This window comes from Chryseobacterium sp. MHB01 (assembly GCF_034651565.1).
GTDB lineage: Bacteria > Bacteroidota > Bacteroidia > Flavobacteriales > Weeksellaceae > Chryseobacterium > Chryseobacterium nepalense.
In genome coordinates this window covers 1-57,671 of sequence record NZ_JAYEDA010000017.1, presented here as the reverse complement: position 1 = coordinate 57,671, position 57,671 = coordinate 1, and the positions used below count along the sequence as shown (strand labels likewise).

The window sequence follows — 57,671 nt, the reverse complement described above, 5'->3', positions numbered from 1 at the left end:
AAATCTTAAATCCGTCATTTGTTTCTACCATGGTTTTAATACGTGTTCTGCTGTCACTGGATAATTTGTCTGAAGTCATCAGGATACAGTAGCTCTGTTCTGCACCACGTCCCACACGTCCACGCAACTGATGAAGCTGGGAAAGACCGAATCGCTCCGCACTTTCAATCACCATTACTGAGGCGTTCGGTACATTTACGCCCACTTCAATTACCGTAGTTGCCACCATAATTTCAGCTTTTCCGGAAGCAAAATAGCTCATTGCAGCATCTTTTTCTTCTGGTCGCATTTGTCCGTGAAGCATGGTTACGTTATATTTCGGGAAATTATCCATTACATTTTCCAGTCCGGTCATCAGGTTTTTGTAATCCAGTGTCTCCGATTCTTCAATCAGAGGATATACAAAATACACCTGTCGTCCTTTCTGAATTTCTTCGCGGCAGAAATTGTAGACATATGCCCGGTCTTTTTCACGTCTGTGAGCGGTTATGATTGGTTTTCTTCCTACAGGCATTTCATCAATTACAGAAACATCCAGATCAGAATAAAAACTCATGGCCAGTGTTCTCGGGATGGGAGTAGCGGTCATTACAAGAATATGAGGCGGAATTTTATTTTTTGCCCATAATTTTGCTCTCTGAGCAACCCCGAATCTATGCTGTTCATCAATAATAGCTAGTCCAAGATTTTTAAACTTTACTTTATCTTCCAGTACAGCGTGCGTTCCTACAAGAATGGAAAGTTCACCGTTTTCAAGTTCTTCATGGATAATTTTACGGTCAGATTTTTTTGTAGATCCCGTTAAAAGTTTAACATTCACTTCCGTGTTTTCAAGAAGTTCTTTAATACCGTTATAATGCTGCTGGGCAAGAATCTCGGTAGGAGCCATCATACAGCTTTGGAAACCATTATCTTTCGCAATCAACATCGTTAACAAAGCAACCATTGTTTTTCCTGAGCCTACATCACCCTGAAGGAGTCTGTTCATCTGGATCGGACGTTTCATATCCTGCCGGATTTCTTTCAATACTCTTTTTTGAGCACCTGTTAAATCAAACGGAAGATGATGCTGGTAAAAATTATTAAAATAATCACCTACGATCGGGAAAGGATTTCCTGCAGTATGACTTTTATGATGAATTTTTTTTAAGCCGTAACCCAGCTGAAAAAAGAAAGATTCTTCAAATCTCAGGCGGTAATCTGCCTTCTTAAAATGTTCAGCATCTTTAGGGAAATGGATGTTAAGGTACATATGCTGTCTGGACATGAATTTGAAAGCTTTCATCAGGTAATCCGGGAAATTTTCCTGGATAAGATTCGGAATTTCCATACAGATATTCCTTAATACATTTTGAAAAAATTTTTGATTCAGTCCTCTTTTGGTTAATTTTTCAGAGCTTGGATAAATAGGCTTCAGGCGATTGTCGCCTTCTTTTTTTTCATCAGGCTCTATTTCCGGATGTGGCATTGAAAACTGGTTGTTGAATACATTGATTTTCCCGAAAATATAGATTTCCTTATTAATGGGAAGCTGTTCCTTCATCCACTTGGAGTACTGGAACCACACCAGATCCATTGTCCCCGTATCATCATTGAATTTTGCGGAAAGCCTTTTGGTTTTTCCGGTTTGTATTTCCTGAACACTTGTAATTTTTCCTTTCAGCTGAACATCTGTTGATACCTCATGAAGCTGTGCAATTTTATGGATTTTGCTTTTATCCAGATAACGCAGCGGAAAAAAGTTCAGGAAATCTTCCACGATGGAAATTCCCAGCACATTCCTGATGAGCTTGGCTTTTTCCGGACCGACGCCTTTTATGTATTCTATAGAAGTTTCTAATGTCATTAAGAATGCACGAATTTCGGGAAAAATTAGAAATTAAAAAAGACTTTCAAATCTGAAAGTCCTTTATTTATTATTCTTTTATTTTGGATTTAAATTTTGTCTGGTAATCTTCCCACTGTTGCCTGGAACGTATTTTTTTAAATAAATCCTTGGAAATAAATTCCAGATAAGGTTCCAGTTCCTTTGCAGATAATTCTCCCTGAAGAATGGTAATAGGACCTCCTTTCTCATCCAGGAATACTGTACTGGGAACAGCTCCTACGTTCATGTACTGGGTGAATTCGTGGAGGGAGTTTTTTCCTTTTTTATGTTCCGTATTTGGGTTTGAAAACTTTCTTCCGAAAATCTGGATCGTGCTTTTTTCCTCGGCATTAAATTTTACAGCGTAATAGTTTTCATTTATAATGTCAGCAATAATGGGATTTCCATACGTTTTTTTATCCATGATTTTACAGGGGCCGCACCAGTCTGCATAAAAGTCAATCAGGATTTTTTTCGGATTTTCTTTTTGCGCTTTCAGTGCTTCTTCAATGGTCATCCATTTTACCTGAGCGAAATTTAAAGTAATAACGAAAAAACAAATGATGCTTATTATTCTCTTCATGATTTGATATTTATGTAAAAATAAGCATAATATTATGCCTTATCGTACCTCCTGCATTAATTTCTTAACGAAAGGTGAAATCAAAATTAATATAACTCCGGCAATTACAGCATATAATCCCAATTGTTTATATCCATCGGTGTAAGTGATCAAAGCATCATAATTGGTAGAACCTTCTTTTGCCGTTGCCAGTCCGGCACCAATAATTCCTGCGACATACTGTCCGTATGCTGAAGCCAGAAACCACATTCCCATCATCATTCCCTGAAGATTTTTAGTTGAAAGCTTCGTCATAATCGATAATCCGATAGGAGAGAGGCATAATTCACCCAAAGTAATAACCAGCAATGCTATGGTAAAGAAATTCAGTGAAGTGATTCCCTGAAGATTGGCGAAAAAACGTGTTGCAAATAAAACGTAATAACCTAAGCCTAAGAAAATAAAGCCTAACCCGAACTTAATAATGGTGTTCGGCTCAATTTTTCTTTTGCTCATCCAGATCCAAAGCAGTCCGATTAGTGGGGCAAGGAAAATGATGAAAAAGGCGCCTCCGGAATTATTGACGCCATTTGGATCAAGTCCCAATAAGTCGTTATTCAAATTTTTAGCGGCAAAAATACTTAGAGAACCTCCGCTTTGCTCATAAATCCCCCAGAATAAAATGGAAAATAAAATAAAGACTAAGGCGGCTAAGAGTTTATTTCGCTCGGCAGGTGTTACTTTGGTCATTTCGTAAAACAGGTAGATCAAAGTCAGCGGTCCGACAGTCCACATGAAATAATCCGTATACTCGGTTTTAGCGACCATGATCATGATAATCGGAACAAAAATCAGTGATAAAACATAGACACCGTATTCCTGCCATTTCGGGATGGGTGCGGATTTTACTTCATTCAACGGATGTCCCGGCTGAAGGCCTATTGTTCCTAAGCTTCTTTGTGTAAAAACAAAATTAATTAAACTGACGACCATTACGATGGCCGCCAACCCGAATGCAACATTCCATCTCATTTCTTCCGGAATTACTTTCGCCAGAATTTCCCCTTTTCCGATAGTAATACAAAAATAACCTCCCAGCAAAGCTCCGAGATTAATTCCTGCATAAAAAAGTGAAAATCCGGCATCGGCTCTTGAATCATTCGGTTTGTAAAGCTGCCCGACCATTGATGAGATATTCGGTTTGAAAAAACCTGTTCCTACAACGGTAAAGGCAATACCTAAAAAGAAAAATTTATGGGGATCCGTTGCCAGGATGATACTTCCTATGATCATTAAAATTCCGCCCCAGAAGAGTGATTTTCGGAAGCCTAAAATTTTATCTGCAAATAATCCTCCGATAAAGGTAAAAGCATATACAAATGCCTGCGTTGCAGCATACTGAAGATTGGCTTCTTTTTCATGGAGATTAAGTTGGGAAATCATAAAGAAAACAAGCATTCCGCGCATTCCGTAGAAGCAGAATCGTTCCCACATTTCGGAGAAGAAGAGGCTCCAGATTTGTCTGGGATATTTTCCTTTGAAATTTTGTATTTCGTCTAAAGTTAAACTCATAATGATATGATTAAGTTTTAAATAAGGATTTTGTTTCAACTTAATTGTTGATGCATTGCGTCAACAATTGCAAGAACACACGAAAATAAAAAAAACCTCCGACTTAGCAGAGGTTTCATTTATTTTATTTGATGCAGATTAGTTTACACCATGCATCATTTTCTTTAAGATTGGTGAAATTAAAGCTAAGATTACTGCTGCAATACCACACAATACCACGAATACCATAAAGAATTCGAATAAATTGTGAATTTCAAATCCTGCAAAAGTAGGATTCTGTAAAGGCAACTGAGCTTTTTCAAACGCGGCAGCCTGCTCAGCTGTTAAGGTTACTTTTTTATCCAAAACATCCTGAAGATTTACTCCAATTTCCTGAGCTTTAGTGAATTTGTCTCCTGTAGCAGGAATTAGTGCTCCTAACGAACCCGCCAAAGCATACCCCGCAGCATTGGAAATAAAGAAAACACCGTATAGCAACGAAGCAAATCTTTTTGGGGCCAGTTTACCTACCAAAGATAACCCGATTGGAGAAAGACAAAGCTCACCACAAGTCTGGATGAAATATAAAAGCATCAGCCATTTTATCGCTAACAATCCTGAATTTCCAAGATCTTTTACGTTATGGGCAATGATGAAATAACTTAAAGCAATTAATGCAAGACCCATGGCCTGCTTCATTGGAGAAACCGGTTCTTTACCTCTTGCTCTTAATTTATCCCAGCATAAACTGAAAGGAACTGCAAGCAATACCACGAAAATCCCGTTGAAAATCTGTACCATTGAAGGCGGCATATTCCATCCGAAGATATTTCTGTCGGTCTGGTTATCTGCAATAAATGTTAATGAAGAACCTGCCTGCTCAAAAGCTGCCCAGAAGAAGATAATAAAGAAGGATACAATATAGATTACCCATATTCTCTGTCTTTCCACTTTGTTTTCTGCAGAACTCATAATTAAAAATGCCAAAGAAATCCCCGCTGCATAAATGAAAGGATAAATAATTCCTTTGATTAATTGTCCCATTTCAACTGCTTTAAAGCCGAATTCGCCGACAAGAAGATATCGGAAAACAAAGAATAAAACAATAAATAATGCTCCTGTAATTCCTAAAGCTGCACCCGAGAATTTTGCAGTCTGCGTTTCGCCTTCTTCAAAATCTGCACTGGTATTATGTTTTGGTAATCCTCCGATTGGTCTTCCTTCCGGTGTTACCACATATTTGTTTTTAAGAATAAAGAAGGTTACCGTACCAATTACCATCGCGATGGAAGCGGCCAGGAAACCCCATTTGAATGCAAAAATATCTCTTACTCCTGTAGTAGCATCTTTTACATCCCCTAAATAAGGACAGATGAACTGACCCAAAAATGCCCCGATATTGATTCCCATATAGAAAATCGTGAAAGCAGAATCTAGTTTTGATTTTTCCTGTTTCGGGTAAAGGCTTCCCACCATGGAGGAAATGTTCGGCTTAAAGAATCCGTTTCCGAAAATGATAATGAAAAGGGCAAGCCACATAAACATTTTTGCGCTGTCAACATTTCCTGAGAAAGTAGACGCACTGATGAACAGTAAAAACTGCCCGATGGCCATTAATGATCCACCGATTAAGATGGCATTTCTGTTACCGATATATTTATCTGCAATGAAACCACCCAAAAGAGGAGTAAGGTAACATAAAGCTAAAAATCCACCATAGATGATTGCTGCATCAGCTTCTTTTATTAATAAGGAATTTACCATGAAGAGCGTCAAAAGTGCTCTCATTCCATAAAAGTTGAAACGCTCCCACATTTCTGTTCCGAATAAAACCCACAATCCCTTCGGATGCCTGGATCCTTTATTCTCTACAAATTCATCCTGTTTCGGACTTAATGCTTCAGTATTATCCATTTTTTATTGTTAATTTTTGTTAAGACTGACAAATATAGTTTTTTTTGTGTTTTCAGCAAGGTTTTAATTTTATATTTAAATAAAAAAGCTGCAGAGGAACTCCACAGCTTTGTTTTCATTATTGTTGAATGCAATTAATGTCCTTTTTCCTTCATGATTTTGTTTAATCTTTTTAACATGGATAGTCCTAAAAGCGTGGCAAATATTAATAAAGCGAAATTGACCAGGAAATAATTCATTTTATTATCATAGCTGTACCAGGTACTTGCTAAAATCCCGGAAAGCTTGTTTCCTACAGAGTTTGCCAGGAAAAACCCACCCATCATTAAAGCCGTAATCCTTGCAGGAGATAATTTGGAAACGAAAGACAATCCCATTGGCGAAAGGCAGAGCTCACCAATAGTGATGACACCATATCCTGCTACGAGCCACCATGGAGAAACTTTCACGGCACCGTTATCGCCCGCCCAGACTGCCACAACCATTACAAGGCATGATAATGCTGAAATAAATAATCCCAAAACAATTTTGGTTGGAGTTAGAGGTTCTTTCCCCCGTCTTCTTAAAAAAGCCCAAAAGGCAACAATAACCGGTGTTAAGGCAATTACCCAAAATGGGTTGATGGATTGAAATAATTCCGTATTGTATAAATAAGTTTTTGTTTCAGGATTTTTTTCTAATTGTGCACGCTGATCAGGGGAAATATTTTTAAAATACACATCTTTTCCCTGTACTTTAATAGCTTTTCCGTCTTTATCTTTCTGTGACTGGAACTGATCATCATAAACAGGAACTTCCTTGTCTTCATAGCTTTTTCCCTCAACCATATAAATTTCTTCTAATGGCTTTTCCATAGCGGCAGGAACACTTCGGTCGGTGTAATAATTGGCCCATCTTGTTAGAGCTGTTCCGTTTTGCTTGAAAACTGCCCAGAAAAACATACTGATTAAGAAAACTGACAGTAAGGCTCCAATCGAAGATTTTTCTTCTGGTTTAGCTTTAAAATAGAGCGAAGCATAAAAATAAATAACCGGAACACATGCAAAGATAAAGGCGTCTGTACTGTCACTTCCGAAAATATTTCCGGGAATGGTCCAACCGATTACTCCGGCAACAATTGCAGGTAAGAACACTTTAACCAAAATTTCAGAAAGTTTGGTGTCACCTTCCTGAACAGGTTTCATCTGGGCTGCATGAATATAATGTTTCCTGCCAATGGTAAAAATTACCATACCAATCAACATTCCGACTCCGGCTGTGATAAACGCTTCACCCCAACCGAATTTATTCCGCATAAATGCTGCAATGATATTACAGATAAACGCTCCGATGTTGATTCCCATGTAAAAAATATTGTAACCGGAATCCTTGTTGGCTTTGTAAGGTTCTTCAGAATATAAATTTCCAAGCAATGTTGAAATTGTTGGCTTAAAGAAACCATTTCCGATGATGATTAACGCTAATGAAGAATAAAAAAGAGTAAGATCTTTAAAAACACCCATCCCAATGTATCCGGCTGCCATTAAAATTCCTCCGAGATAAATCGATTTGATGTAGCCTAATACCCGGTCCGCAAGAAATCCGCCGATGAAAGGCGTTAAATAGGTAAGGGCAATATAAGTCCCGAAAATATCGTCTGCGGTTTTGTCGGGAAGTCCGAGGCCGCCTTTTGCGCCGGTTGGTTCAATCACATACAATACAAAAATTCCGAGGATAAGATAATACCCGAAACGCTCCCACATTTCCGTAAAGAAGAGGAAAGGCAATCCCTTAGGATGTTTAGTCTTCATAGTTGATAAATTTCAAGTTTCACAAATATAGAATTTTAAAAATAATAATGAGATTTTATTAATTTTGGATAAAATAAGATGGAAAATGGAAATTACATTGAAAGATTTAGAAAATAATATCAGAACACTCCCTGAAAATTTTTACGAGGGAGTAAATGATTTTATTGATTTTTTAAAAACAAAATACAACAAAACTAATTCTCAGGATTGGGCAGAAAATTTATCAGAAATCCATAGAGATTCTATAAATAAAGGATTGGACGATATACAAAGTGGAAGAACGATAGGCCAAGAATCTGCCCAAAAGAATATAAAAGATTATATTAATTCAAAGAAATGATAATGGAAATTATTTGGTCTGATGAAGCTTTAAAGAATTATTTAAAGGTAATTGATTATTTGTTTGAAAACTGGACAATTAAAGAGATTGAAAGATTTGAATATAAATTTTAACAGGTTAATTGCTAATTTGAAAGACCATGTTGGGATTTGTCCAAATCTAAAATTCTGAACTTAAGAAAATGTGTTATTGATGAAAACAATTCATTAATTTATCAGGAAATCAATAATATAATTTTTCTTGTGACTATTATTGATAACAGAAGCTTTCATTCTTATTGAAAAAAAACTCCGAATCTTACATTAAAGATTCGGAGTTTTTTTATCATTAAATTTCAGATAAATTTTTACAAATTCTCCAAAATAAAATCAGTCATTTTCTGGTAAAGCTGAGGTCTTGTCTGCCCGCCATAAATTCCGTGGTTTTTGTCAGGATAAGCCATAAAATCGAATTGTTTTTTATTCTGAATCAGAGCTTCTGAGAATTGCATAGAGTTTTGGAAATGTACGTTATCGTCAGCCGTTCCGTGAATTAATAAGAATTTTCCTTTCAGTAAATTCGCGTATTCGGTAGGCGAGTTTTTATCATAACCGTCAGGATTTTCCTGCGGTGTTCTCAGGAACCTTTCCGTGTAAACAGAATCATAGAATCTCCAGTTGGTAACCGGTGCTACGGCAATTCCCATTTTGAAAACATCTGCACCTTTGGTCATGGCCAAGCTGGTCATATAACCTCCAAAGCTCCATCCGAACATTCCGATTCTTGATTTGTCGATATACGACTGATTACCGAACCATTTAGCCGCCGCAATCTGATCTTCAATTTCATATTTGCCCAAATTCATGTAAGTTACTTTTTTGAATTTCGCTCCTTTATAACCTGTACCACGGCCGTCTACACAAGCTACAACATAACCTTTTTGCGCCAGCATTTCAAACCACAAAGCATTTCCATTATCCCAGGAATTGGCAACCTGCTGAGATCCCGGACCGGAATACTGGAACATAAACAACGGATATTTTTTATTTTTATCAAAATTTTTAGGCTTAATAATCCAGGCATTCATCTGATCTCCGGCTTCGTTGGGAATCGTCATGAATTCTTTTTCAACAAAGTTATCTGCTTTAAGCTTCTGAAGCTGGGCTTCATTATTCTGAAGCTCTTTTACTACTTTCCCGGTTCCGTCCTTTAAGACAAAAGTGTAAGGTCTTGAAGCCGTAGAAGATGTTTCAATAAAATAATTGTAATTTTTACTGAAGCTTGCAGAATTATTACCTTCCGCATTGGAGATGAGCTGTGATTTCCCGTTTTCGATATTTACTTTGGAAACCACTTTATTAATGCTTCCCTTTTCTGTAGTCTGAACGTAAATTTCTTTTGATTTAGGATTATAGCCATAATAATCCGTTACTTCCCAGTTTCCTTTGGTCACCTGTTTTTTGAGCTTTCCGTCTTTGTCATACCAGTACAGATGGCGGTTGCCGTCTCTTTCGGAGCCCCAAAGGAAAGAATCATCCTCTAAAAATTCCAATGTCGGACTGTCGGTGTCAATCCATTTTTCATCTGTTTCAGTGAATAATTTCTGTACAGTTCCGGTTTTGGTATTTACTTTCAGAACATCAGATGCATTTTGAATTCTTTCAGAAGTAATCAAAACAATTTCATCCGGTTTTGCGGTCTGAATAACATTTGGAATATAATAATTTTTAAATGAACTTAAATTTAAATGACTTGTTTTTCCATTGTCCAGACGATACAGCTGCGCTGAAACTTTAGAATTGTTTTCTCCGGCTTTAGGATATTTATAACGCATTTCAGATGGGTAAAGCGTTTTACCGTAAATCGGGATAAAAATTTCAGGAACTTCACTTTCATCTGATTTTACAAAAACGATAGCATCTGAATTTTTCGTCCATTCATATTGTCTAGCATGCCCGAATTCCTCTTCATACACCCAGTCTGCAAGTCCGTTGATGATTGAATTTTTCTTACCGTCTGTTGTAATCTGTGTGATTTTTCCCGAATTTAAATCCTGATAGAATAGATTGTTATCAGCGATAAATGCAACTTTGGTAGCGTCCGGTGAAAATCTAGGCTCCTGAACAAATTTTCCATCATATAAAGCAACCGTTTTTCCTGATTTTAAATCTTTAACCTCAAATTTCCCGAGGAAAGAGTGTCTGTAAATGGGCTCGCTTTCTTTCAGCAAAAGAATTTTAGATTCATCTTCAGAAAATTCATAGCTTTCAAACTGGCCGTCAACAATATTTCCTTCTTTCTGAGAAGTTTTATAAGAATATTTTGCTATTCCTCCCTGTTCGATAACTAAGTAGTTTTCACCATTTTTCATGGATGTGATTCCGGCAATGCCTTTTCCACGGTAATATCCTGAATATATCTTATCTAAAGTGATTTCCTGTGCGGTTACGCTTTGAAATGCAGCAGCGATGGTAAGTGTTAATATGAATCTTTTCATTTTTTATTTTAAAGCTTTCAAATATAACAATTTTATGAATGTCAGAAAAAGCATTTGAAAATAGGCCTTTGGCAAAAAAATTGAATAGTTAAAGTATAATCAATATCATATAATAATTATGGAAACGAATGCTTTTGACCAGAAACTAAACCGGTACGAATTAGGAGACACTATTGTATATACAGGATTTTCAAGCTATAAAGACGCCGAAGAGTGCGCCCAGAAAAAAAATGGTGAACTGGTGGAAGTAGGTTTTAAAGACGGTAACGACAACCCTGAAATAGGCAATGAGGCCAACCTGCTGGATAAAAAACTGCATTATTTCGTAGATGCCGGCGACGAATATAAATTCATTCACTCATCAGATCCGGGATTTAAAAAATATGCCGACGAACTGCAGAAAATAAAAGCAAAACTCCTGCAGTCTCCCCCTGATGAAAGATATCTGGCCAATTTCGAGATTGAAAACACAGAAGACCCGATCGTTGTGCTCAAAAATGATCATTTTGAATCGGTGACTTCACGAGAGCGTTCAAAATATCTGAAACATGCTAAAGTATATGAAATAGGTGTTTCTGTACCAAAATCTTAAAAATCATCATATTATGAGCAAGAACAAATATTCAGAAAAAGCTCAGGACAAAGTAGAGAAAGTAATGCACGAATTCAAGGAAGGAAAACTGAAGTCTTCTTCCGGAGATAAAGTGAAAAGCAGAAAGCAGGCGGTTGCCATAGGAATTTCTGAAGCAAGAGAAGAAGGCTTAAAAGTGCCTAAAGAAAAAAAGAAAAAAAATTAATTATAAAATAAACCCGGGTTGAAATTTTCAATCCGGGTTTATTTTGTAAGATGTATAATCGTTCGTCAGTTCGAGTGTTTTTCATAATGAAATGAAGAAAAATGTATCGAGAACTGAGTACAATGAAAGCAGGCTGACAGTCGAAACTATCCTTTATAATTATAAAGAATCTGGTAGTACTCATCCGCCATTCGGTCGCTGTTAAACTGGTCTTTAACATCGTTCATCGAATTGTACTGAATCTTTCTCCATTGATTCGGATTGTCATAATATGCAGGAAGAATTTCGTTTTCCAGAAGTTCATACAGCTTGTTCATATCATAATTATCCTGTTCATAAATGCTCATATTCTCATAATCTCCTTTTGGTACAACGAAAGAATTTTCTCCATGCTTAGCAAATTCGGGAATCCAGCCGTCGTCGGTAGAAAGATTTACGGAACCGTTCATGGCAGCAGTCATTCCTGATGTTCCTGAAGCTTCTCTCGGAACTCTCGGGTTGTTTAGCCAAAGATCGGAACCCTGTTTCAGCAATTTGCTTAATGCAAGTTCATATCCCGTAAGAACGGCCATATTTTTATTGTTTTTGCTCTCTTCTACCAGTAAATTGAAAATAGAAATTGCAGAATAATCCATAGGATAAGGTTTTCCTGCAAAAATGATCTGTACCGGATGTTTCGGATTATTCAGAAGTTTATAAAATCTTTCTTTATCCTGCAAAAGAAGATCAGCTCTTTTGTAGCCGGCAAATCTTCTTGCCCATACAATGGTGAAGATATTCGGGTTAAAAAGATCGCCTGTCTGGTCTGCAACAACTTTAAAAAGTCTCTTTTTAAGATGTTTTTTACGGTAGTCAAAAACTGTTTCATCATTTTCATCCTTAGCATTATATAAAGGTTTGTCTGACCAGTACTTGAATTCCTGTGCATTGGTAATAGACTTAATTTCACAGATCCCTTCATATTTGCTCCACATGGCTCTTGAAACAACACCATGCAGCTGAGACACGCCATTGGCAATATGTGCCATTTTCAGGGCACACAAAGAATGGTTGAACCGGTCGTCGCCTGAACCTTCTATTCTCTTCACATCGTCCATGCTGAACCCGGAAAAATAAGACATTTCATAACAAAGTCTCAGACTATGTTTTTCATTACCGGCTTCTTCAGGAGTGTGGGTTGTGAACACCAGCTTTTCTTTTACCCTGTTCAGGTCTCCATTATATTTTTTTAGCAAGTGAAATGCAGCAGGAAGTCCGTGCGCTTCATTCAGGTGATAAATATCTCTTTCAAGATTCATCTCGTCAAGCAGTTTCGCACCACCTTTCCCTAGAAGAATATATTGGGCCAGTTTGGTAGACTCGTTCGCATCATAAAGCTTATGGCAAATGGTTTTTGAAATATGATCATTTTCCGTAACATCGGTAGAAAGAAAAAACATCGGTGCCGTCTGGAAAATATCCGGATCAAGATACCATACCTTTACCCAAACCGGTGCGCTGTGGATTTCAATCTGGAATTTTAAGCCTGTATCTTCGAGAAAACTGTACATTTTTTTTGTCCAGACCGGTTGTAGGGTCTGATCATGATTTCTCGCCTGGTCATAATATCCGAATTTCCACAAAATTCCGATTCCAATAAGATCCTGTTTCAGGTTATAAGCACTTCTCATATGAGACCCTGCTAAAAATCCGAGACCTCCGGAATATATTTTAAGAACCTGCTCTATGGCAAATTCCATTGAAAAATAAGCTACCTTTTTAGAGTATTTGGGATTGGTGCCAAAAGGCATTTTAAAGTTTCTAAAATCCATCACAGTTTTATATTTGAAAGCCAAAGGTATTAATTATGAAAGTAAACTAAATGTTAAATATCGAATAAATTATTTTAAAAGAAAATATAGCATTGAATTTTTACTTATCTTTAAATTGTAAATTTTTGATAATCAAAACTTCATGACATGAAACCGAAAGTTTTATGTGTTCCATAACAATAAACATAAGCACATGAAAAAGACTTTTTCTGATGAAGATTTAATTAAAAATCTAAGCCTTTATTATCTGAACCGGCATTTGAAAAAAAAGCCGATCGAAAAATATCACCGTACCATAGATCAGTCTCCTTTACATGACCGGGAAAAGTATAAGAAAAAAACAGAGATCTTACTGCTTAATTCTTTTATGCATCATTTCCCTGAAATAAAATTTGAAGATTTAACCTGCGAAAGCCCGGATTTTATCGCAAAATTCGACAATAAGAAGATTGGGATAGAACTCACCGAGGTGATCAATCATCTTGAAATGAAAAAGATTGAAAGCAGCTTAAACAAAATTTTCCGTCAGGCAGAAATATTATTGGAACAGGAAGACACTACGAGATTTCGTGGTGTTTATTTTTTAGAATTCCATTCAGATGTCCGGCCTGATACCCTGGAAAATCAACAGGAAATTATCCTCAATATCTACAAAAGCATAAAACGCGGAAAAGCATACGGTTGCGTAAAAAGCCTGAGAAAATCCTTTCACCGGAGAAATGTCTTCATCACCCATGAATACAACATGAACCTCTTTGATGAATTATGCTCTGAAAAAATTGTAGAACTTATTGAAAAAAAGAATGAAAAATTTCCATATTATGATACTTCCGTAGATGAATGCTGGCTTGTGATTGTTTCGGATATGAATTCTATCGCTTCCCGTTATACTTTTATTCAGGATAAGGAACATCTGCATCAGGTAAAAAGTCCTTTTCATAAAATTTTTCACATCGAAAATCTTTACGGAAATATTACGAGTATAAAATGATTTATTGAGTATTCTACATTTTTTTTCAATTTATAATGAATTATGTTAAATTAAAATAGCGTAATCGATATGAAATGTTTATATTTGATATAAACAAAGAATCACTGAAATATAACCAAATTGAAAAAGCATGAAGAAATATTTACTCTTTTTTTTACTTCTATTATCCCGAACTCTTTTTTCCCAGGCCGACTGTTCCACAGCACTCACCGTCTGTGGAAATTCGAACATTACTTATTCTCCGTCGGGAATTGGCGCCGTCAATGAAAATCTTGGAGGATGTCTTACTACCGGTGAACATAATTCCATCTGGTACAAAATCACCATAGCAACGGGCGGAACGCTTACTTTCGATCTGGTGCCGAGTGATCCGGATGCCGATTACGACTGGGCAGTATACGGCCCGAATGTCAATTGCGGAAATCTGGGGGCGCCAATACGCTGTAACGCAGCAACCGTAATAGGCGTAGGAGCCTCTACCGGATTGAATATGACCAGTACGATTACTTCCGCGGCCGGCGGCTCTTTAACACCATACTGCAAATATCTGGATGTACTTCCGGGACAAACCTACTATCTTTACATTGACAATTGGGTAGATGTGTTTAATCCTACCATGGCTCCTTTCTCCCTTACATGGGGTGGAACGGCAACTCTTGCTTCACCATTTACCAATCCTAATATTCAGACGCAGCCTTTTACGCCGCCGGGAGCTCCGGCTGCAAACCCCGCAGATCCGAGGGAGATTATCATCTGCCAAAATCCGGCTGTTTTTGATTTCAGTACATTAACGGCAGGTATCCTGAACGGAAATTCAAATTTTCAGATCACGTATCATACTTCCCAAAATAATGCACTTTCGGGAGCAAATCCTATTCTTACGCCACAAACAGTGAACATGGCGTTAACATATTATTACAGTATTCATTATCAGGATCCGGCAGATCCCAATAATCCGATCAATTCCTGCAGACAGACCGGAGCGTTTAAATTTAAACAGGGAAATATTACCGGAAATAATGTTACTCTTTACAGCTGTAATAACAATAATGCGGGGACTGCTACTTTTAACCTGACTTCTGCAGCGGTTTTCGGAGATCCTACCGCTACAAAAAAATATTACAATACCCTCAATGATCTTAATGCGGGAATTAATGAAATTGCAAACCCTGCCGCGTTTGTTTCCGCTGAAGGGGTGGTCTATGTAAAAATTACTTCTCAGTACGGTTGTGTGGCTGTAGCAGAGATTACTTTGAAATTTTACCCTGTCGTAATCGTAACAGAAGCAACACTGAGGTCATGTTTTATAGAATCAAATCCCTCTACGGCTTCATTTAATTTAACAACGGCTCCGGTAACCACTCAAACGGGAACCAAAACTTATTTTCCTTCGCTTGGAGACGCGCAAAATAATACCAATGCCATCGCAAATCCTGCCAATTATATTGCATCAAACGGAGTTGTCTTTATCAGGGTAACCAACGGAAATGGCTGTTATGCAATTGCCAAAGTTAATCTGGTAGTTCTTCCACCTGTATATTCTACTGTCCTTCAGGATAAAATTATCTGTGTGGAAGATAAAACAACGCTTGATGCAGGATCCGGCTTTACAGCATATGAATGGAGTACAGGAGCGACAACACAGACAATATCCAATGTGGGAGTAGGAACATATTGGGTAAAACTGAAAACAGGAGATTGTACAACATTGCAGACTGTAAAAATCTATGCCTCAGAACAGCCGGTAATCTCTTCTGTGGATATTTCGAATACAACAGTGACGGTAAATGTTACAGGAGGAACAGGTCCGTACAGCTATTCCACAGATGGCATCAACTGGCAGGATTCTAATGTTTTAACAAATATTCCAAGAGGAGATCATCATATTTTTGTTAAAGATGCCTATGATTGTGATCCTATTGATATTACGATTGTTGTACCGAATTTAGTGAATGTCATTACTCCAAATGGAGACGGCGTTAATGATATGATTGATTATTCTGCACTGGGAAATAAACAGAATCTTGTATTTAATATTTTCGACCGGTACGGAAATAAAATCTTCCAGGCAGATAAAATGAACGGTTACCGGTGGAACGGAACTACGGGTGGTAAAAAAGTCCCAACCGGCACTTATTGGTATTCCGTAACCTGGAATGAAAATGATAAAAAGAATACATTAATCAAATATTCAGGTTGGGTGATGGTAAAAAACAGAGATTGATCTATACAAATTAAAACTGCCTCGAGAGAGGTGGTTTTTGTTTTTCAATATTCAACATTTATGAAAAATTTTAAAATACAGAAAGATAAAGGAATCGTTTCTAGACAATTTTTAACGAAAAATGTTCATGACTTTGATTCCGCCTGTCATTATATCTCCATGTTGCCATACAAAAGAAATACTGATAAACGTGATATTCTTTGTGTTTTTAATGATTTGGGCGGGACCTGCAGCACAAAACATGCGGTACTGAGAAAGCTTGCTCTTGAAAATGATTATGCTGAAATAAAACTCATGTTGGGAATTTTTAAAATGGATGAAGAATATACGGGTAAAATTAAAAATACATTAGAAAAGTTTAATCTGAAATATATTCCTGAAGCACATAATTACCTGAAAATTGAGGGAATATATTATGATTTTACAAGGGCAAATTCCAATTATAATGATTTTAAAAATAAACTGTTACTTGAAAAGGAAATGGAATATGATCAAATTGTTGAAGAAAAAATCGTTTTTCATCAGGCCTTCCTTAAAAATTGGATCGATACCGAATGTCTTGGCTATGATTTACATGAAATCTGGAAAATAAGAGAACAATGCATTAAAGATCTGCAGAAAAAAGATGATGCAGAACTTCATAATTTCTCTCCCGTATGTTATCAAAACAGTTCGGAAATAAGAGATGAATTTAAGCAATAGACTGAATCGATTTACAATTTGTATTAAATTGATTATCTTTGCAGCCACAAAATTCAGGATTAATAAATGTCTCAATTTCACAGAACTGCCGCATTTCATACCTTAGGCTGCAAATTAAATTTTGCGGAAACATCTACCATTGCCCGCCAGCTCACGGATGCGGGGTATGAAAAGGTGAGTTTCGATGATAAAGCGGATATTTATGTGATCAATACGTGTTCTGTTACGGAAAATGCTGATCGTGAGTGTAAACTCCACGTAAAAAGAGCAATGAAGGCCAATCCTGAAGGACTGGTTGTCATTGTGGGATGTTATGCACAGCTGAAACCTGAAGAAATTTCACAGATTGAAGGAGTGGATCTTGTATTGGGCGCCAAAGAAAAGTTCAATATCCTGAGCTATCTCGATGATCTTGAAAAATCTGAAAATGAGGGAATTGTGCACTCCTGTGAAATTGAAGAAACTGATTTTTTTATCGGAAGCTATTCTATCGGAGACAGAACCAGAGCTTTCCTGAAAGTTCAGGACGGCTGCGACTATAAATGTACGTACTGTACAATTCCTCTGGCAAGAGGAATTTCCCGTTCCGACACCATTGAAAATGTACTGAAAAATGCCAGAGAAATTTCTCAAAGAGATATCAAAGAAATCGTTCTTACCGGAGTCAATATAGGAGATTATGGAAAAGGAGAATTCGGAAACAAAAAGCATGAGCATACATTTCTGGATTTGATTTCCGGGCTCGATAAAGTAGAAGGAATCGAAAGAATCCGTATTTCTTCCATTGAACCTAATCTTTTGAAAGATGAAAGTATAGAGCTGGTTTCAAGAAGCAGAAGTTTTGTTCCGCATTTTCACATTCCGCTGCAGTCCGGAAGTGATGATCTTCTGAAAAAAATGAAGCGTCGTTATCTTACGAAATTATATAAAGACAGGGTTGCTAAAATCCGTGAAGTAATGCCTCACGCCGCGATTGGCGTTGATGTGATCGTTGGTTTTCCGGGAGAAACGGAAGAGTTGTTCATGGAAACCTATAACTTCCTGAATGAGCTGCCGATTACTTATCTCCACGTTTTCACCTATTCTGAAAGAGAAAATACCGAGGCTGCCGCAATGGATGGAATTGTACCGATTTCTGAAAGAAAGAAACGAAATAAAATGCTGAGAATTCTTTCCGAAAAGAAAAAGATGGCATTCTATCAGACCCAGCTTGGGAAAACACTTCCCGTACTTTGGGAACACGAAAATAAAGACGGAAAAATGTTCGGCTTCACGGAAAATTATGTGAGGGTACAGAAAGATTATGATGCAGCGTCCGTCAACCAGATTGAATTCCTGAAACTGGACAGAATAGAAGCTGATGGTACCGTTTCCGTACAATATTCCTTTGAGAAGTTCTTGGAGAAATTGTAAAACTTTTAGCTTTAGTATTTTTTTCGATCAATAAAATCATGTAACGGCAATAATAAAAGTGTGTTAAAAACGTATCTGACACTCTTATACTAAAGAAAAAAGGGGCAAATGCCCCTGTTATTATTCTTGCCTTAGGCAATTATTTTGGTTTTACAGTTTTCTAGCCGGGCTTCCGATATAAACTCCTTCTTCACGGATATCTTTAACAACAATTGCACCCATCCCGATTGTTACATTATCACAAACTTTTATTCCCTGTCTTATGGATGAGCTTGTTCCGAAATAAACATTATCTCCAATTTCACAATTTCCACTGATATTCGTTGAAGGTGCTGTGGTAAAATAATCTCCGATTTTACAGTCGTGCCCGATGGTTGTAAGCAGATTTAAATGGGCATGCTTGCCGATCTTAATATCCGTGGTAACAATTGTTCCGGCTGTAATTATAGTTCCTTCGCCAATTTCAACATATTTAGAAATAGTAGCTGAAGGATGAATTAGCGTTGTATATTTTGTTTCCTTTGGAAGCCTTTCAACGACTGTCTTTCGAATTTTGGGATCTCCTATGGCAATCAGGACGTGGTAGTCAGCTGGATTAAATTGATCCTCGGTAATTACACGAATCCCATGAACATTTTTTACATCCTTACAAAATTCATCCGTTTCCATGAAGCAGGCTATGTCTTCTAATTTTAAATCTGTACCGGCAATACAATCACTTAAACACATAAGTACTTCCTTACCAAACCCACTCGCGCCAACAATTAGAACTTTGTTGTCAAATTTTATCATATCTCTATTTTGATTTTTCTTCTGATGGTAACAAACGCTCAAATTTACGCAATTGTTTTTATGGATTAAAATTATTTTGTTTTAATTAATACAAAAAGTATTTTATTAATACATAATTATAATATTTAAAAAATTATATATTTATTAACGTATTGAATATTAAGCTTGTGTATTTGTTTGTTAGACAGGCTCAAGAAGGCTGAGGAATATCAGATTTTACTCTATTCCAGCCATTAAAATCTTTTTAAATCTTTATCTTTATAGAAAAATAATAGAAATGAGAGATAAGTTTTTATCTTGGGGACTGGTATTGGTGATGGTTACCTGGGTTGTAGCATTACTCATCAGGGCGCATTACTGGATACCTATTCTTTTGACTGCCATTTATGCATTAGGGGTTTATAATACCTATCAGACGAAACATGCAATTTTAAGAAACTTTCCTGTATTAGGCTATTTCAGGTATTTTTTCGAAAGTATTTCACCGGAGATGCAACAGTATTTTATTGAAAGGGAAACAGACGGAAAACCATTTCCGAGAAATCAGCGTTCTGCAGTGTATAGAAGAGCCAAAAACTTAGGGGATACTGTTGCTTTCGGGACGCAGCTGGAAATCAACCACCGGAAATACGAAGGAATCAAGCATTCTATTTATGCAAAGTCGCCTTCGGAAGAACTTCCGAGAGTATGGGTGGGAGGGGCACAGTGCACGCAGCCTTATCATGCTTCCTTATTGAATATTTCAGCGATGAGCTTCGGATCATTGAGTGACCGTGCTCAGCTATCATTGAACAGAGGTGCCAAAAAAGGTAATTTTTATCATAATACAGGGGAAGGAGGTATTTCACCTTATCATCTTGAAGGAGGGGATCTTTGCTGGCAAATCGGAACGGGGTATTTCGGATGCCGCGATGATGAAGGAAAGTTTAATGCTGAACTGTTTGCAAAATATTCCAATCTTCCTAATGTAAAAATGATTGAAATTAAGCTTTCGCAGGGAGCTAAACCAGGGCACGGCGGTGTTTTACCAGGGGTGAAAAATACTCCGGAAATTGCCAAAATCCGTCACGTAACTCCGGGGATGACAATTATTTCTCCGCCATCACATTCCGCATTTTCTGATGCAGCAGGATTGCTGAGATTCGTACAGGAGCTGCGGGAACTTTCCGGAGGGAAACCTGTTGGTTTTAAACTCTGTATAGGTGATACGAAGGAATTTGAAGACGTCTGTGTTCAGATGAATGTATTAAAAATTTATCCGGATTTCATTACCGTAGACGGTGCGGAAGGAGGAACTGGCGCAGCACCACCTGAATTTTCAGACGGTGTGGGAATGCCATTGGAACCTGCGTTGATTTTTGTAAACAGAACCCTTAAAAATTACAATCTGCGAAATAAACTTCGCGTCATTGCCAGCGGAAAGGTTTTAACAAGTCTGGATATCCTGAGAGCTGTTGCTATGGGAGCAGATATGTGTAACAATGCAAGAGGCTTTATGTTCTCGCTGGGCTGTATTCAGGCGTTAAGATGTAATTCTAATAATTGCCCTACAGGTGTTGCCACTCAGGATAAAATGCTGATCAAAGGACTGGATGTTACTGATAAAGCCGAAAGAGTATATCACTTTCATAAAAATACACTGCATACTTGTAATGAACTTATTGCTGCGGCAGGAAGAAGTTCTTATGAAGAAGTGGATGCAACAATGTTCATGAGAGGTGATGAATTTGATCATCTTTCCGATCATTATTTCCCTGATATTCTGGGAAATGTAAAACATAAATCAGGATTCTGATCATAAAAAAAACGCTTCATATTCTGAAGCGTTTTTAGTTTATTTTTCATTCGCCGGTCTTAAGTTGGCTTTGTAAATTTCGAAGTTAAACACAAAGCAATTGTTTTTAAGCGAAAATCCTGTATAGTTATAATGCAGATCTCTTGCAAATGCTGCTCTTGAAGGAACGATGATTACGCCCTGTAAGTTGTAAGGATCACCGTCATTTTTATTTTCGTACCCTTTAAAGTATTTCAATCCTTCCTGAAGTCCTTCGATTTCGTAATAGCTTCTCTTTTTCGCATCATCGCTGGTCGCACTCTCAAGAACATTGTTTTTTACATAATAGTAGGGCGGGTCTGTCGCTGGTGAACCTGAACCGTTAATAGTATTTAAAAGAACTCCTGCGCTTCCGAAAGATATGTTTCCATCACTTTCTGCTGCAAGATAATAATTGGCCCTCATCATTACTCTGATTTGTGTGGCGTTGTCTGCTGTAGAATTGGTTTCAAGGGTTACGCCGGGAGATGGCTGTGCCCCGTTTCTTATAATATAAACTACTCCTGAAGGAAGTTTTACCGGATTAAGCTCGGAAAGCTTTTTTTCATTGTCATCAGAAGCGTCTGTTGAACTGAAAGCTTTTATATTTCCCTGCGCATCAAGATAATTATTATCCATGAACTTTTGAATAGCCTGGTCGTCATATGAATTTCTTACCGATACATCTTCAGGTTCTATAAAAGTTTCAACCTCATCATCCTTTTTACATGCAGAAAAGCAGAGAGATCCCGCAAGGATATATAAAAATATTTTTTTCATTTCAAAAACTTTAATTACTTTACAAATAATATAACGGCAAAAGTATAAAAAATTATGAGAATAGATAAATTTTTATGGAGCATTCGTTTTTATAAGACCAGAACCATCGCTACAGAGGAAATCAAAAAGAACAGGGTTTCTATCGGCGAGTCGGTGGTAAAGTCTTCTAAAGAGGTAAAAGAAGGAGATGTGATTAAGATCCGTAAAAATCAGATTGACTATAAAATAAAGGTGATCCAGATTCCTAAAAGCAGGATAGGCGCAAAGCTGGTCCCGCTTCATATCAAAGATGTAACGGATAAAGAGCAGTATGAGCTTCTGAAAATGCGTAAAATGTCCCAGGATTATTACAGAATCAAGGGAGAGGGCAGGCCTACGAAAAAAGACAGAAGGGATATGGATGATTATGTGGAAAACGATATTGCTTCAGATTTTACCGACTGGGATGATTTTTTCGGTGAAAAGGATGGCGACAATTCAGAAGATGATTAATAAATAAAGCTCTAGAGATAGAGCTTTTCTATTATTTCAGCTACAATTTCTTCAGGTTGTCTGTTGTCTGTAACCACATGAAACTGTGCCTTACTGTAAAAAGCGTTTCTCTCAAACAAATGCTTGGCAATAAATTCGGGAAGATCTTCATCGGGTATATTGGCAATAAGCGGACGTTTTTCCTTTTGTTTGGATAGCCTTTCTGCTAAAGTTCCTACGGAAGCTCTCATAAAAACACTCTGGGAATTACTGTTGATAATTTCCATATTATTGTAATAAGCGGGCGTGCCTCCGCCCAGGCTTAGCACCAGATTTTCTTCAGTAGCCAGAATTTCTTCCAGTGCCTCCCGTTCCAGCTTCCTAAAATAGATTTCCCCTTTTTTTGCGAATATTTCCGGAATGGTTAATTTATTTCGCTTAGAAATCTCTTTATCGAGGTCAATAAGTCTAAAATTTAGTTTTTCGCTTAATATTTTGGAAATGTGAGATTTGCCACTTCCCATGTATCCGACCAGTGAAATTATCATGAATTTTTTTTAAACAAATTTGCAAAAAAGTTTTGAGAAATAAAAAAAAGCTATATCTTTGCACCACTTAAAACAAGGGACATTATTCAAATGAAAACTTGATAATAAAGTGGCCGACTCGGTAGCTCAGCTGGTAGAGCAATACACTTTTAATGTATGGGTCCTGGGTTCGAATCCCAGCCGGGTCACTAGCAAAAAATTACTAGATTTTTGTAATTTTATTTGCCTGCGTGGTGAAATTGGTAGACACGCCATCTTGAGGGGGTGGTTTCCTAAGGATGTGCTGGTTCGAGTCCAGTCGCAGGCACAATGCAGAAAATTGAAATAATTAATACTGAAAATAAAAATTTTATTTATATTTATCATTATTAATTGTGACCGACTCGGTAGCTCAGCTGGTAGAGCAATACACTTTTAATGTATGGGTCCTGGGTTCGAATCCCAGCCGGGTCACAAGTTTACTGAAAAGTAAATTTTTTTCATATTAATATTTTGTGATTTGGTGTTTCAAAGGCTTCCTCAAGAAGCCTTTGATTTTTTTATATATATATTCTATTTCTTTTATTTTTAATCCTGATAGGAAAAGTTTTCCAACAGCCAGCTGTTCTGAAGTAATTGAAAATTTTAAGTGATCTTAATAGTATTTAAATCAAACAAAAGGCGCCGCTTAAAGCAACGCCCGGATCTTTATTTTAAATGTGTAAACCTTAGTTTAAACTCAGCCTGATTTTTAATCTAAATGCATATTGTCGATCAGCCGCACTCCGTCTACAACAACTACGATAAAAGCCCTGAAGTTTCTGTCTTTATAGAAAAAATCTGTTTCTTTCAGAGTTTCTTCGTCGGCAATCAGGAAATATTCAAGCTGCATTCCTCTTTGATTGTCAAAAATATCCTGTACCCGCTGTTTAATTTCAGGAACTGTTAACACACGGAACCATTCATTGACTTTTTTCAACGTTTCATAAATTATTTTTGAAGCTTCTCTGCGGTCTTTATCAAGTCTCTGGTTTCGGGAACTTAAAGCCAGTCCGTTTTCTGCCCTGAAAATAGGAACTCCAATTATTTTAATCGGAAGCTTTTTCTTTTCAGTCATCTTTCTGATAATGGCAAGCTGCTGAAAATCCTTTTCACCAAAATAAGCACTGTCTGGTTTCACCTGTAAAAAAAGTTCCTCTACTACCGTTCCCACACCATCGAAATGGCCCGGTCTGGATTTTCCTTCCATCTCATCTTCAAGTCCATCAAAATCATAATGCCTGCTTTCGGTCTTTTCAGGATAGATATCGGTGACTTCAGGAATGTAAACGGCATCTACCAGTCCGGATTTTTCAAGGATCAAAATGTCGCGGTTAATGTCTCTCGGATATTTTTCAAGATCTTCCGGGTTATTGAATTGGGTTGGATTAACAAAAATTGATGAAACCACCAGGTCATTTTCTTCTCTGGCCATTTTATAGAGCGAAAGATGGCCGTCATGCAGGGCTCCCATAGTGGGTGCAAAACCTATCTTTTTTCCCATTTCTTTCTGTCTTTCAATGAAATCCTGAAGGATCTTCTTGCTTTTTAAAACTTCCATAGTTTATTTTAATAGTAATTCAAAAATACTAAAAATATCATATAGTTATGATACAGTTACGCGCGGTTTTAATAATTTCAGACCGTAAATTATCGTAAAAAAATGTTAATTAAATTAATGTTGAATGTTTTTTCGTAATTTTGCGCATTAAAGCATTTTTACAAAAATTAGATAGAAGTTTATGCCGAATCAAAAAATACTGTACATTACTACAGAGATGTATCCATATCAGGAAGATACAAATATGGCTGCATTGGTAAACAAAATGGCACTTAAGATGCACAATGAAGGCAATGATGTAAGAGTTTTTATGCCAAGATTTGGACAAATAAGTGAAAGGAAATTCCAGCTTCATGAAGTGATCCGCCTGTCGGGAATGAATATCATCATCAATGATCTGGATCAGCCTCTTATTATTAAAGTAGCGTCTCTTCCGGGGGAAAGACTTCAGGTATACTTTATCGATAACGAAGAATATTTCAAAAGAAAGCAATATTATTTTGATGATGAAGGAAATCCTTTTGATGATAATGATGAAAGAGCAATTTTCTTCGCCAGAGGTGTAATTGAAACTATTAAAAAGCTCAATTGGGTGCCTGATGTGATTCATCTTAATGGATGGATGTCATCTTTTGTTCCTATTTATCTTAAAACATACTACGAATCCGATACTTATTTTAAGGATGCAAAAATTGTTCTTTCGTTATACAATGAAAAAGATGCACCTTTAGCTTCCAATATTGACGAAAAGCTGAAGTTTGATAATATTTCAGATCTTAAAGCGTTAAATAACCCAAGCGTTAAAACTTTCGTTGCCGAAAGTATGGGCTATGTGGATATGATCGTAAAGGGCGATGAGTTTCTTGATGAAGACCTTGATAAGGCATTCAATGAAACATCAACCCCGAAATCGGAATATCTGGACATAGATTCTATTAATCAACTTTATTAAGAAAACACATTTTTAATGATTCATACTGTTAAGAAGACAATCACCGCAATTTCTATGGTGGTTTTAGGAAGTATATTACTTTACAATTGTGAGCCGGATGCGGATACTTTGGGAGAACAGCTGTTTTTAGACGGCGCTGCACAAGGTAAAGAACAGGCTTTTCCTGTTGTTGCATATAATATTAATAATAACGATACCATTCGTACGGATGCATCAAAACTTACTTACGGAGTGCTGGGTGCTTTTAATGAAAGCCAGTTCGGAATGCAGAAAGCGTCTTATCTTACTCAGGTTAAACTATCCACTTATGATCCTGACTTTGGAACCAATGCTACTGTAGATTCTGTAGTTCTCGTGATAAAACCAAGATATGCCTCAGATTCTGTTACGACAAATACCGTAGACGACAATTATACTTATACTACAGCAGCGGATGGAGCGGTAAATGCTAAAAAGGTAGTTAATACATATCCTGTTTTAAAATTCGGGAGAGCAAAAAAGAGTTTAACCATAAAGGTAAATGAAGTACAGACTTTCCTTAAAGCAGCTTCAGATACGGTAAAGTCTAATGACGTTTTTGCGTTTGATTCTAATGAATTAGGTTCAAAAGTATTTAATGGAAACGCGAGTTCTATTGCCATTACAAAAGATGATGGAGGTACGGCATTATTTACTGCTTCAACACCGGGAATCAGAATTCCGCTGGATAAAAATTTCTTCCAGACTAAAATCATTGCCAAAAAAGATCAGCCTGAACTTCAGGATGCATCCAACTTTATCCGTTATTTTAAAGGATTAAGAGTTTCTGTTGCAGAGTCGGACGGATATTTGTTCCAGTTTGCGCCTAATGATATGGAAATGATCATGTATTATAAATATGATAAAACGGAAAACGGAACCACAACAAGACCGCAGACTTCTTATTCATTCGTACTAGGATCAGGAAATGCTCACATTGGTCAGTACCAGTATGCCAGAACTGGTTCTGCAGTTTCAGGTGCGGGATATAACAGCGTTACTGGTGATTCAAAACTTTATGCCCAGGCAATGGGAGGGAATTCTATCGGAATTAAAATCCCTGAGTCTACCATTAATGATCTTAAAAATCTGTATCAAAATAATAAAGCAGCTATAATAAGTGCTAAGATCAGAATTTATGTAGATCCTGCATGGAACAGTACAAAATTTAAAAAGCCTACAGAATTTACTTTATTGCGCAGGTATGTTGATCCTGCAAATTCCTCTAATCCTACCAAGGTGAGAACGAGTTTTACCAATGATCTCTTAAAGCTGGCAGGAGTTACCGGATATACCATTTTTAAAGCGTACAATATGGATACAGATAAAACATATTACGACTTTATTGTTACACAGTCCATAAAAGAAATGATTGAACCGGATAGCAAGGCGTCAACAGACAAAACCGAAACAAAATATTTTAAAATAAATTTAGGAAGTTTCGAAACAAGTTCCGACGGAACTACTCTTGCCGGTTACAAATCTACAACTACTTCTTATAATACAAGCAGAGCAGTATTTATCGGAACAGATGCAACAAATGCTAACCGTGTACAACTTATGGTTACTTACGGGACAAAATAATATTAAAAAAACACACTTAAAACACTTAAACACTTGATATAATTATGTGCGGAATCGTTGGATACACAGGCTTTCAAGACGCTTACGATATAGTAATTAACGGTCTTAGAAGATTAGAATACAGAGGCTACGACAGTGCCGGAATCGTTTTAGAAGATGGGAATAACAAATTAGAGGTTGAAAAAACGAAAGGCAAAGTTGAGGATCTGGTGAATATTTCCGGCCAATTGAAAGGTAAAGCTAAAATCGGGATGGGACACACCCGCTGGGCAACTCACGGAGTACCAAGCGACAGAAACTCTCACCCTCATTTATCTAATAACGGGAAGCTAGCTATTATTCATAATGGAATCATTGAAAATTATGATACCATCAAAACAATGCTTACGGAAAAAGGATTCTCCTTCAAATCTGAAACAGATACCGAAGTTCTGGTTAATCTTATTCAGTATTTTATGGACCTTAACAATGAAACGGATTTTCCTACTGCTGTAAGATATGCATTAAATGAAGTTTACGGAGCGTATGCTATTACCGTAATGCATGAAGATTATCCGGGAGTACTTGTTGTTGGAAGACTAGGGTCTCCGTTGGCAATAGGAATTGGCGATAAAGAATATTTTATAGCGTCTGACGCTTCTCCTTTTGTGGAATTTACAAAAGAAGCTATTTATCTTGAGGAAGGACACATGGCCACCATCTCGTTGGAAAATGGTGTGGATATCAGAACTATTACTGAAAATTCTAAAATCATACCTGAAATCCAAAAACTTAAGTTAAGTCTCGAGCAGATTGAAAAAAGCGGATATGAGCATTTCATGTTAAAAGAAATCTTCGAACAGCCAAAATCCGTTCATGATACCATGAGAGGACGATTACTGGTGGATGAAGGTGTTATCAAAATGGCCGGAATCTGGGATCATATCGAGAAATTCAAAAATGCTAACAGAATTATTATCATTGCCTGCGGAACATCATGGCATGCAGGACTCATCGGAGAATATCTTATCGAAGAATATGCAAGAATTCCTGTTGAAGTAGAATACGCTTCTGAATTCAGATACAGAAACCCGATTATTACGGACAAAGACGTTGTTATCGCGATTTCCCAATCCGGAGAAACTGCAGACACCATGGCTGCCCTTAAACTCGCAAAAGAGAAAGGTGCATTTATTTATGGGATCTGTAATGTTGTAGATTCATCTATTGCAAGAATTACAGACGCAGGATCCTATACACACGCAGGCCCTGAAATCGGTGTAGCTTCTACAAAGGCATTTACGGCACAGCTTACAATTCTTAGCTTAATTGCATTAAAATTAGGTAAACACAACGGAAACTTAGGAAATGCTGATTTCATGAGCTTAACCGCTGAATTGGATGCTATCCCTAAAAAGATCGAAGATGTATTAAGTTCTACTCATGAGCTTGTGCAGAATATTGCTAAAGATTTTGTAAATGCAACAAACTTCCTTTATCTGGGAAGAGGATACAATTATCCGGCAGCCCTTGAGGGAGCATTGAAGCTAAAAGAGATTTCCTATATCCATGCAGAAGGATACCCTGCAGCAGAAATGAAACACGGTCCTATTGCATTGATCGACGAAAATATGCCTATTGTAATTATCGCTCCTAAAAAAGGACATTATGACAAGATTGTAAGTAATGTTCAGGAAATTAAAGCAAGAAAAGGAAAGGTAATCGCTGTGGTAAATAATGGAGATACACAGGTAAGCGAAATGTCGGACTATGTTATTGAGATCCCTGAAACGTCAGAATGTTTCTCGCCAATCGTGGCATCAGTGCCTTTACAGCTGTTAGCGTACTATATTGCAGTGTATAGAGGAGCGAATGTAGACCAGCCGAGAAACCTTGCAAAATCTGTAACTGTGGAATAAAAAATACTTGTAAATAAAATAAATTTAGATTTCTTTCGTTATTTCAAAAAAAATCTTAAAAGTTTCTTAAAAAAATTATATATTTACGGCTTAATTATAAAAATTAACATGAAAAGGATATTTCTTTTATTATTGTCTGCGTCAGTAGCGTCGGTATCTTGTTCAGGTGGTGGTACTTCTTCTGTGGGGAAACCAGGAACAAAAGGAGAGTTGATACCAAGAGAAAAAACAAAATCATTTGTTGCGGAAAGACCATACGGCATGGTTGCAATTCCTGCAGGATCGTTTGTTGCGGGGCTAACTGATCAGGATTTTACAGACAGTCCTGAAAAAGCTCAGGCAAAAACAGTTACTGTTTCTTCTTTCTTCATGGATGAAGCAGAAACTACCAATGCTGAGTATAGAGTATTTATCAACTATGTAAGAGATTCTATCGCAAGAACACTACTTGCTGAAGCTGCCGGAGAAGGTGGTGAAGGTAAAGGAAGAGGAACAAGCATAGGAGATTATGCATACCTTGCTCAAAAAGAAGAAAATTTAACACCATATCAGGAATATTTAGAAGCACAGGGAGGCGGAGACGAAAGTACTTTTGATCCTACCAAAAAAATCGACTGGAAAGTTCCATTGCATTGGAATACGTCCAAATATCCGGACGTAGAATATGCAGAGGTTCTTGAATCAATGTATTTGCCTGCTTCTTCAAGAGTTGGTAATGAAAGAATCCTTGATGTTAGTAAACTTAAATATACTTACAGATGGGGGGACATGGATGTTGCTATGGCTGAAAAAGAAAGAGGTGTAAACTACCTTAGAAGTGAAAGCATCGCCATCTATCCTGATACAACCGTTTGGGTAAAAGATTTCCATTTTGCTTATAACGAACCATTGTTCGAACAGTATTTCTGGCACAAAGCTTACAAAGATTATCCTGTAGTTGGAGTTACCTGGGATCAGGCAAGAGCATACTGTAACTTCAGATCCAAATTGAAATCCGATTATAACGAAAGTTTAAAAAGAAGAAAACAAAGACCATTGCAGTTCAGACTTCCAACGGAAATCGAATGGGAATATGCTGCAAGAGGCGGAATGCAAAATGCTACTTATCCTTGGGGTGGTCCTTACTTAATGGATGACAGAGGTTGCTACCTGGCAAACTTCAAACCTAAGAGAGGAGATTACATGGAAGATAACAAAAAAGGTACTTATACATATACTGCTCCTGTAAAGAAATTTAAGAAAAACGGTTATGGATTATATGATATGGCTGGAAACGTTTCTGAATGGACATTATCTGCTTACAACAACTCTTCATACGGGTTCTCATCTACTTTAAACCCTTCTACAAAAGATTTAACTGATACGAAAAAATCAGTAAGAGGTGGTTCTTGGAAAGATGTTGGATATATGTTGATGAACGGTACAAGAGACTGGGAGAGAAAAGATTCAGCAAGAAGCTATATCGGATTCAGAACCGTACAGGATATTCCTGAAGCTGCTGTTAAGCCAAGAAAAATTAACAGATAATTTTTCAAACCATTTTTATTTTCAATAACAATTTTTTATTTAACATTAAAAAAAACTAACTTATATGTTTAAGACTAAAGATGCTTGGATGAATTTCTTCTATTCATTCGGTGCTGCAATTGTAATTCTTGGAGCTTGGCTTAAAATTACTCACATCAACATTGGACCTATCACAGGTAACGTTGCTCTTACAGTGGGACTTATTACAGAAGCGATCATCTTCATTATCTTCGCTTTCGACCCGCCAAAAACTGAAGAATCTTATGCTTGGGAAAACGTATATCCGGAATTATTAGATAAACATGCAAATCCAAATCCTTTGCACTCTAATGTATCAGCTAAAAATACAATCGATCATTTTGCTGAACTTGAAAATTCTCTTTCAGGAAAATTAGATAAAATGCTTCAGGATGCTAAATTGGATGTTCAGCTATTCGAAAGATTAAGAACAGGAATCGATAAATTTTCAAGTTCTGTAGATCAGATCAATCAAACGGTAGATGTTTCTGCTTCTACACATAAATATAACGAACAATTAAATAAAGCTGCTCAGCACATGGAGAGCATGAATGCACTTTATGCAATGCAGTTGGAAAACGGACAAAGACAGTCTGATTTTGCTAAAAAATATGTAGAAGATATGCAGAAGTCTGCTGAACACTCAGAGAAATTCAACCAAGAATTGCAAGGTTTAACAGCTAACTTAAATAACTTAAACAGAGTTTATGGTGGTATGCTAACTGCTATGAAGTCATAATCCTTAACCATTTCTAAATTTAACTACTTAACTAAAACAAAAAGAAAAGAATGGCACAAGGAAAACAGACACCTCGTCAGAAGATGATCAACCTGATGTATTTGGTGTTCATCGCGATGATGGCTCTAAATATTGATGCGGAAATCATTAGATCATATTATGACTCTACGGTTGCTTTAAAAGATACGCGTTTATTAACAGAAAGAAAAAACGAAGATATCTTTGAAAAGACGTTAGAAGCTAAAGCTCAGCAGGTACCGGATACCTATGCTCAGCCTTGGCAGCAATATCAGCAGCTGAAGCAGAAAATAAATGCGTTGGTACAGCATGCAGATCAGATCAAGGATAAACTTAAAAAAGAATCCGAATTTGTAGAAAAAGATCCTAAAACAGGAAAGTTGATTGATGTAAGTGAAAATTTTTCAGCACTGAACAACAACGAAGCAACTACAACCTATTTCTTTAAAGATGGAGATGAAAACTCTGCATCAAAAGGAGCTATGGAACTGAAAGCGAAAATTGATGATGTCAGAAACTATATCAATGCTACTTTCGGAGGAAATTCTCAGTTAAAAGATTTAATTGAAAGAGCTAACAAATCATTAATCGCAGAATATCCTAAAGGACAGTCGCCAAACAATAAAACATGGTTACAGAATAAATTCTATCACCAGCCTCTTATTGCAGCATTGTCTAATCTTGAGATTATTCAGAATGATGCGAGAAATGTACAGTCTGATGCATTAGCATTATTATTACAGGAAAAAGTGGATGCAAGCATCAAGTTTACAAGCTATGAAGCAATCGTTTCTGCTCCTGTAGATGTTGTTGCAGGTAAGCCTGCCGAAGCAGTGGTAATGTTAGGTAATTATTCTAACAGTAACAAAATTAACATTTCTGGAGTTGGAAGACAGGAAAATGGTAAAGGATATGCTACACTAAATACCAGCGGAATCGGGCCACACACATTAAGTGGAAACATTACTTTAACAGATGCTACCGGAAAAGCACAAAGCTTCCCGTTCACGCATACATATAATGTAATTGCTGGTCCTCAGGAAGTGAAACTTCAGAAAGGTTTATTGCTTTCAGCTGATAAAATGAATGTGATGTACAGAAACCTTGATAACCCTGTTTCAGGTTCAATCTTAGGTGCCGATAATGCTAAGTTATCCTTATCTGCTCCTGGAGCTACTGTTAAGAGTACAGGTCCAGGTAAATGGGATGTTAGACCAGGTGCAGGAAATATTCTGAAAATAACATTATCTGGAACAGATCCTTACGGAAAATCAATTTCTCAGGTTTTTGAATACAGAATTAAAAATGTACCTCCTCCACAAGGACAGATCAGAGGGAAGAATATGTTGACATTACCAGCATCTTCAGTTGAAAATCAACAGCTTCAGGCAGTTATTCCTGACTTTGACTTCCCGGTATCTTTCAACGTGACTTCGTTCATGGTAAGAGTACCTGGTAGAGCTTCAATGCAGGTTCAAGGGAATTCTCTACAAGGAGCAGCAGGAATGTTTAGAAATCTAAGACCTGGAGACGGAGTATATATCTTTGATATTAAAGCAACAGCTACTGGATTAGGAAATACTATTATTCCAAATATTTCACCTGTATTAATTAATGTTCAATAATAAAGAATTATGAAAAAATATATTAGCAGTTTTTTAGTATTAGTTTCGGGATTCGCTTTTTCCCAGACTATCCTGAACGCTTCTTCTCCTGAAGAATTCAGAAAAATGAGAGCTGAGAACAAAATGAAAGTTGGAGATACTGTTATCGACAAAAAAGTAAAACCTCTGGAATATGGGTTTGTTGATGAGAAGGATATCCTAAAAAGCATGTTTGTTTGGGAGGTAATTGATATGAATGATAAAATCAATCAGCCTTTCTATTATAACAATCCTGATGGATTACTGTCTTCAGAAACAAAATCTTTGTATAAACTTTTACTTGATGGTGCTTTAAATGGTGACATCAAAGAAGTTTATGATGATGAAAACTTTGTACAAAGACTTACTCCTGAACAGATCAAGTCAAGACTTGTTGACGTAAGAGTAGATGATGAAGCTATTAATATCTTAAACAGTGGACGTCAGCTTACAGAACAGGAGAAAAAAGAACTTACTGACGTTTATGAAACAACAACAGAAAAAGTTAAAGTTTTAAAAGTATTCGGAATGTGGTTCATCGATAAGAGAGACGGACAATTAAAGTACAGACCTCTTGGAATTGCTGCAATGGGGCCAGATCCAAAATTGATAGGTAGAACTACGCCGGATGGACAGCCTTTGCCTGGAGCTGATGAATTAATCGATCTTTTCTGGGTATATTATCCTAATGCAAGAGAAATTTTGGCTAACAATTATGTTTATAACAGAAAAAATACTTCTGCAGATCTTTCTTTCGATGATTTGATCAATGCAAGAAGATTCTCTTCTGTGATCTTCAAATCTTCAACAGGACTTGGTGATGGAGTTATTAAGGACTATATCCCAAGAGATGCTGATGAGCAATTAGAAGAAAGTGACAGAATCAAGTCACAAATCCTGCAAATGGAAAATGATATGTGGAATTACTAAATTTCACTTGATAATTATAGAAAACCTGAGTATTTTTACTCAGGTTTTTTTATTATGGAAAATGTAGACTATATTATTGTGGGAGATGGTTATGCTTCGCTTTTCTTTGCCCATCAGCTTATAAAAAATAATAAATCATTTGTTGTATTCTCGGAAGAAAAAACGAGTGCCTCCCGTGTTTCCGCGGGTATCATCAATCCGGTAGTTTTAAAAAAGTTTACTACGTTTTGGAAAGCTCAGGAACAAATTGATTTTTTGAAGGAAACTTTAAACGAAATTGAAAAATATACCGGTCAGAATTATTTAATCGATGCACCAATTCACAGAATTTTTCATGATGAGAATGAGCAACAGCTTTGGCTTAAAAAATCATCAAACGATGATCTTTTTCATTTTTTAGATAAAAATTTCACACATTTAGAAGGGGTAAAAAATGATTTTAATTCAGGAAAGGTAAATCAGTCTGCCAGGTTGGATGTTAAAGGGTTTTTTACGGGTTTATTTGATTTTTTACTAAAACGTCAACAACTTATCAAAGAAAAGTTTATATACTCTGATCTTAACATTGCAGATCATACTTATAAAAATATCAGCTTTAAACAGATCTTATTCTGCGAAGGCATGGCGGTAAAAGACAATCCTTTCTTTTCGGATATTCCTGTTGTTCCCAACAAAGGTCACCATATTAAAGTTAAACTTTCCAGGGCTTTACCTGAAAATAATACCATTAAGAAAAAGCATTTCCTTTTTCCAATTGATGATGAAAAGTATTTCTATGGCGGAACATATGACAGAGAGCAGCTTCATCATGAGATAGATTCTTCTGCTGTTAAACAGCTTGAAAACGGGTTAAAGGAATTTTATCCTCACGATTTTAGTATTGAAGAAGTACATTTCGGATTCAGGCCCACCGTAAAAGACAGAAGACCGATTATCGGGAGACATCATCTACATTATGATATGTATGTTTTTAATGGTCTTGGCGCAAGAGGAATTCTTAATGGGTGCTATTTTTCCAGGAGTTTATATGATTATATTGAAAATAAAATCCCTCTTCATGAAGAAATTGCTCTTGAAAGATTTACATAACCATAGTTGTAATGATTGCATCACGGCACGAAATTTCTTATCTTAAATAAAAGATAAGTTATGAACGAAAATATTCTGGGGATTGTAGCGGGAATTTTAACATCAGTATCCATGATTCCGCAATTAGTGAAAGTATTAAAGCAGAAAAATGCTGAAGATCTGTCATGGACTATGATTTTAGTCCTGATTTCCGGACTTTCTTTATGGGTTTGGTACGGATTTATAAAAGATGAGCTCCCGATCATACTTTCCAATGCTTTCGCAGTCGTTGTCAACATTATTTTGCTAATATGCTGTATGATTTACAAGAAAAAAAAATAAAGCACTTTTGACAATCAAAAGTGCTTTTTCAGATATATTATTTATTGTAGGTGCAGTTTAATAAGATGCCATTTTGGTATTGGAATCCTGTTTATCTTTTTTATGGTGAAACAAAACCATATTGTATCCTTTTCTTAAAAAAGTTACTTCTCCACGTATATCAGAGTACTGATAATCCGGGTTTGTAGCCGTATATTCAGGAAGCTCATCGCTTTTTTTCATCTCATACGTTTTTCCGTCAAAGCGAACAATTATCGTATTTTTAGTTTCATTAAGTGTTGCCTCAAGCTTATCACCATAGGAATCAGTAAAAACGTTTTTTGAAATTTTATCATCAGTTACCGTTTCCGTATCAGTAAGATTCTGCAGATGAACTTCTTCATCTTTAGACTGATGCTTACATGCCGTTAAAGCAAAGACTAATGTTAATGTAATTATTCGTAATATATTTTTCATAGTATTTTGTTTTTATATAATGCATTATTTGGTGTTAATTACTTATAAATTTACGGCTTTATTAAAGATAATATGTTAATTTTTTATAAAATTTTATTAATAATTATACTGTTTACAATAACTCAAACTTTGTGAATTTAAATTCAGACGGATAACGATAAGCGAAGCTTCTGCAATATGCTTGTATAAAGAGATTACATTCTTAGATTAAAATATCATTATAAATAATTCACTATAGCTTATTGTTTTTATAAAGAAAATTTAATCTGAGTTTCTGAATTTCAATCTATTTTTTTTATGATAAATTAACATTTTAACGAAATTTTTAATGACTCAACGTTAAGCAAATTGAATGCCATGGTTTGTTATAATTCAAAATATTTTTTGCAATAAGCTGAAAATTAAAATTTTGGAATGTTTTTATGCGGGTCATAATTGATATTAAATCGCAATTCAGCTAATTTAAAGCAGTGTTAAATATTGTTAATGCAATGGATTATGTTAGGTTTTTATTTGAGAGATTGTCCATTGAACACCTACATTTGTGCATTGAAAGTTATGAGAAATTATATCGTATATTTTTTGACTACTCTTTTTCTGCTTTTTGTAGTAGAGAGCAAAATTAATGTCAGAACATTACAGAATAATTATACTCATACTTCTCAGAATTTACCCAAAAAAGCGAATCGCTTAAATCAAACCTACGACAAACTTTCTATGCAACAGGTTGCCGATGATGTAAGCAGCGCTTATTCTCTGGAGCTTACGGAAGATAATTTTCAGTTGTCGGATACCTTCCAGGCAATAATGGTTTTTGCCAGTGTTTTTACATTGGTTTATATTTTCGGGTTAAAAAGCTTCAAAAAACTAAAGCCTTCTATTCACGGCTATTTATCAGGTTTTTCAACGGTTAAAAGATTCATTCTGATCCGTTCTATCAGAATCTAAAAAGACTTTGTCGATCTTTTTTCTGCTGATTCTTACGGCGGAAAATAAACTGCGTTGTGTTGCCGGCAATCATCACATCGCTGTTATCCTTATTGCCATTTTCCTATTTAAAACATTAACGATTTATATAAACTCTAGAATTATGATCAAAAGAGTTGTCGCAAGCATTGCGCTAAGCAGTCTTTTATTGTTCAGCTGTAACAAGAAAAAAGAAGAAAAAGAAGAAGCTGCAGTTTATCCTGTAACCTCACCCATCGTAATGGATACGGTGATTGATAAAGAATATGTAGCTCAAATAAGATCTGTAAAGAACATTGAAGTTCGTGCACAGGAAAAAGGTTTCCTTGAGAGAATCTTTGTGGATGAAGGCCAGTTTGTTCGTCAGGGACAGACATTATTCAGAATTATGCCGAAATTATACCAGGCAGAATTGCTGAAAGCTCAGGCGGAAGTTGCCCAGGCTACCATCGAACTGAAAAATGCAAGTACATTGGCCAGTAACAACATTGTTTCCAAAAACGAAAGAGCAATGGCAAAAGCCAAGCTGGATGCCGCAAATGCTGAAGCAAAACTGGCCCAGATTCACCTGTCTTTTACAGATATTAAAGCACCGTTTTCAGGGATTATTGACAGAATCCCGTTAAAATTGGGAAGTCTTGTGGATGAAGGAGATTTACTAACCTCACTTTCGGATAACAATGACATTTACACTTATTTTAATGTTTCCGAACCAGAGTACCTGAACTATCAGAGAAATATCGCATCACGCGGCAGCAACCAGGTAGATCTGGTTATGGCAAATGGCGATGTTTTCCCTCAGAAGGGTGAGATTCAGACTATTGAAGGCGAATTCGACAGTGAAACGGGAAATATTGCTTTCAGGGCAAAATTCCCCAATCCCGATAAATTATTACGGAACGGTGAAACGGGTAAAGTAAGAATGACTTTACCTTTAAAAAATGCTTTAATCATTCCGCAAAAAGCGACTTACGAAATCCAGGATCAGAAATATGTTTTTGTGGTGGATAAAAACGGGGTGGCAAAATCTAAAAATATAAAAGTTGCTTACGAACTTCCAGATGTTTATGTAGTGGCTTCGGGAATTTCTACCGGTGACAGAATCTTACTGGAAGGCGTTCAGAAAGTGAAAGACGATCAGAAGGTTCAGATTAAAGCTCAGGATCCGAAAAAAGTTCTTCAATCATTAAAATTAAAAGCAGAGTAAGACTCTTTAATGAAGTAAGTAATTATGTTTAAGAAATTTATTCGCAGACCTGTTCTGTCTATCGTAATCTCTTTGATTATCGTATTTATGGGAGTTTTATCATTGTTAAAATTACCCATCACACAGTTTCCTTCGATTTCTCCGCCCAAAGTAAATATTACGGCAGATTATCCGGGAGCCAACAACGAATTGCTGATTAAATCAGTTGTTATTCCTTTAGAAAGAGGATTAAATGGAGTTCCGGGAATGAAATATATGACTTCCGATGCCGGAAACGACGGGGAAGCATCCATTCAGGTGGTTTTTGATCTGGGAACAGATCCGAATGTTGCTGCTGTAAACGTTCAGAACCGTGTATCTTCAGTAGTAAATAAACTTCCGCCTTTAGTAGTGCGTGAAGGGGTGAAAATTACCAGGGAGGAACCTAATATGTTGATGTACATAAACCTGTACAGTGATGACCCGAAAGCCGACCAGAAATTCCTTTTCAACTATGCAGACATCAATGTAATGTCTGAATTAAGAAGGGTAAGTGGAGTCGGTTTTGCAGATATCCTCGGAACCAGAGAATATGCAATGCGTATCTGGCTGAAACCGGATCGGTTAACGGCATACAGCATTTCAGCAGATGAAGTAATGGAATCCCTGAATCAGCAGAGTTTGGAAGCATCTCCGGGTAAAACTGGAGAAAGTTCCGGTAAAAGATCGCAGTCATTTGAATATATTTTAAAATATCCCGGCCGTTTTAATAATGAAAAGGATTACGGAAATATTATTCTTAAAGCAAAACCGGACGGAGAATTTATCCGGCTGAAAGACGTTGCCGATATAGAATTTGGTTCTTCCATGTACGATATTTATTCTACATTGAATGGTAAACCTTCTGCAGCGATCACGGTAAAGCAATCATACGGTTCCAACGCAAGCGACGTGATCAAAAACGTAAAATCTTTGATGGCGGAGTTAGAAAAAACCACTTTCCCGAAAGGAATGCATTATGACATCAGTTACGACGTATCAAAATTCCTTGATGCTTCTATTGAAAAAGTAGTTCATACATTATTTGAAGCTTTCATTTTAGTGGCAATTGTGGTATTTTTATTCCTCGGAGATTGGCGCTCTACATTAATTCCGGCGTTAGCGGTTCCGGTATCTTTGGTAGGAACTTTTGCAGTCATGTCGGCATTCGGAATTACCTTAAATATGATCTCGCTTTTTGCCCTTGTAATGGCGATCGGGGTAGTGGTAGATGATGCGATTGTGGTTATTGAAGCGGTTCATGCCAAGATGGAGGAGAAGCATTTATCTCCGCTAAAAGCAACAGAAGAAGCCATGCACGAGATCAGCGGAGCAATTATCGCGATTACTCTGGTAATGGCATCTGTATTTATTCCGATTGCATTCATGTCCGGTCCGGTTGGGGTATTTTACCGTCAGTTTTCCATCACGATGGCTTCTGCGATCATTCTTTCAGGAGTTGTTGCTTTAACATTAACTCCGGCTTTGTGTGCTTTAATCTTAAAAAATAACCACGGAAAAGCAAAAAGAAGAACTCCGATTACTATCTTCCTTGATAAATTTAATGGGCTATTCAACAAAGGAGCAGGGAAATATGAAAAGATGCTTAATAAAACGGTGAAGAAAAAAACGATCACTTTACCTTTATTATTAGCGTTCTGTGCTTGCACATTTTTCTTGAGCAACTCATTGCCTTCAGGATTTATACCGGCGGAAGATCAGGGAATGATCTATGCAATTATCCAGACGCCGCCGGGCTCTACATTGGAAAGAACCAATCAGATTGCCAAAGAATTATTAAGAGAATCTGAAGATATTGACGGGGTACAGTCTGTTTCTTCACTGGCCGGTTATGAGATCTTAACAGAAGGTACCGGTTCAAACTCAGGAACCTGTCTGATCAACCTTAAAAGCTGGGAAGACCGTAAAGAATCTGCCGCAGAAATTATAGAAAAGCTTGAAGAAAAAGCAAAAAATATTCCGGGTGCAAATATTGAATTCTTTCAGCCGCCGTCTATTCCCGGCTATGGTGCCGCAGGTGGTTTCGAGCTTCGTCTGCTGGATAAGGCGGGAAGTGGCGACTATCATAAAATGGAGCAGGTAAGTAATGATTTCGTAAGGGAATTGAAAAAACGTCCTGAATTGGGTTCCGCATTTACCTTCTACTCTGCAAGTTTCCCTCAGTATATGTTGAGAGTGGATAATGATCTTGCCGAACAAAAAGGAGTGACGATAGAAAATGCAATGGATAATTTATCAACATTAATCGGTTCCAATTATGAAACAAGTTTCATCCGTTTCGACAGGCCTTATAAAGTAATCGTTCAGGCTGGCCCTCAGTATAGGGCGTTGCCGAGTGATTTGTTAAAGCTTTATGTGAAAAACGATAAAGATCAGATGGTTCCGTATTCAGATTTTATGCATCTGGAAAAAGTATATGGCCTTTCGGAAATTACCAGACATAATATGTACAATTCTGCCGAGGTCAGTGGTACTCCTGCTCCGGGTTACAGTTCCGGACAGGCTATTGCAGCCATCAAGGAAGTAGCGGATAAAACGCTTCCGAGAGGATTTGGAATCGACTGGGCAGGGATTTCTAAAGACGAGGTAAGCCGCGGAAATGAGGCCATTTTCATTTTCTTAGTGTGTCTAGGATTCGTTTACCTGATTCTTTCTGCGCAGTATGAAAGTTTCATTCTTCCGTTACCGGTAATCCTATCGTTGCCTACAGGTATTTTCGGGGCTTTCTTATGTCTTAAATTATTAGGATTGGAAAATAACATTTATGCTCAGGTAGCAATGGTCATGCTGATTGGTCTTTTAGGTAAAAATGCCGTATTGATCGTAGAATTTGCTGTACAGAAAAAAGCCGAGGAAGGTATTCCTGTTGCCCAGGCTGCAATTGAAGGAGCTGCGATCCGTTTCCGTCCGATTTTGATGACATCATTTGCATTCATCGCAGGTTTAATTCCATTGGTTCTGGCAACAGGACCGGGAGCAATCGGAAACCGTACCATTGGTACAGCAGCAGCAGGAGGGATGCTCATCGGAACTGTTTTCGGATTGATGATTATTCCTGGATTATATTACATTTTCGGAACCATTGCCGATAAGTCGAGACTGGCAAGATATGAGGAGGAAAATCCTTTAACAGAACAAACAGAACCGTACCAACACGATGACAAACATGAAGATTTATAATAAATATATAATGGCCATAGTCTTATCGCTTGTTTTAGCAAGCTGTAAGGCGCCTTTGGCCACCGTCGTAAAAGACGAGGTGAAAGAAAATATTCCTCAGAATTTTAACCAGGAAGAGCAGGGCGATGCAAATGCCAACAGCGGAACAACTCCATGGAGACAGTTTTTTACTGATCCTAATTTAGTAGCGTTAATTGAAACTGCTTTAAAAAATAATCAGGAGCTGATGATCACTTTGCAGGAAATTGAAATTGCAAAGAGCGGCGTTTTAGCTAAAAAAGGAAGGTTAACACCAACGGTTTCTGCAGGTGTCGGAGCCGGGGTCAGTAAAGTAGGGCGTTATACCAGTGAAGGAGCAGGTGATGCTTCTACAGAAATAGAACCCGGAAAGGAAGTTCCGGACCCGCTTGGAAATTTTGAAGGTGGGTTAATGGCCAACTGGGAAGTTGATATCTGGAAGAAACTAAGAACGGAAAAGGAATCAGCGATAGCGCATTACCTTTCAACAGTAGAAGGAAAGAATTTTGTACTCTCTAATTTAATTGAAGAAATTGCCGACAATTATTATGAGCTTTTAGCATTAGACAATCAGCTTGAAATTATTCAGCAGTACACGAAGCTGCAGGAGAAAGCTTTGGAGATCTCAAAAATTCAGAAAGAAGCAGCAGCGGCTACAGAGCTGGCGGTTAAAAAGTTTGAAGCGGAACTGGCAAAATCCAAAGCTACGGAATATACAATTCGTCAGGAGATTACAGAAAAGGAAAATGAGATCAATGCTTTATGTGGTAGATATCCGCAGACTATTGTACGCTCAAAAAGTGATTTCATGTCTATGATTCCGCAGACTGTATATACGGGAATTCCATCTCAGCTTCTTGCCAACCGCCCTGATATTAAACAGGCTGAGCTGGAACTGAAAGCTGCAAAGCTGGATGTTGAAGCAGCAAGAAAGGAATTTTATCCTACTCTGGAAATTTCCGCAACATTGGGTCTGGAAGCTTTTAAACCTTCTTATCTGGTGAAATTACCGGAATCCATGGCAGCAAGTCTGGTGGGTGAGCTTGCAGGGCCGCTTATTAATAAAAGTGCGATCAAAGCAAATTTCCAGACCGCTGACGCACGACAGATCCAGTCTTTGTATGAATATGACAAAACTATTCTGAATGCATATTTAGATGTTGCCAATTTAATGTCTAAAGTAAAAAACATAGATCAGTATTATAAACTGAAGTCTGATGAAACGAAGGCTTTGGAACAATCGATAGATATTGCTAATCAGCTATTCAGAAATTCAAGGGCAGATTACCTGGAGGTTCTTCTCAATCAGAGAGATGCTCTGGATGCAAAAATGGAGCTGGTGGAAGCAAAACAAAAACAGCTGAGTACAGTTGTGGATATTTATAAGAGCTTAGGCGGAGGCTGGAAGTAATTATAAATCCTTAATGTTTTAAAAAGAAAAGAGACTGCCCGAAAGGGATCAGTCTCTTTTCGATTAAAACTGAAAACTTTAATAGAAAGGCTCATGTAATGAAGCCTTTACTAATTTATCTGCATCGTATGAACAGCTAAATTATCCGGTTAGTTTTTATAGAAAATGGTATTAGTTTTTTGAAATTAAATTTAAAAAAACCATCCTCCCTCAAAAGTAATTTCCCTGTTAAGGAAGGTGGTAAGATTATTGAATCATCATGTTTCCGGTTATTGACTTTTACCCTTAGTGGATATATTTAGTTTTATAATGTAATACGTTTAAATTTCTCTTCTTAACTCTGAGTCCAAAATTATCAGGTTAAATCCGGATATAAAAATAATTGTTGTCTTTATTCATAAATTATGACGTCTTTATTTGAAAATTTAAAATATTTAATGTGCTGATTTTCAATTTTTATATTTGTAAAATAGAAATAGTTCGATAGTAGATATTAATTCAAACTTGTTTGAGAAAAACCGTCCATTTTTTGTAATTTTGAGCGCTGTTTACATTGAATAATACTAAGGTGATCAAAAAACTACTGCTTTTATTTTGTACCATATGCTTTCATTTTTTCCTTTCGCAGGAATCAGAGACTGTGTATGATGAGTTGAGAAAGAAGTACGAAAACTTTGAAGAAAATGATTTCAGAGCATTTCAGTATATCCGTCCTTACATTGCTAAATCAAAAAAAGAAAAGAACTATAGTAAATTGGTTCAGGGATATAAAGATGCGGTACTTTTTGCTTCCCTTGATGAAGAAAAGCTGAAATATAGCGACAGTCTGGTCCGGGCGGCAAATCTTTCGGGGGATAAAGACCTTATGATTGTTGCCCATATTGATAAAGGTGTTATTTATTACTATAACTATAAAAAATATCAGCTTGCCCTTAATGAATATCTCGAAGCCTACCAATATTCAAAAAATACAAAAAACGAATACCTGAAACATCAGAACCTCTATCATATAGGGGTAGTGAAAAGCTATTTGGGATATTATGACGAAGCTGCTGATTTATTCAGCAAATGCCTTTTGTATTACAGGGAAAAATCAAAAGCCGATATTCATCCTAATCTAATTTACAACAATAAAAAGGGTTATCTCAACAGCCTGCACCAGCTGATTATCTGTTACCGGCATCTGGGAAGGTATAAGGACATGGATGTTGCAATAAAAAAAGGACTTTCGGAGGCTGGCAATAATCGGGATTATGCCCAGGAGAAAGGGTATTTCCTTCTTTCAAAAGGAATTTCCGAATATAGGGAAAAGCAATATGAGACAGCCTTGACGGATCTTAACCTGTCTCTTCCGTCCATTCGTCACAGCCGCGATTTTGCAAGGCTTTCAGTTAATTATTTTTTTATAGGAAAAAGTTATCTCGGGATGAACGACACTCAAAAATCTGTTTTTTATTTCAGGAAAATTGATTCCATTTTTAACAAACATCAGTTTATCCTTCCTGAGCTCAGGGAAAATTATGAGATTCTTATCAATTACAGCAAGAAAAATAAAGACCAGGCGCAACAGCTTTACTATACTGGGCAATTGTTAAAAGCAGACAGTATCATGTCCAGAGATTTTAGTTATCTGTCTCCGAAGATTCACAAAGATTATGACACCAAAACATTACTGGAAGAGAAAAACAAGCTTCAGAAAATGAACTATCTGGTAACCGTAATCGTAATTCTCTTAATTATCTGGGCAATCGGTCTCATTATGCTTTTCACCAAAAGGCAAAAAAAGGCTAAAGAAATTAAGCAAAAATATATATTACTTGAAGAAAAGTTTGTAAAAGACCAGGCTATTGGCGAGATATCCAGTACTGTACTTGAAGAAAAAAAGATTCACCTGCATGAAAGTAAGGTGGAAGAACTTCTTCATAAACTCAAAAAGTTTGAAAACAAAAAAGGATTTACCCAAAAAGGGCTTACCCTCAACAGGCTGGCTCAGCAACTTGGGACAAATTCCAGCTATCTCTCCCAGGTTATCAATGAATATAAAGGCGGAAATTTTAATAAATATCTCAGTCAGCTCAGGATCAACTATATTACCAATCTTCTTTTTGAGGATAAAAAATATCTAAAATACAATATTGAAACACTCGCCAGAGAGTGCGGAATTGCTTCACGGCAAAATTTCTCCGATCTTTTTTATGAAATCAACGGAATACGGCCTACAGATTTTATTAAGAAAAGGATGCAGGAGATGGATAATGGAGGTAATTAATAATTATATAAATCCAACGAAATCAATGAATAAAGGCTTAGATCGAATTGTTTATGTGTAATTATATCATACAAAACAGTATTTTCCTAATCATTATTTTCCTATATATATACTTTATATTGGACTTTAGATTTAAGAAAGACAATTTTAATTTTAAAAATTATTTAAAGAAAAGGAAAAAGCAATCCACCTTATCAATGTTTATGGATATAAATGGTTGGCAAGCGGCGGTCGCTTCTTTAATATTTACGATAATATATTTTTATATTAAACGTGGAGTGTTAACTGATATTTTAAGTATTTTTAAAATTAATCTATGCTAATCAGTTTATAACTTCACGAAAATAAAACCAACCAAATCTACCATGAAAAAGCTCATCTTCATTATTATAAGCCTTCTTATTCTCCTGATCATTATTGTTTTAATTAAAACATTTACTTATTCTTTTAAAAAAGTAAGTGCTAATACTACTTCAGGCTGGAAAATGATAAAAGATGATTCCGCTATTCAAAGATTATCTGGCGGGCTAAAGATTCCGACTGTTTCATCGGGTGAGCTGGGCGATTTCAATTACTCAACATTTGATACCATCAAGGAATATATAAAAAATTCTTATCCCCTCATTTATCAGAATGCAGAGTTTGCTGAAGTCAATACCTATGGTCTGGTATTTAGGTTAAAGGGCAGCAATCCTTCTCTCGATCCCATTTTATTTCTTTCCCACACCGATGTCGTTCCTCCCGGAGATGCTGAAGTGAAAGATAAAACTGAAAATATTTTCAGACCGGATGATCAACCCTTACCTGAGGTATCGGAAGTTTCGGAAGAGTGGGATTTCGGTCCGTTTTCCGGAGCAGTAGCCAACGGAAGAATTTACGGAAGAGGTTCCATTGATATGAAGGGAATGCTGTTCTCCCTTCTGGAATCCATGAATAATGTAATTAAGACAAAATTTATTCCCCAGCGGGATATCTATCTTGCTTTTGGTTTTGATGAAGAAGTGGGCGGACAACAGGGCGCTGTAAAAATTGCAGAGTATTTCAGAAATAAAAATGTGCAATTTGATGCAGTATATGATGAAGGTGGCTTAATTCTGGAAAAGGGTAGTGTTACAGGGATCAACTCAGATATTGCCGTAATCGGCTGTGCGGAAAAAGGTTTTCTTTCCGTTAAAATAAAAGTAAAAGGACTCGGCGGACATTCTTCTATGCCTCCTGCGGAAAGTGCCATTGGAAAAGCTGCTGTCATTATGCAGCGCCTTGAATCCGGCCAGATGAAGCCTGAAGTCACTCCGATTATCAATCAGTTTTTTATCAATGTCGGTGGATCCATGTCTTTTATTAGCAGAATGGCCATTGCCAATCAGTGGTTATTGAAACCCGTTCTTCTTTCACAGCTGACGAAAAATAATTCCACCAACGCCCTGGTTCGTACAACTACCGCTTTAACCATGATGAAGGGAAGTGACGCTCCCAATGTCCTTTCTCCCGAAGTGGAATTTATTGTTAATTTCAGACTTCTTCCCGGTAATACCGTAAAAGATGTGAAAGAACATATTGCAAATGTTACCAAAGGATTTGATGTGGAAATTGAAGAAATCGACAGTGTAAAAGAAGCTTCTGCAGTTTCTTCATCGAATACAAGAGCATTTCAAATGATAGAAGCGGCGATTAAAGAAATTTATCCTACGGCAATCGCAACACCTTACCTCACGGTGGGCGCAACGGATGCTTATAAATACCAGGTCGTAAGTAAAAATATTTACCGCTTCATGCCGATAAAAATTAACAACGCCGAAAAGCAATCTATCCACAGCACGAATGAATATCTCAGCATAGAAAATTATATGAAAATGATTCATTACTTTGAATTCATCATGAGAAATTATGATAAATAAATAATGAGCAATAAGTAATCAATAATTAAATTTAGATTATCAGAATCACAAGAATATATAAATTGTTCATAAACTGTGATCTTGCTAAGTCAAACGTCTTTGTTTAATGAAATATGCGCAACTTTTTAATAAAAAAAACCGAAAATTTTAGCGTTAAAAATCAATCATTCCAAAAAAATTAAAACAAAAAAATAACACGTCAAGTTTTGTCGCATCACCGGAATAGCTTTGTCATATCAAAACAACAAAGTTATGGAACTGCCATTATATTTAAGTTTTAATGAATTTGAAAACCGGTATTACGATCATCTTGAAACATGGTTCGAAGAATACCGCAACACATCAGAAACCGATTATCTGAAAATTTTAGCAGAACTGTATAGTCCTTATTTATATTACAATTTTGCCAATGACAGGCTGCAGGCTGATGCTACAATTCAGATTAAAGAATGCTCTTTTCCGTATCATGATAAAATAGGACTTTCTTTCTGTACAAGCTGCGAAAATGGAAAATCTCCCAAAAGCACCAAAAGCATGAGCCATATTTTCGAGTGGAAAACAATCAGCATGATGGAATATGCACAGCATGTTTTAGATAAGATCAACAAACATCTCCAAACCAATACCGGTAAAGTCGGTCAAAACATCCTGGATTACATTAATGATTATAATATCATCACTTCAAGAGACGGAGCGGGATATTGTGTTAACTATAATCAACATCAGACTACACTGCCTTTTTTGAAAGCCTACCTTCCTGTTTACGGACAAACGGTGAATATTGCAACTTACAGAGATTTCATTTTTTCAGTAGTTCAGATTGCGGAGTTTATTGATAAAAAATTAAAAGATGTGCATGCTTTTGAGAATACAATTTACACAAAGCTGAAATCTGATGCTAAATTCAAAGTTCAGATGAACCAGCAGTTTCTCACCATATGCAACTAAACTAATACCAAACATTCATATAGCTAAATTATAGTTTGAAATGGGTTGAGATTTTCAAACGCAACCGCCTGATCTTTTTGTGATCAGGCGGTTTTTAATAAAGATGTATCAAAGATTTATTGTACTTCGAATAAATGCATCGTAATTATTTTTTTATTAATTTTTGTACAGATGTTTTATTGGCAGAATTGATTTTTAGCCAATAAATGCCTCCGCTGAGTGATGGAGCAGATAATAATAATCTGGGGTCTTTGCCGCAATTGAGATTTATTTTATTATAAACCAGTTTCCCGGTTGAATCAAACAAATTAATATCCAATGCCGTTTCTTTCTTACAGGTAATATTTACATAGTCTGAAAAAACAGTTGGAAAAACCTTATAATCATCTGCGATCTTTATTTCATTAATTCCTAAATTGGAATTGTAAGTATACCGCGCAATTGCAAAATTACTATCAGCCGGAAAGTTTGAATGGGATGCGAGTCCGGCAAGAGTGATGGTTGAATTTGTTATAATGGAGGCATAAGGTATATCCTGAAATCCATAAAAATCTGTAGTAACAATTCCAGAATTACCAAACTGGCTATCCAAATTACCAGCCTGATTGTACTTCATGATCGTGAAATTTTCATTTCCAGTCTGAACTGAATAGGTAAAACCAGATGCTATGATATTATTTGAGGAGTCCAGTTTAAGGGTTTTTATTTCTCCCCCGGTATTAGGGAGAAGTGTCTGCACCACACCGTTATTGCCAAATGAGTTGTCGAAAGAGCCATTGATATTTAGTTTTACAATGGTAAAATTGTCTAATACATTATTATTGTTTGAAGAATATGAATATCCTCCCATCAGCAGACTACCGTCACTTAAAAGCATATGAGTCCGCGATAATGAATTGCCCTGATTCGTGACATTAAAATAAGTATAGCCTACACCTGCAAATGAAGTATCCAGATTTCCGTTAGGTAATAATCTTAAAGCAAACATTCTGGCTTGATTCGAGCCGGTTGATAAAATAAGATAGCCGGAACAGGTTAAATTTCCGTTTGGAGAGAGGCTTACAGAAAATAAGTAATGCCTGTGATTGATAGGAGCGATGGTAAATAATCCGGTATTATTAAACGAAGTATCAAATTGTCCGTTTGGTAATAAGCGCAATACAAACCCTTCTGTTAATGATTGTAATGGGGTACCGCTTTTGTTTCCGACTAAAATTATTTTTCCGTCAGATTGAAGCTCACCGTTAAAGACATTGTCGTCCGACTGATATGCAAAATTGATCTCAAGTGTACCATTATTTCCAAAAGTAGTTACGGAATTGCCATTTTCGTCCATTTTAGAAACAATGATGTTATTATAGCCATCGGATCCAATTTTTGTTCCCAAAACAATAATCTCGTTGGTGCTTGTTTTTAAAATTTTTTCAATGGATTTGAAAGGAAACTGCTTAACTCCATTATTTTGAAAACTGGTGTCAATTGTGCCGTCGGAATTATGTTTTACGAGATAAGCATTGACATTATCGGAACCTCCTACCAATAGCTTGTCGTTGTTTAAGGCTATCATAGAGGAGATTTTTTCAATGGCTAGGTTACTGTTAATATCGTAAACTACCTTTCCATTGGTTCCAAAGGTATTATCCAGTACTTGTCCAAAAAAGCAGTGAATGGATAAAAAGAAAATAAAAACTAGTGTTCTGTATCTCATATTATAAATTTTACATGGGAATTATAGTAATGTTTTAAATTTTTAAGAAAGACTAAAAAAAATAAAGCGCTGGAATTCAGCGCTTTATTTTGCAGAGAGGAAGGGATTCGAACCCTCGATACAGTTACCCGTATACTACCTTTCCAGGGTAGCTCCTTCAACCACTCGGACACCTCTCTATTTGAGATTGCAAAAATAAGGGAATTTATTGAATATCCAAATTATTATTGCAATTGCTGCGAAATTTCTCCACAAAGGCTTTTTGAAAAATTATCTCCGAAGCTTCCGTTGTAATTCGGATTATCTATAAGGTGCATTGCTTTTGTAATAGCACTTTCTGCTGTTATATCCCTTCCGCTGATGGCTCCGATTCTGGAAAAAATATTGCTGTTCTCGTACTTTCCGAATGATATTCCTCCTGAAATACACTGGCTTACTACAACAATTTCAGTTCCGTTATTCCTGATCTGCTGTAGGGTTTCCACTGTTTTATCACTGCTGAAAATGGTTCCCGAACCAAAAACCTGAAGAATAAGAACTTTCATTTTCGGGATTTCTTTAAAATGATTAAGGTTCATGCCCGGAAAGATCCTCCAGAAAATAATATCTTCCGAAATATGATCATCCACATGGAACTCAGTTCCAGGCTCACATCGGTGAAGATTTTCTTTAATAATATTGAGATGCACTCCCGATTGTCCTAAAATTGGATAATTTGGACTGGCGTATGCATCAAAGTATTCTGCAGAATATTTCAGGGTACGGTTTCCTCTCAGCAATTTGTATTCAAAATAAATCGCTACTTCCTGGATTACCGCTTCATCATTCTCATATAAGCTAGCGTAATAAAGGCTGGTTAAAAGATTTTCCTTGGCATCTGTCCGCAAATCTCCGATAGGGAGCTGAGAGCCCGTAAGAATTACCGGCTTTTTGAGGCCTTTCAGCATAAAACTCAGCGCTGAAGCGGTATAAGACATCGTATCTGTTCCGTGAAGAATTAGAAAGCCGTCATAATTATGATAATTCTTATGGATATAATGAGCGATGATTTTCCACTCGTCCGGACCCATATCGGATGAATCAAGGGGTTTTGAAAAAGGATGAACGAAAACTTCACATTCCATCAGCGTCATTTCCGGCATTTTTTCAAAAATATTTCCAAAATCAAATGCACGGAGGCTTCCGGTTTCATAATCTTTCTCCATACCGATGGTTCCGCCGGTATAGATCAAAAGGACTTTTCGTTTCATAGATGATTTTATTAGATTTTCAGGCCTCATTCGGGAGGATTCCTCAAAATTACGTTAATTTGCAAAGATTTGAAAATGAATGGAAGATTTAGCAAAAACTTTTGAATATTTAAAGCAGTTTTTAACGGAAGAAAGACTTTCCAAAATTGAGCATTTTTCCTTAGAAAGCTCGGATTTTGTTTTGCCGGTGGTGGAAGATATTTATCAGTTCCGCAATGCAGCTGCAATTGTACGTTCGGTAGAAGCCTGTGGTTTTCATAAAGTGGTGGCTTTGCAGGAAGAATATAGTTTTGAACCGAATCTTCGCGTTACCAAAGGGGCAGATACCTGGGTTGAGGTTGAGAAACTTCCCCGAAATATGGAATCTTTTCAGAAAATCAGGGATAGAGGCTATAAAATAGTCGCTGTTTCGCTGGAAAATAATGCGGTAATGCTGCCTGAATATCAGATTACAGAACCTGTTGCTTTGGTTTTCGGAACCGAAATGGAAGGTGTTTCACAGGAAATTCTTGATTTTGCTGATGAGACACTGGCTATCCCGATGTACGGTTTTACAAGAAGTTTTAATGTTTCGGTGGCAGCTTCTATCTGCATGTATGAATTAAAGCAAAAGCTGATTAAATCAGGAATGAATTATAAACTAAATGAGGAAAAGCTGTTAAAAATGAAGATTCGATGGGCTGTCAATTCTATACGGAGCGGACAGGAGATTTTTAACAAATACTTGAAGGATCATCACCTTCCAGAAATTTTTTAAATAGCTTTTTTTATTTAAAATCTTCTAAGAATCTATTTTTATTATTCTAGCCATTTCTTTTCATTTTTAAAATTAACAAAACAAATCTCTTCTTTCAATCACTTGTGAAAACTTTGAAGGGATTTGACCGGTTTCGAGGTGCTTTCTTCGGGTCTTCTTCGGATCACGTTCGGGTCAGCTTCGGAAAAATATACTTTTTTCCGAAGAGCTTCCGAACAACACCCGAAGGATTGTCGAAGAAATTCTGATTATTTCTTAAGAATTTTTGTATTTTTTCGTTGATCTGTTTTTTTATCGAAATAGCTTTTATTGGAGATTAAATTTTCTTAAAAATTACTTGATTTAGTATAAAAATAATCTGTTGATACTAAGCTGTAAATATTGTTCACGAGGCGTTTTTTCAGCATCTTTTTCGTCACATAAAATTCATTTAAATTTCTTTGTCCGGAGATTTATTTTTTCTATTTTCGCACCGGATTTTAGAAAACTTCCAACCTGAAAACAGGAAAATGCATCTTTGTAATAATACGACATCTTTTGTCGTGTGTGAGCATTAGTTTTGCAGCAATGGAAATTATTTTTCTAATCAATAGTCATTAAAAAACAAGAACCATGATAAAAACATATCCTTATTGGGCCATTTCTCCGTAGCGCTCCGAATTCTAATACAGGAATTCTGTATTCTCAGACCTTTTAATTTAAAACAATAATAATACTTATCATTAAACACTTTGTATGAATAAATTATACTCAGGAGCATTTTTCTTATGTTCCGTACTGGGCGTTTCTGCCCAGGAAGTGATCTGGCAGAAAGACATCAAATCCTCCACCCAGGATTTTCTTTCCCAGGTTACCACTACTATTGATCAGCAGTATTTGATAACCGGCAGTTCTATTAGAGCTGGAAGCGGGATGATGGAAGCTGGAAGTAAAAGCCAGATGCCAAATTCCAACACCCAGCAGCAAAACAACGGTTACGATTTTCATTTGGTTAAATTAAACCAGCAGGGCGAAGAAGTCTGGGAGAAATATTTCTCGGGACAGAACCATGATTTCCTTTCGGCTACGGTGAACACTCAGGACGGTGGATTCGTTTTAGCAGGAACGAGTTTTTCAGGGAAAGGGTTGGATAAAAAAGAAGATTCCAAAGGCGGATCTGATATCTGGTTGATTCGCATCAACGAATTCGGGGATGAATTGTGGCAGAAAACGATTGGCAGTAATTCGGATGAAGAAGCAAGAGCGGTAATCCAGACCACGGATATGGGGTTCTTTGTGGCGGGAAATATAATGACAGGTTCCCTTCGAGAGCCTCAGGGAACGAGAACTTTGGGTTACGGATCCAAAGATGTTTTGGTCATTAAATTAGATAAAAACGGAAAAGAATTATCGCAGCTTATTTTAGGCGGAAAAGGTTTGGATGAAGTTGAGAAAATGATTCCTACAAAAGACGGCGGCGCATTGTTGGGCGTGTATTCCAGAAGCGGAGCGGTAGCTGGAAGCGGGATGCCGGAAGCGGGAAGTAAAGCCAGCAGCCAGATGCCAAAAGCCAGCGGCAATTTCGGGGAGGGTGATTACTGGATCATCAAGCTCAATAAAGACGGCAAAGTAGAATGGGAAAAGAATTTCGGAGGAAAAGGCGATGACCATTTGAGAACATTAGCTTTAACCTCTACAGGTTATTTAATCGGAGGAGAATCAAGATCGGAAAAATCGGGAAATAAAACCGTAGGCATTGAAGAAGGAACCGACTTGTGGCTGATCTCACTCAACGAAAGGGGTGAAGAGATCTGGCAGAAATCCTACAATTTTAAAAACCGGGATGTGCTGATGGGAATGAGCGTAATAGCCGGGAAGCAGGAAGATGGAAGTGAGTCTAAAGGAATTTTATTGGGAGGTTATACCCAGGCTGAAGGAAGAATTGAAAGTGATGATGAAACGTTCTGGATGCTGTATTTGGATCAAAATGGTAATGAACAGTGGCGAAAGCACGTAAAAGGAGAATCCAGGAAAAAAGAGGAAAGACTTTCGGATATAAAGCTGAACAGGGACGGTTCGATTGTTTTAGCCGGGACGAGTGCCGAAGAGCTTGGCAAAGAAAACTGGAAGATCGTAAAGCTGGGTGACAGGCAGATCGACCAGCTGATCGAGAAGCAGGATATTAAGATCTATCCGAATCCTGTATCAGATTACGCGTATGTGGAGATTGGAATGGAAGATGGAAGCAGGAAGCTGGGTGATGGAAAGTTCGAGGCAGAAATTGTTGTGTATGATATGGGCGGAAGACAATTGCAGAGCCTGAAAACAAAAAATAAAGTTACCAAGATAAACACGCAGAACCTGGTTCAGGGAGCGTATCTGGTAACGGTGAAGACGAATGATAACAAAACAGCGAGTGCTAAACTGATTAAGAAATAATACAATGAAGAAAAATATATTATTAAGTTTTTTATTAGTTGCAATTTTTCCATTAATAAAAGCTCAAAATAATCAAAATAAATATATTGATTACTATTTTAAGAATTTTCCTAATGCTCCATCAACCGCTACATTTTTGAGGTATGGTGATATACAAAATTCAGAATATACAGGAACGAATAGTCCGCAAATCCCATTATTAACGGCTGAAAGTGGAACAATTAAAATTCCTTTGATTCTGAAATACATTTCAGGAAATGGAATAAAAGTAGCACAGGAAGCAGGTTCGGTAGGTTTAGGATGGGATATAAATCTTCCAACCATTACACAATCAATTTTGGGAGGTTACAGTGATTTTGATGATGTTGCAAAATATCTTCCCGTTTTTTCAAAATCAACGAACCCTTTTAATAATTATTTTCCACATAGCTCACAACCTCTTACGACGGGATTTGTTTCACAGCCTACAAAAGATGGTTACTCTTATTATAAAACGATTGATGGATTTTTACCATTAAATGGAAATTTTGTTGATTTAAATAATTCAGCTCCCTTTACAGTTGACACTGATACTTCACCAGATATATTTACCTGTAATTTATTTGGAGAAAAATTAGAGTTTGTTGTAAATAATTATCCGGTAGGAATTACTACACATACTTTTACTCCAACTTTTTACTGTCTGAATAAGAAAGGATATAAGATATCTTACAATGGTCTCAACTACTTTACAATTATTGACCCGGCGGGAGTAAAATATTATTTTTCGAAAGTTGAAGATGTCAGAACACTGAATAGTGTAAGTAAGAACTATGTGATAACAAAAATAACTGATCTTAATAATAATGATATAAACTTCACGTATAATGAATATTTAAATGTACAAAATTTAGTTTCTATTGGAGGAAAACTTAACTATACTTTCGGTAATCAAGATAATAACTATATTGATATTCCACTAGCAAATACACAGAGTTTTTCAGGTATAGGAGAATTTGACGATTATTATCCTGGATCAAGTTTAAATCCTCTCAAAAGTCCAGAAAGCGTAGGATTTGCAACACCCATGATGACATCATCTACAAAACAAAATTATTTGCTTATCAATTCAGTCACTGGTGATTTTGGAAAAGTTGTTTTTTATTATTCTGATCGGCTTGATTTCCCAACCCAAAAACTTGATAAAATTGAACAACAAAATAATATAAATCAGGTTGTTAAAACAATTAATTTTAATTATGATTACTTTAATTCTCAAGCTTCTGCAAATGTTACCGGTGCACCATACTATCAAGGTTTATTGAGTTCATTTTATCAGTCTCTGCCACAAGATAGATTGACGAAAAGACTTAAACTTTTATCCTTAGCAATAGATAATCAACAATATATATTTGGTTATAATGAAACAATGCTGCCTTCTAAGCATTCGACAGGTGTAGATTACTGGGGGTATTCTAATGGTGGATTTACTAATAAAACATTGTTTTTAAATCCTAATGACTTTAATTATCCTGTTGCTATTCCTTTAGATAATGATTACAACAACAATTTTAAACGGGCGGATCTAAACTATGCCAAATCAGCCGTTTTGACAAAAATAACATATCCTACCAAAGGTTTCTCTTCTTTTGAATATGAATTAAATACCGCATCTAATCTATTTAATCAATATGATTACAGTAAATTATCGGTTGGAAATGGTCTGAGGCTGGCCAGCCAAACCAATAAAGATTTTAATGATCAGTTTTTAAGTAAAACCGAGTTTAAATATTTTGATGGTGTATCAACAAATCCATTATTTTTATTTAATAAAAATTCTTTTTCTACAGTTCAAATATATACTGTTGATGGCGGCGACGGCCATGCTGCCTCTAAGTCATCTGGAATTGTATCCATGAATTCCAACAATAATAATTCTGCTTCACCATTATCATCGGGTGATTACATAGGGTATTCTAAAGTAATAAAAACAGAAAAAGACATCCAAGGTAATTCTAAAGGTTCTATTGAAATACAGTATGCCAATACTCCAGACTTTCATTATTTACTTCAGGAAGGTGTAATTCCTATTTATATGCCATCAAGTAAATCACCTAACGCAACAGAAAACGGGAAGGTATTAACTGAAATAGTTTATGACACTTCTATGAACAAAATTCAGCAAACTGACAACACGTACTCCGATATTTATTCTAATGTTTTGTATGGGACTTCACTTGCTCGAAATTCAAGATATTTCTGGAACGGAAATGGTGGTATTGGAGGCACTTGGACTATTATTCAGCATGGTGTAACTTCTCTAGGCTATTATCCAATTTTTTCTAAACAAAGTTTACTAAATAATTCTAAAACTACTAAGTTTTATAATGGACAAGCATTAATGACCAATACAAATCTGTATTATAATTCAAATGATCAAATTATAACTAAATCAATTACTTTTCCTGATGGTAAATATAATTCTGAAAATTATAAATACTCAACCGAAAAGAATAATACCAAATTAATTAATGCCAATATTATAAATCTCCCTTTAGAAACACATCTTATCGGAAATGTAATAAATGGTTCGTTAAAAACAACTTCTTTGGTAGAAACTCATTATGATGATCCAAACCATTTAAATCCTACGTCAGTTTCATCCTATAAATTATCTGATATAAACAATAATCCCGTAACTGAAGCTACTTACGACAAATATGACAGTAAAGGGAATTTATTACAATATACAACCAAAGAAGGTATTCCTATAACCATTATATGGGGGTATAAAACTACTCTGCCAATAGCAAAAATTGAAGGAGGTAATTATTCTCAGATAATGCAGACATTTGGATTAGATGGCAATAATAATAGTTCTTACCAACAATTAGAAATAGTAAAAAAGTCAGATCTCGATATTGATGATTCTACAGAAAATACTCTAATTTCAGAGTTAAATAATTTTAGAAACAAAGCGGAATTTAAAGATTTTCGAATTACCACATATACCTATGATCCATTGATTGGAGTCAGAAGTATTACCCCTCCATCAGGATTTAAAGAAATATATAAATACGATAATTTTAAAAGATTAGAATATGTCATAAATGATGAAGGTAAGGTTCTCAAAGAGTTTAAATACAATTATGCTCCAAACAGGTATTTTAACTCTTCAAAAAGTCAAGTTTTTACGCGAAATAATTGTGGAACCAATGCTATTCCTGGAACTTATACTTATATAGTCTCTGAAAACACTTATATTTCAATTGTTAGCCAAGCTGATGCAGACCAGCAAGCACAAAATGATATTAATGCCAACGGTCAGAATACAGCAAATGCTAACGGTAGCTGTACTGTTTTAAGTTGTTCTGTAACAAAAGGATCTGGAATAGCTCAATTAAATTATGGTTCTATTGGATTAGCAAATACTACTAATTTTAGAATTCAGATGGGATTTGTGTATCAAAGTAATTTAGCATGGAATACAGGTGTTGTGATAGGCAAGATTAGCGGTAACTGTATTCCCTCTTTAGCAAGAACATCTACTACTTATTTTAATGGCATCTGGCTTTTAAATATTGATACTAATGGCAACATTACTGCTCAAATACCTTCAGCTTCACCGTCACTAGTAAATAATATGAATGTGGCTTTAGATTTTACTTTTCAAATAAACTAACCAGATATGAAAAAAATATTAATTCCTATAGGCGCTTTGCTGATATCCGGTTTATCCCAGGCACAGCTGACCACTACAGAAAACTACGTGTATTCCAAAACCTATCTGGATTACAATAGTAGTGGACAACCTACCAAATCCGCAGAAACCGTTCAGTATTTCGACGGTTTGGGAAGAGCTAAGCAGGTGGTGAATGTCAAAGCTTCCCCAACGGGGAAAGACGTGGTCACCCATATTGAATACGATGGTTTTGGAAGACAGGTGAAAGATTACCTTCCGGTTCCCCAGCAGGGAACCCAGAACGGGGGCATATATACTTCTCCATTA

43 protein-coding genes and 4 tRNA genes (1 of these 47 running past the window's edge) are annotated in these 57,671 nt (G+C 36.5%); 32 read left to right on the top strand and 15 right to left on the bottom strand.

The window, feature by feature from the left end; all coding sequences use genetic code 11:
- The 5 genes from recG to U9K52_RS19320 all read right to left on the bottom strand — a co-directional run.
- On the bottom strand, positions 1-1,846 hold the 5' portion of the coding sequence (gene recG, locus U9K52_RS19340) for an ATP-dependent DNA helicase RecG (RefSeq protein WP_322927798.1). The gene continues 239 nt to the left of window position 1, outside the view; the window shows 1,846 of its 2,085 coding nt (coding positions 1-1,846); its start codon is at positions 1,844-1,846; the stop codon falls past the left edge of the window.
- 70 nt (positions 1,847-1,916) lie between these two features.
- Positions 1,917-2,450: a thioredoxin family protein gene (locus U9K52_RS19335; RefSeq protein ID WP_248394676.1), complete on the bottom strand. Its 534-nt coding sequence runs from the start codon at positions 2,448-2,450 to the stop codon at positions 1,917-1,919.
- 39 nt (positions 2,451-2,489) lie between these two features.
- Positions 2,490-4,001: a peptide MFS transporter gene (locus tag U9K52_RS19330; protein ID WP_263602396.1), complete on the bottom strand. Its 1,512-nt coding sequence runs from the start codon at positions 3,999-4,001 to the stop codon at positions 2,490-2,492.
- Between the two features lie 138 nt (positions 4,002-4,139).
- Entirely contained in the window at positions 4,140-5,894 is a 1,755-nt protein-coding gene (locus U9K52_RS19325) for a peptide MFS transporter (RefSeq protein ID WP_248394672.1), read from the bottom strand.
- 134 nt (positions 5,895-6,028) lie between these two features.
- Entirely contained in the window at positions 6,029-7,684 is a 1,656-nt protein-coding gene (locus tag U9K52_RS19320; protein WP_322927797.1) for a peptide MFS transporter, read from the bottom strand.
- A gap of 85 nt (positions 7,685-7,769) precedes the next feature.
- Here U9K52_RS19320 and U9K52_RS19315 point away from each other — a divergent pair, with 85 nt between their 5' ends.
- Positions 7,770-8,024, top strand: a complete 255-nt coding sequence (locus tag U9K52_RS19315; protein ID WP_263602398.1) for a DUF2281 domain-containing protein — start codon at positions 7,770-7,772, stop codon at positions 8,022-8,024.
- Between the two features lie 346 nt (positions 8,025-8,370).
- On the opposite strand, the gene U9K52_RS19310 is transcribed toward U9K52_RS19315, so the two are convergent.
- On the bottom strand, positions 8,371-10,500 hold the full coding sequence (locus U9K52_RS19310) for a S9 family peptidase (protein WP_322927796.1): 2,130 nt from the start codon (positions 10,498-10,500) through the stop codon (positions 8,371-8,373).
- Positions 10,501-10,618: 118 nt separating this feature from the next.
- Here U9K52_RS19310 and U9K52_RS19305 point away from each other — a divergent pair, with 118 nt between their 5' ends.
- Together U9K52_RS19305 and U9K52_RS19300 are read left to right on the top strand one after the other, a co-directional pair.
- A complete protein-coding gene (locus tag U9K52_RS19305) occupies positions 10,619-11,092 on the top strand; it encodes a hypothetical protein (RefSeq protein WP_248394665.1) in 474 nt (157 codons plus the stop codon).
- A 13-nt stretch (positions 11,093-11,105) separates the two neighbouring features.
- The gene (locus tag U9K52_RS19300; RefSeq protein WP_248394663.1) at positions 11,106-11,297 is read left to right on the top strand and encodes a DUF6496 domain-containing protein; all 192 of its coding nucleotides are present in this window, start codon (positions 11,106-11,108) and stop codon (positions 11,295-11,297) included.
- Positions 11,298-11,443: 146 nt separating this feature from the next.
- Here U9K52_RS19300 and glgP read toward each other — a convergent pair whose 3' ends face one another.
- Complete coding sequence (gene glgP, locus U9K52_RS19295; protein WP_322927795.1) at positions 11,444-13,108, bottom strand: alpha-glucan family phosphorylase; 1,665 nt, start codon at positions 13,106-13,108, stop codon at positions 11,444-11,446.
- A gap of 193 nt (positions 13,109-13,301) precedes the next feature.
- Between glgP and U9K52_RS19290 the strand changes: the two genes are divergently transcribed.
- The 4 genes from U9K52_RS19290 to mtaB all read left to right on the top strand — a co-directional run bounded on the left by U9K52_RS19290 (position 13,302) and on the right by mtaB (position 18,438).
- Positions 13,302-14,099 (top strand): hypothetical protein, encoded by a 798-nt coding sequence (locus U9K52_RS19290; protein ID WP_322927794.1) that lies wholly within the window; start codon positions 13,302-13,304, stop codon positions 14,097-14,099.
- A 130-nt stretch (positions 14,100-14,229) separates the two neighbouring features.
- Positions 14,230-16,323: a T9SS type B sorting domain-containing protein gene (locus tag U9K52_RS19285; protein ID WP_322927793.1), complete on the top strand. Its 2,094-nt coding sequence runs from the start codon at positions 14,230-14,232 to the stop codon at positions 16,321-16,323.
- Positions 16,324-16,383: 60 nt separating this feature from the next.
- Complete coding sequence (locus U9K52_RS19280) at positions 16,384-17,025, top strand: hypothetical protein (RefSeq protein ID WP_322927792.1); 642 nt, start codon at positions 16,384-16,386, stop codon at positions 17,023-17,025.
- 66 nt (positions 17,026-17,091) lie between these two features.
- Positions 17,092-18,438 (top strand): tRNA (N(6)-L-threonylcarbamoyladenosine(37)-C(2))-methylthiotransferase MtaB, encoded by a 1,347-nt coding sequence (gene mtaB / locus U9K52_RS19275; protein WP_248394655.1) that lies wholly within the window; start codon positions 17,092-17,094, stop codon positions 18,436-18,438.
- Positions 18,439-18,588: 150 nt separating this feature from the next.
- Here the strand turns inward: mtaB and U9K52_RS19270 are convergent, their stop codons facing one another.
- Entirely contained in the window at positions 18,589-19,230 is a 642-nt protein-coding gene (locus U9K52_RS19270) for an acetyltransferase (protein ID WP_322927802.1), read from the bottom strand.
- 277 nt (positions 19,231-19,507) lie between these two features.
- Here U9K52_RS19270 and U9K52_RS19265 point away from each other — a divergent pair, with 277 nt between their 5' ends.
- The gene (locus U9K52_RS19265) at positions 19,508-21,025 is read left to right on the top strand and encodes an FMN-binding glutamate synthase family protein (protein ID WP_322927791.1); all 1,518 of its coding nucleotides are present in this window, start codon (positions 19,508-19,510) and stop codon (positions 21,023-21,025) included.
- 39 nt (positions 21,026-21,064) lie between these two features.
- Here the strand turns inward: U9K52_RS19265 and U9K52_RS19260 are convergent, their stop codons facing one another.
- Positions 21,065-21,823: a hypothetical protein gene (locus U9K52_RS19260; RefSeq protein WP_263602406.1), complete on the bottom strand. Its 759-nt coding sequence runs from the start codon at positions 21,821-21,823 to the stop codon at positions 21,065-21,067.
- A 54-nt stretch (positions 21,824-21,877) separates the two neighbouring features.
- Between U9K52_RS19260 and U9K52_RS19255 the strand changes: the two genes are divergently transcribed.
- Complete coding sequence (locus U9K52_RS19255; protein WP_248394649.1) at positions 21,878-22,315, top strand: RNA-binding S4 domain-containing protein; 438 nt, start codon at positions 21,878-21,880, stop codon at positions 22,313-22,315.
- A gap of 11 nt (positions 22,316-22,326) precedes the next feature.
- On the opposite strand, the gene U9K52_RS19250 is transcribed toward U9K52_RS19255, so the two are convergent.
- A complete protein-coding gene (locus tag U9K52_RS19250) occupies positions 22,327-22,842 on the bottom strand; it encodes a shikimate kinase (protein ID WP_248394647.1) in 516 nt (171 codons plus the stop codon).
- A 115-nt stretch (positions 22,843-22,957) separates the two neighbouring features.
- Between U9K52_RS19250 and U9K52_RS19245 the strand changes: the two genes are divergently transcribed.
- From U9K52_RS19245 to U9K52_RS19235, 3 genes are all read left to right on the top strand, one after another.
- Positions 22,958-23,030, top strand: a tRNA-Lys gene (locus U9K52_RS19245).
- A 36-nt stretch (positions 23,031-23,066) separates the two neighbouring features.
- A tRNA-Leu gene (locus U9K52_RS19240) sits at positions 23,067-23,149 on the top strand.
- Positions 23,150-23,222: 73 nt separating this feature from the next.
- A tRNA-Lys gene (locus tag U9K52_RS19235) sits at positions 23,223-23,295 on the top strand.
- Between the two features lie 277 nt (positions 23,296-23,572).
- Here U9K52_RS19235 and panC read toward each other — a convergent pair.
- Positions 23,573-24,421: a pantoate--beta-alanine ligase gene (gene panC, locus U9K52_RS19230; protein WP_312175295.1), complete on the bottom strand. Its 849-nt coding sequence runs from the start codon at positions 24,419-24,421 to the stop codon at positions 23,573-23,575.
- A 181-nt stretch (positions 24,422-24,602) separates the two neighbouring features.
- Here panC and U9K52_RS19225 point away from each other — a divergent pair, with 181 nt between their 5' ends.
- From U9K52_RS19225 to U9K52_RS19185, 9 genes are all read left to right on the top strand, one after another.
- Positions 24,603-25,373, top strand: coding sequence for a glycogen/starch synthase (locus tag U9K52_RS19225; RefSeq protein WP_322927790.1), 771 nt, complete (start codon positions 24,603-24,605; stop codon positions 25,371-25,373).
- A 15-nt stretch (positions 25,374-25,388) separates the two neighbouring features.
- On the top strand, positions 25,389-26,975 hold the full coding sequence (locus tag U9K52_RS19220) for a DUF4270 domain-containing protein (protein WP_263602407.1): 1,587 nt from the start codon (positions 25,389-25,391) through the stop codon (positions 26,973-26,975).
- A 44-nt stretch (positions 26,976-27,019) separates the two neighbouring features.
- Positions 27,020-28,873, top strand: a complete 1,854-nt coding sequence (glmS, locus tag U9K52_RS19215; RefSeq protein ID WP_248394640.1) for a glutamine--fructose-6-phosphate transaminase (isomerizing) — start codon at positions 27,020-27,022, stop codon at positions 28,871-28,873.
- Between the two features lie 108 nt (positions 28,874-28,981).
- The gene (gene gldK / locus U9K52_RS19210) at positions 28,982-30,400 is read left to right on the top strand and encodes a gliding motility lipoprotein GldK (protein ID WP_248394639.1); all 1,419 of its coding nucleotides are present in this window, start codon (positions 28,982-28,984) and stop codon (positions 30,398-30,400) included.
- A 64-nt stretch (positions 30,401-30,464) separates the two neighbouring features.
- On the top strand, positions 30,465-31,157 hold the full coding sequence (gene gldL / locus U9K52_RS19205; RefSeq protein WP_072886096.1) for a gliding motility protein GldL: 693 nt from the start codon (positions 30,465-30,467) through the stop codon (positions 31,155-31,157).
- Positions 31,158-31,207: 50 nt separating this feature from the next.
- A complete protein-coding gene (locus U9K52_RS19200) occupies positions 31,208-32,800 on the top strand; it encodes a GldM family protein (protein ID WP_248394638.1) in 1,593 nt (530 codons plus the stop codon).
- A 9-nt stretch (positions 32,801-32,809) separates the two neighbouring features.
- On the top strand, positions 32,810-33,748 hold the full coding sequence (gldN, locus tag U9K52_RS19195) for a gliding motility protein GldN (protein ID WP_248394637.1): 939 nt from the start codon (positions 32,810-32,812) through the stop codon (positions 33,746-33,748).
- A 54-nt stretch (positions 33,749-33,802) separates the two neighbouring features.
- The gene (locus U9K52_RS19190; protein ID WP_322927789.1) at positions 33,803-34,837 is read left to right on the top strand and encodes an FAD-dependent oxidoreductase; all 1,035 of its coding nucleotides are present in this window, start codon (positions 33,803-33,805) and stop codon (positions 34,835-34,837) included.
- Between the two features lie 60 nt (positions 34,838-34,897).
- A complete protein-coding gene (locus U9K52_RS19185; protein WP_248394635.1) occupies positions 34,898-35,158 on the top strand; it encodes a SemiSWEET transporter in 261 nt (86 codons plus the stop codon).
- A 57-nt stretch (positions 35,159-35,215) separates the two neighbouring features.
- Here the strand turns inward: U9K52_RS19185 and U9K52_RS19180 are convergent, their stop codons facing one another.
- Complete coding sequence (locus U9K52_RS19180) at positions 35,216-35,614, bottom strand: hypothetical protein (protein ID WP_322927788.1); 399 nt, start codon at positions 35,612-35,614, stop codon at positions 35,216-35,218.
- 558 nt (positions 35,615-36,172) lie between these two features.
- Here U9K52_RS19180 and U9K52_RS19175 point away from each other — a divergent pair.
- From U9K52_RS19175 to U9K52_RS19145, 7 genes are all read left to right on the top strand, one after another.
- The gene (locus tag U9K52_RS19175; protein WP_322927787.1) at positions 36,173-36,562 is read left to right on the top strand and encodes a hypothetical protein; all 390 of its coding nucleotides are present in this window, start codon (positions 36,173-36,175) and stop codon (positions 36,560-36,562) included.
- Between the two features lie 142 nt (positions 36,563-36,704).
- Positions 36,705-37,787 (top strand): efflux RND transporter periplasmic adaptor subunit, encoded by a 1,083-nt coding sequence (locus U9K52_RS19170; protein WP_322927786.1) that lies wholly within the window; start codon positions 36,705-36,707, stop codon positions 37,785-37,787.
- Between the two features lie 24 nt (positions 37,788-37,811).
- The gene (locus U9K52_RS19165) at positions 37,812-41,006 is read left to right on the top strand and encodes an efflux RND transporter permease subunit (RefSeq protein ID WP_248394629.1); all 3,195 of its coding nucleotides are present in this window, start codon (positions 37,812-37,814) and stop codon (positions 41,004-41,006) included.
- A complete protein-coding gene (locus tag U9K52_RS19160; protein ID WP_263602412.1) occupies positions 40,993-42,435 on the top strand; it encodes a TolC family protein in 1,443 nt (480 codons plus the stop codon). The genes U9K52_RS19165 and U9K52_RS19160 overlap by 14 nt, the downstream gene beginning before the upstream one ends.
- A gap of 568 nt (positions 42,436-43,003) precedes the next feature.
- On the top strand, positions 43,004-44,704 hold the full coding sequence (locus U9K52_RS19155; protein ID WP_263602413.1) for a helix-turn-helix domain-containing protein: 1,701 nt from the start codon (positions 43,004-43,006) through the stop codon (positions 44,702-44,704).
- A gap of 365 nt (positions 44,705-45,069) precedes the next feature.
- A complete protein-coding gene (locus U9K52_RS19150) occupies positions 45,070-46,602 on the top strand; it encodes a M20/M25/M40 family metallo-hydrolase (protein WP_322927784.1) in 1,533 nt (510 codons plus the stop codon).
- 252 nt (positions 46,603-46,854) lie between these two features.
- Positions 46,855-47,550 (top strand): hypothetical protein, encoded by a 696-nt coding sequence (locus U9K52_RS19145; protein ID WP_322927783.1) that lies wholly within the window; start codon positions 46,855-46,857, stop codon positions 47,548-47,550.
- A gap of 145 nt (positions 47,551-47,695) precedes the next feature.
- On the opposite strand, the gene U9K52_RS19140 is transcribed toward U9K52_RS19145, so the two are convergent.
- The 3 genes from U9K52_RS19140 to U9K52_RS19130 all read right to left on the bottom strand — a co-directional run bounded on the left by U9K52_RS19140 (position 47,696) and on the right by U9K52_RS19130 (position 50,508).
- Complete coding sequence (locus U9K52_RS19140; protein WP_322927782.1) at positions 47,696-49,258, bottom strand: T9SS type A sorting domain-containing protein; 1,563 nt, start codon at positions 49,256-49,258, stop codon at positions 47,696-47,698.
- Positions 49,259-49,350: 92 nt separating this feature from the next.
- A tRNA-Ser gene (locus U9K52_RS19135) sits at positions 49,351-49,437 on the bottom strand.
- A gap of 45 nt (positions 49,438-49,482) precedes the next feature.
- A complete protein-coding gene (locus tag U9K52_RS19130; RefSeq protein ID WP_263602417.1) occupies positions 49,483-50,508 on the bottom strand; it encodes an asparaginase in 1,026 nt (341 codons plus the stop codon).
- Between the two features lie 79 nt (positions 50,509-50,587).
- Here U9K52_RS19130 and U9K52_RS19125 point away from each other — a divergent pair, with 79 nt between their 5' ends.
- From U9K52_RS19125 to U9K52_RS19110, 4 genes are all read left to right on the top strand, one after another.
- Entirely contained in the window at positions 50,588-51,265 is a 678-nt protein-coding gene (locus U9K52_RS19125; protein ID WP_263602418.1) for a TrmH family RNA methyltransferase, read from the top strand.
- A gap of 735 nt (positions 51,266-52,000) precedes the next feature.
- Positions 52,001-53,683, top strand: a complete 1,683-nt coding sequence (locus U9K52_RS19120; protein WP_322927781.1) for a T9SS type A sorting domain-containing protein — start codon at positions 52,001-52,003, stop codon at positions 53,681-53,683.
- 4 nt (positions 53,684-53,687) lie between these two features.
- Entirely contained in the window at positions 53,688-57,344 is a 3,657-nt protein-coding gene (locus U9K52_RS19115) for a DUF5977 domain-containing protein (protein WP_322927780.1), read from the top strand.
- 6 nt (positions 57,345-57,350) lie between these two features.
- A partial coding sequence (locus tag U9K52_RS19110) for a DUF6443 domain-containing protein (RefSeq protein ID WP_322927779.1) occupies positions 57,351-57,671 on the top strand: 321 nt, incomplete at its 3' end.

What these genes read in the sequence shown, in the direction of transcription:
- U9K52_RS19335 (WP_248394676.1), bottom strand. Translation starts at nt 2,450, where the DNA reads ATGAAGAGAATAATAAGCATCATTTGTTTTTTCGTTATTACTTTAAAT.
- U9K52_RS19330 (WP_263602396.1), bottom strand. Translation starts at nt 4,001, where the DNA reads ATGAGTTTAACTTTAGACGAAATACAAAATTTCAAAGGAAAATATCCC.
- U9K52_RS19325 (WP_248394672.1), bottom strand. Translation starts at nt 5,894, where the DNA reads ATGGATAATACTGAAGCATTAAGTCCGAAACAGGATGAATTTGTAGAG.
- U9K52_RS19320 (WP_322927797.1), bottom strand. Translation starts at nt 7,684, where the DNA reads ATGAAGACTAAACATCCTAAGGGATTGCCTTTCCTCTTCTTTACGGAA.
- U9K52_RS19315 (WP_263602398.1), top strand. Translation starts at nt 7,770, where the DNA reads ATGGAAATTACATTGAAAGATTTAGAAAATAATATCAGAACACTCCCT.
- U9K52_RS19310 (WP_322927796.1), bottom strand. Translation starts at nt 10,500, where the DNA reads ATGAAAAGATTCATATTAACACTTACCATCGCTGCTGCATTTCAAAGC.
- U9K52_RS19305 (WP_248394665.1), top strand. Translation starts at nt 10,619, where the DNA reads ATGGAAACGAATGCTTTTGACCAGAAACTAAACCGGTACGAATTAGGA.
- U9K52_RS19300 (WP_248394663.1), top strand. Translation starts at nt 11,106, where the DNA reads ATGAGCAAGAACAAATATTCAGAAAAAGCTCAGGACAAAGTAGAGAAA.
- glgP (WP_322927795.1), bottom strand. Translation starts at nt 13,108, where the DNA reads ATGGATTTTAGAAACTTTAAAATGCCTTTTGGCACCAATCCCAAATAC.
- U9K52_RS19290 (WP_322927794.1), top strand. Translation starts at nt 13,302, where the DNA reads ATGAAAAAGACTTTTTCTGATGAAGATTTAATTAAAAATCTAAGCCTT.
- U9K52_RS19285 (WP_322927793.1), top strand. Translation starts at nt 14,230, where the DNA reads ATGAAGAAATATTTACTCTTTTTTTTACTTCTATTATCCCGAACTCTT.
- U9K52_RS19280 (WP_322927792.1), top strand. Translation starts at nt 16,384, where the DNA reads ATGAAAAATTTTAAAATACAGAAAGATAAAGGAATCGTTTCTAGACAA.
- mtaB (WP_248394655.1), top strand. Translation starts at nt 17,092, where the DNA reads ATGTCTCAATTTCACAGAACTGCCGCATTTCATACCTTAGGCTGCAAA.
- U9K52_RS19270 (WP_322927802.1), bottom strand. Translation starts at nt 19,230, where the DNA reads ATGATAAAATTTGACAACAAAGTTCTAATTGTTGGCGCGAGTGGGTTT.
- U9K52_RS19265 (WP_322927791.1), top strand. Translation starts at nt 19,508, where the DNA reads ATGAGAGATAAGTTTTTATCTTGGGGACTGGTATTGGTGATGGTTACC.
- U9K52_RS19260 (WP_263602406.1), bottom strand. Translation starts at nt 21,823, where the DNA reads ATGAAAAAAATATTTTTATATATCCTTGCGGGATCTCTCTGCTTTTCT.
- U9K52_RS19255 (WP_248394649.1), top strand. Translation starts at nt 21,878, where the DNA reads ATGAGAATAGATAAATTTTTATGGAGCATTCGTTTTTATAAGACCAGA.
- U9K52_RS19250 (WP_248394647.1), bottom strand. Translation starts at nt 22,842, where the DNA reads ATGATAATTTCACTGGTCGGATACATGGGAAGTGGCAAATCTCACATT.
- panC (WP_312175295.1), bottom strand. Translation starts at nt 24,421, where the DNA reads ATGGAAGTTTTAAAAAGCAAGAAGATCCTTCAGGATTTCATTGAAAGA.
- U9K52_RS19225 (WP_322927790.1), top strand. Translation starts at nt 24,603, where the DNA reads ATGCCGAATCAAAAAATACTGTACATTACTACAGAGATGTATCCATAT.
- U9K52_RS19220 (WP_263602407.1), top strand. Translation starts at nt 25,389, where the DNA reads ATGATTCATACTGTTAAGAAGACAATCACCGCAATTTCTATGGTGGTT.
- glmS (WP_248394640.1), top strand. Translation starts at nt 27,020, where the DNA reads ATGTGCGGAATCGTTGGATACACAGGCTTTCAAGACGCTTACGATATA.
- gldK (WP_248394639.1), top strand. Translation starts at nt 28,982, where the DNA reads ATGAAAAGGATATTTCTTTTATTATTGTCTGCGTCAGTAGCGTCGGTA.
- gldL (WP_072886096.1), top strand. Translation starts at nt 30,465, where the DNA reads ATGTTTAAGACTAAAGATGCTTGGATGAATTTCTTCTATTCATTCGGT.
- U9K52_RS19200 (WP_248394638.1), top strand. Translation starts at nt 31,208, where the DNA reads ATGGCACAAGGAAAACAGACACCTCGTCAGAAGATGATCAACCTGATG.
- gldN (WP_248394637.1), top strand. Translation starts at nt 32,810, where the DNA reads ATGAAAAAATATATTAGCAGTTTTTTAGTATTAGTTTCGGGATTCGCT.
- U9K52_RS19190 (WP_322927789.1), top strand. Translation starts at nt 33,803, where the DNA reads ATGGAAAATGTAGACTATATTATTGTGGGAGATGGTTATGCTTCGCTT.
- U9K52_RS19185 (WP_248394635.1), top strand. Translation starts at nt 34,898, where the DNA reads ATGAACGAAAATATTCTGGGGATTGTAGCGGGAATTTTAACATCAGTA.
- U9K52_RS19180 (WP_322927788.1), bottom strand. Translation starts at nt 35,614, where the DNA reads ATGAAAAATATATTACGAATAATTACATTAACATTAGTCTTTGCTTTA.
- U9K52_RS19175 (WP_322927787.1), top strand. Translation starts at nt 36,173, where the DNA reads ATGAGAAATTATATCGTATATTTTTTGACTACTCTTTTTCTGCTTTTT.
- U9K52_RS19170 (WP_322927786.1), top strand. Translation starts at nt 36,705, where the DNA reads ATGATCAAAAGAGTTGTCGCAAGCATTGCGCTAAGCAGTCTTTTATTG.
- U9K52_RS19165 (WP_248394629.1), top strand. Translation starts at nt 37,812, where the DNA reads ATGTTTAAGAAATTTATTCGCAGACCTGTTCTGTCTATCGTAATCTCT.
- U9K52_RS19160 (WP_263602412.1), top strand. Translation starts at nt 40,993, where the DNA reads ATGAAGATTTATAATAAATATATAATGGCCATAGTCTTATCGCTTGTT.
- U9K52_RS19150 (WP_322927784.1), top strand. Translation starts at nt 45,070, where the DNA reads ATGAAAAAGCTCATCTTCATTATTATAAGCCTTCTTATTCTCCTGATC.
- U9K52_RS19145 (WP_322927783.1), top strand. Translation starts at nt 46,855, where the DNA reads ATGGAACTGCCATTATATTTAAGTTTTAATGAATTTGAAAACCGGTAT.
- U9K52_RS19140 (WP_322927782.1), bottom strand. Translation starts at nt 49,258, where the DNA reads ATGAGATACAGAACACTAGTTTTTATTTTCTTTTTATCCATTCACTGC.
- U9K52_RS19130 (WP_263602417.1), bottom strand. Translation starts at nt 50,508, where the DNA reads ATGAAACGAAAAGTCCTTTTGATCTATACCGGCGGAACCATCGGTATG.
- U9K52_RS19125 (WP_263602418.1), top strand. Translation starts at nt 50,588, where the DNA reads ATGGAAGATTTAGCAAAAACTTTTGAATATTTAAAGCAGTTTTTAACG.
- U9K52_RS19120 (WP_322927781.1), top strand. Translation starts at nt 52,001, where the DNA reads ATGAATAAATTATACTCAGGAGCATTTTTCTTATGTTCCGTACTGGGC.
- U9K52_RS19115 (WP_322927780.1), top strand. Translation starts at nt 53,688, where the DNA reads ATGAAGAAAAATATATTATTAAGTTTTTTATTAGTTGCAATTTTTCCA.